Annotated in this window: 55 protein-coding genes and 3 pseudogenes (1 of these 58 cut by a window edge); 13 read left to right on the top strand and 45 right to left on the bottom strand. The window is 46.5% G+C overall.

Translation table 11 applies throughout. The features are described 5' to 3' along the window. From BBD42_RS31215 to BBD42_RS31370, 33 genes are all read right to left on the bottom strand, one after another. Positions 1-351, bottom strand: partial view of a hypothetical protein gene (locus tag BBD42_RS31215; protein WP_237163299.1) — the 5' portion only. Its footprint begins 177 nt before the window's first position; 351 of the gene's 528 nt are visible here — the first part of the coding sequence; its start codon is at positions 349-351; its stop codon lies beyond the left edge, outside the window. Between the two features lie 74 nt (positions 352-425). Beyond that, entirely contained in the window at positions 426-989 is a 564-nt protein-coding gene (locus BBD42_RS31220; RefSeq protein WP_099521326.1) for a hypothetical protein, read from the bottom strand. Further along, positions 986-1399 carry a hypothetical protein gene (locus BBD42_RS31225; protein WP_099521327.1) on the bottom strand — a complete coding sequence of 138 codons (414 nt, stop codon included), beginning with the start codon at positions 1397-1399 and terminating at the stop codon, positions 986-988. Before BBD42_RS31225 ends, BBD42_RS31220 begins: the two co-directional genes overlap by 4 nt. Positions 1400-1459: 60 nt before the next feature. After that, positions 1460-2461, bottom strand: a complete 1002-nt coding sequence (locus BBD42_RS31230; RefSeq protein ID WP_099521328.1) for a hypothetical protein — start codon at positions 2459-2461, stop codon at positions 1460-1462. A 3-nt stretch (positions 2462-2464) separates the two neighbouring features. Further along, positions 2465-3496, bottom strand: a complete 1032-nt coding sequence (locus BBD42_RS31235) for a 3-oxoacyl-ACP reductase (protein WP_237163300.1) — start codon at positions 3494-3496, stop codon at positions 2465-2467. A 52-nt stretch (positions 3497-3548) separates the two neighbouring features. Then, entirely contained in the window at positions 3549-4904 is a 1356-nt protein-coding gene (locus BBD42_RS31240; RefSeq protein WP_099521904.1) for a phage portal protein, read from the bottom strand. 17 nt (positions 4905-4921) lie between these two features. Next, a complete protein-coding gene (locus BBD42_RS31245; protein ID WP_099521329.1) occupies positions 4922-6340 on the bottom strand; it encodes an AAA family ATPase in 1419 nt (472 codons plus the stop codon). Continuing rightward, positions 6337-7080: a phage terminase small subunit gene (terS, locus tag BBD42_RS31250; protein ID WP_099521330.1), complete on the bottom strand. Its 744-nt coding sequence runs from the start codon at positions 7078-7080 to the stop codon at positions 6337-6339. Before terS ends, BBD42_RS31245 begins: the two co-directional genes overlap by 4 nt. A 239-nt stretch (positions 7081-7319) precedes the next feature. Beyond that, a complete protein-coding gene (locus BBD42_RS31255) occupies positions 7320-7913 on the bottom strand; it encodes a tyrosine-type recombinase/integrase (protein ID WP_099521331.1) in 594 nt (197 codons plus the stop codon). A gap of 37 nt (positions 7914-7950) precedes the next feature. Further along, positions 7951-8457 carry a type I-C CRISPR-associated protein Cas8c/Csd1 gene (locus BBD42_RS31260; RefSeq protein WP_099521332.1) on the bottom strand — a complete coding sequence of 169 codons (507 nt, stop codon included), beginning with the start codon at positions 8455-8457 and terminating at the stop codon, positions 7951-7953. Further along, entirely contained in the window at positions 8457-8750 is a 294-nt protein-coding gene (locus tag BBD42_RS31265) for a hypothetical protein (protein WP_099521333.1), read from the bottom strand. Before BBD42_RS31265 ends, BBD42_RS31260 begins: the two co-directional genes overlap by 1 nt. A 651-nt stretch (positions 8751-9401) precedes the next feature. Continuing rightward, on the bottom strand, positions 9402-9800 hold the full coding sequence (locus tag BBD42_RS31270; protein WP_099521334.1) for a hypothetical protein: 399 nt from the start codon (positions 9798-9800) through the stop codon (positions 9402-9404). 206 nt (positions 9801-10006) lie between these two features. Beyond that, positions 10007-10219 (bottom strand): hypothetical protein, encoded by a 213-nt coding sequence (locus BBD42_RS31275; protein WP_099521335.1) that lies wholly within the window; start codon positions 10217-10219, stop codon positions 10007-10009. A gap of 24 nt (positions 10220-10243) precedes the next feature. Beyond that, positions 10244-10477, bottom strand: a complete 234-nt coding sequence (locus tag BBD42_RS31280) for a hypothetical protein (RefSeq protein ID WP_099521336.1) — start codon at positions 10475-10477, stop codon at positions 10244-10246. Positions 10478-10770: 293 nt separating this feature from the next. Beyond that, positions 10771-11127, bottom strand: coding sequence for an ASCH domain-containing protein (locus tag BBD42_RS31285; protein ID WP_099521337.1), 357 nt, complete (start codon positions 11125-11127; stop codon positions 10771-10773). Between the two features lie 14 nt (positions 11128-11141). After that, positions 11142-11375, bottom strand: a complete 234-nt coding sequence (locus BBD42_RS31290; protein ID WP_099521338.1) for a hypothetical protein — start codon at positions 11373-11375, stop codon at positions 11142-11144. Further along, positions 11368-12210 (bottom strand): ParM/StbA family protein, encoded by an 843-nt coding sequence (locus BBD42_RS31295; RefSeq protein WP_099521339.1) that lies wholly within the window; start codon positions 12208-12210, stop codon positions 11368-11370. The genes BBD42_RS31290 and BBD42_RS31295 overlap by 8 nt, the downstream gene beginning before the upstream one ends. 110 nt (positions 12211-12320) lie before the next feature. Continuing rightward, positions 12321-13709, bottom strand: coding sequence for a replicative DNA helicase (gene dnaB / locus BBD42_RS31300; protein WP_099521340.1), 1389 nt, complete (start codon positions 13707-13709; stop codon positions 12321-12323). A 16-nt stretch (positions 13710-13725) separates the two neighbouring features. Further along, a complete protein-coding gene (locus tag BBD42_RS31305; RefSeq protein WP_099521341.1) occupies positions 13726-14070 on the bottom strand; it encodes a replicative helicase loader/inhibitor in 345 nt (114 codons plus the stop codon). Beyond that, positions 14048-14923, bottom strand: a complete 876-nt coding sequence (locus BBD42_RS31310) for a helix-turn-helix domain-containing protein (RefSeq protein ID WP_099521342.1) — start codon at positions 14921-14923, stop codon at positions 14048-14050. Before BBD42_RS31310 ends, BBD42_RS31305 begins: the two co-directional genes overlap by 23 nt. 25 nt (positions 14924-14948) lie before the next feature. Continuing rightward, on the bottom strand, positions 14949-15947 hold the full coding sequence (locus BBD42_RS31315; protein ID WP_216364900.1) for a DUF3102 domain-containing protein: 999 nt from the start codon (positions 15945-15947) through the stop codon (positions 14949-14951). A 12-nt stretch (positions 15948-15959) separates the two neighbouring features. Then, positions 15960-16280, bottom strand: a complete 321-nt coding sequence (locus BBD42_RS31320; protein ID WP_099521343.1) for a hypothetical protein — start codon at positions 16278-16280, stop codon at positions 15960-15962. Positions 16281-16340: 60 nt separating this feature from the next. Beyond that, positions 16341-17060: a hypothetical protein gene (locus tag BBD42_RS31325; protein ID WP_099521344.1), complete on the bottom strand. Its 720-nt coding sequence runs from the start codon at positions 17058-17060 to the stop codon at positions 16341-16343. A 28-nt stretch (positions 17061-17088) separates the two neighbouring features. Then, complete coding sequence (locus BBD42_RS31330) at positions 17089-17475, bottom strand: replication terminator protein (RefSeq protein ID WP_099521345.1); 387 nt, start codon at positions 17473-17475, stop codon at positions 17089-17091. A gap of 36 nt (positions 17476-17511) precedes the next feature. Further along, the gene (locus tag BBD42_RS31935; protein WP_172455686.1) at positions 17512-17664 is read right to left on the bottom strand and encodes a DUF6906 family protein; all 153 of its coding nucleotides are present in this window, start codon (positions 17662-17664) and stop codon (positions 17512-17514) included. A gap of 4 nt (positions 17665-17668) precedes the next feature. Then, a complete protein-coding gene (locus BBD42_RS31335) occupies positions 17669-17857 on the bottom strand; it encodes a hypothetical protein (protein WP_099521346.1) in 189 nt (62 codons plus the stop codon). Between the two features lie 114 nt (positions 17858-17971). Beyond that, the gene (locus BBD42_RS31340) at positions 17972-18706 is read right to left on the bottom strand and encodes a DNA-methyltransferase (protein WP_237163301.1); all 735 of its coding nucleotides are present in this window, start codon (positions 18704-18706) and stop codon (positions 17972-17974) included. A gap of 127 nt (positions 18707-18833) precedes the next feature. Beyond that, positions 18834-19223 carry a hypothetical protein gene (locus BBD42_RS31345; RefSeq protein WP_216364901.1) on the bottom strand — a complete coding sequence of 130 codons (390 nt, stop codon included), beginning with the start codon at positions 19221-19223 and terminating at the stop codon, positions 18834-18836. Next, positions 19223-19432, bottom strand: coding sequence for a hypothetical protein (locus BBD42_RS31350; RefSeq protein WP_099521347.1), 210 nt, complete (start codon positions 19430-19432; stop codon positions 19223-19225). Before BBD42_RS31350 ends, BBD42_RS31345 begins: the two co-directional genes overlap by 1 nt. A 16-nt stretch (positions 19433-19448) precedes the next feature. Beyond that, positions 19449-19703 (bottom strand): helix-turn-helix domain-containing protein, encoded by a 255-nt coding sequence (locus BBD42_RS31355; protein ID WP_099521348.1) that lies wholly within the window; start codon positions 19701-19703, stop codon positions 19449-19451. Between the two features lie 131 nt (positions 19704-19834). Next, a complete protein-coding gene (locus BBD42_RS31360; RefSeq protein WP_099521349.1) occupies positions 19835-20152 on the bottom strand; it encodes a hypothetical protein in 318 nt (105 codons plus the stop codon). Between the two features lie 10 nt (positions 20153-20162). Next, positions 20163-20495: a DUF771 domain-containing protein gene (locus tag BBD42_RS31365; RefSeq protein ID WP_099521350.1), complete on the bottom strand. Its 333-nt coding sequence runs from the start codon at positions 20493-20495 to the stop codon at positions 20163-20165. A 12-nt stretch (positions 20496-20507) separates the two neighbouring features. Further along, a complete protein-coding gene (locus tag BBD42_RS31370; protein WP_099521351.1) occupies positions 20508-20747 on the bottom strand; it encodes a helix-turn-helix transcriptional regulator in 240 nt (79 codons plus the stop codon). Between the two features lie 153 nt (positions 20748-20900). On the opposite strand from BBD42_RS31370, the pseudogene BBD42_RS32930 reads away from it, so the two are divergent. Then, positions 20901-21090, top strand: a pseudogene (locus BBD42_RS32930) (helix-turn-helix domain-containing protein); the annotation flags it as partial. Between the two features lie 135 nt (positions 21091-21225). On the opposite strand, the gene BBD42_RS32610 reads toward BBD42_RS32930, so the two are convergent. Continuing rightward, on the bottom strand, positions 21226-21351 hold the full coding sequence (locus BBD42_RS32610) for a hypothetical protein (RefSeq protein WP_257790760.1): 126 nt from the start codon (positions 21349-21351) through the stop codon (positions 21226-21228). 92 nt (positions 21352-21443) lie between these two features. Between BBD42_RS32610 and BBD42_RS32935 the strand changes: the two genes are divergently transcribed. Further along, complete coding sequence (locus BBD42_RS32935; protein WP_099521353.1) at positions 21444-21656, top strand: helix-turn-helix domain-containing protein; 213 nt, start codon at positions 21444-21446, stop codon at positions 21654-21656. 183 nt (positions 21657-21839) lie between these two features. Here BBD42_RS32935 and BBD42_RS31385 read toward each other — a convergent pair whose 3' ends face one another. Beyond that, a complete protein-coding gene (locus BBD42_RS31385) occupies positions 21840-22112 on the bottom strand; it encodes a LytTR family transcriptional regulator DNA-binding domain-containing protein (RefSeq protein ID WP_172455687.1) in 273 nt (90 codons plus the stop codon). Positions 22113-22203: 91 nt separating this feature from the next. On the opposite strand from BBD42_RS31385, the gene BBD42_RS31390 reads away from it, so the two are divergent. Then, positions 22204-22869: a tol-pal system YbgF family protein gene (locus tag BBD42_RS31390; RefSeq protein WP_172455688.1), complete on the top strand. Its 666-nt coding sequence runs from the start codon at positions 22204-22206 to the stop codon at positions 22867-22869. Positions 22870-22881: 12 nt separating this feature from the next. Continuing rightward, positions 22882-23988 (top strand): site-specific integrase, encoded by a 1107-nt coding sequence (locus BBD42_RS31395; protein ID WP_099521356.1) that lies wholly within the window; start codon positions 22882-22884, stop codon positions 23986-23988. A 252-nt stretch (positions 23989-24240) separates the two neighbouring features. Here BBD42_RS31395 and BBD42_RS31400 read toward each other — a convergent pair whose 3' ends face one another. From BBD42_RS31400 to BBD42_RS31410, 4 genes are all read right to left on the bottom strand, one after another. Further along, complete coding sequence (locus tag BBD42_RS31400) at positions 24241-25827, bottom strand: trypsin-like peptidase domain-containing protein (protein ID WP_172455689.1); 1587 nt, start codon at positions 25825-25827, stop codon at positions 24241-24243. Between the two features lie 213 nt (positions 25828-26040). Next, positions 26041-27300: a TraB/GumN family protein gene (locus BBD42_RS31405; protein WP_099521358.1), complete on the bottom strand. Its 1260-nt coding sequence runs from the start codon at positions 27298-27300 to the stop codon at positions 26041-26043. A gap of 340 nt (positions 27301-27640) precedes the next feature. After that, entirely contained in the window at positions 27641-27775 is a 135-nt protein-coding gene (locus BBD42_RS32615) for a hypothetical protein (RefSeq protein WP_257790761.1), read from the bottom strand. Further along, complete coding sequence (locus BBD42_RS31410) at positions 27759-28139, bottom strand: hypothetical protein (protein ID WP_099521359.1); 381 nt, start codon at positions 28137-28139, stop codon at positions 27759-27761. The genes BBD42_RS32615 and BBD42_RS31410 overlap by 17 nt, the downstream gene beginning before the upstream one ends. A 160-nt stretch (positions 28140-28299) precedes the next feature. Between BBD42_RS31410 and asnB the strand changes: the two genes are divergently transcribed. Then, positions 28300-30147, top strand: coding sequence for an asparagine synthase (glutamine-hydrolyzing) (gene asnB, locus BBD42_RS31415; RefSeq protein ID WP_099521360.1), 1848 nt, complete (start codon positions 28300-28302; stop codon positions 30145-30147). Between the two features lie 55 nt (positions 30148-30202). Next, entirely contained in the window at positions 30203-30352 is a 150-nt protein-coding gene (locus tag BBD42_RS32940) for a glycosyltransferase (RefSeq protein ID WP_099521361.1), read from the top strand. A 179-nt stretch (positions 30353-30531) separates the two neighbouring features. Here the strand turns inward: BBD42_RS32940 and rdgB are convergent, their stop codons facing one another. The 3 genes from rdgB to BBD42_RS31435 all read right to left on the bottom strand — a co-directional run bounded on the left by rdgB (position 30532) and on the right by BBD42_RS31435 (position 33129). Continuing rightward, a complete protein-coding gene (rdgB, locus tag BBD42_RS31425) occupies positions 30532-31167 on the bottom strand; it encodes an RdgB/HAM1 family non-canonical purine NTP pyrophosphatase (RefSeq protein WP_099521907.1) in 636 nt (211 codons plus the stop codon). Next, positions 31167-31916, bottom strand: coding sequence for a ribonuclease PH (gene rph / locus BBD42_RS31430; RefSeq protein WP_099521362.1), 750 nt, complete (start codon positions 31914-31916; stop codon positions 31167-31169). Before rph ends, rdgB begins: the two co-directional genes overlap by 1 nt. Positions 31917-32067: 151 nt before the next feature. After that, the gene (locus tag BBD42_RS31435; RefSeq protein ID WP_099521363.1) at positions 32068-33129 is read right to left on the bottom strand and encodes a GerMN domain-containing protein; all 1062 of its coding nucleotides are present in this window, start codon (positions 33127-33129) and stop codon (positions 32068-32070) included. A 139-nt stretch (positions 33130-33268) separates the two neighbouring features. Between BBD42_RS31435 and BBD42_RS31440 the strand changes: the two genes are divergently transcribed. Together BBD42_RS31440 and BBD42_RS31445 are read left to right on the top strand one after the other, a co-directional pair. Beyond that, on the top strand, positions 33269-33808 hold the full coding sequence (locus BBD42_RS31440) for a phosphatidylglycerophosphatase A family protein (protein WP_056039845.1): 540 nt from the start codon (positions 33269-33271) through the stop codon (positions 33806-33808). 802 nt (positions 33809-34610) lie between these two features. Further along, entirely contained in the window at positions 34611-36437 is a 1827-nt protein-coding gene (locus BBD42_RS31445) for an APC family permease (protein WP_099516482.1), read from the top strand. Here BBD42_RS31445 and BBD42_RS31450 read toward each other — a convergent pair. After that, positions 36422-37411, bottom strand: a complete 990-nt coding sequence (locus BBD42_RS31450) for an MBL fold metallo-hydrolase (protein WP_099516483.1) — start codon at positions 37409-37411, stop codon at positions 36422-36424. The two genes, BBD42_RS31445 and BBD42_RS31450, sit on opposite strands and share 16 nt — an antisense overlap. Then, complete coding sequence (locus BBD42_RS31455; RefSeq protein WP_099516484.1) at positions 37411-38160, bottom strand: class I SAM-dependent methyltransferase; 750 nt, start codon at positions 38158-38160, stop codon at positions 37411-37413. Before BBD42_RS31455 ends, BBD42_RS31450 begins: the two co-directional genes overlap by 1 nt. A gap of 194 nt (positions 38161-38354) precedes the next feature. On the opposite strand from BBD42_RS31455, the gene BBD42_RS31460 reads away from it, so the two are divergent. From BBD42_RS31460 to BBD42_RS31470, 3 genes are read left to right on the top strand one after another with little or no spacing between them, the layout of a single operon-like run. Then, on the top strand, positions 38355-39686 hold the full coding sequence (locus BBD42_RS31460; RefSeq protein ID WP_099516485.1) for a spore germination protein: 1332 nt from the start codon (positions 38355-38357) through the stop codon (positions 39684-39686). Next, complete coding sequence (locus tag BBD42_RS31465) at positions 39683-40783, top strand: GerAB/ArcD/ProY family transporter (protein WP_172455342.1); 1101 nt, start codon at positions 39683-39685, stop codon at positions 40781-40783. The genes BBD42_RS31460 and BBD42_RS31465 overlap by 4 nt, the downstream gene beginning before the upstream one ends. Next, positions 40780-41886 (top strand): Ger(x)C family spore germination protein, encoded by a 1107-nt coding sequence (locus BBD42_RS31470; protein WP_099516486.1) that lies wholly within the window; start codon positions 40780-40782, stop codon positions 41884-41886. Before BBD42_RS31465 ends, BBD42_RS31470 begins: the two co-directional genes overlap by 4 nt. Positions 41887-41925: 39 nt before the next feature. Here the strand turns inward: BBD42_RS31470 and fni are convergent. Continuing rightward, positions 41926-43003, bottom strand: a pseudogene (gene fni / locus BBD42_RS32945) (type 2 isopentenyl-diphosphate Delta-isomerase). A gap of 161 nt (positions 43004-43164) precedes the next feature. Between fni and BBD42_RS32490 the strand changes: the two are divergent. After that, on the top strand, positions 43165-43311 hold the full coding sequence (locus BBD42_RS32490; protein WP_237163302.1) for a hypothetical protein: 147 nt from the start codon (positions 43165-43167) through the stop codon (positions 43309-43311). Further along, positions 43308-43520: pseudogene (locus BBD42_RS32495) on the top strand (glucosamine-6-phosphate deaminase); the annotation flags it as partial. The gene BBD42_RS32490 and the pseudogene BBD42_RS32495, both read left to right, overlap by 4 nt. Positions 43521-43658: the final 138 nt, after the last annotated feature.

Genomic DNA, 43658 nt, shown 5'->3' on the forward strand with positions numbered 1-43658 from the left:
AGGCAACAACCCCGGATCAGATTGGCGCATATCAGCTGTCACGAATTGCGCGAAGCAGATAACGTCGGAAACAACAGTAACAAATTGCTGGCTACCAATGGGATTATAGTTGTCGTCATACGCTTGGGTTTGGCGCTGGACCTCGATTATGGTATTGCTCTTAAGCAGCGAGCAATATTTATCACGGTCAACCGTTGGCCGCATGGTCAGCACCAAGAAGCTCGCATCGGTCTGCACAATGTCGCCAAGCTGCACCACTGATGTTGGAGCAAATAATCCGTTGTATACGTACTCTTTGCCCATGACGGTTGTAGCCTTTGTTTCCCGCGACAGAATTACATTTTCTTCCACATCTAAATTCCCAGACGTTTGGGGAATTGTGCATGGCGTATGACGATGATTAAATTCATAAAACATGGTATCACCTACCTGAATGATTGAACTGTAAACTCCGATAGTAAGTCGGATATTTCCGGAGTCACCATATTGTTGCTGAAATACTCTATCGTCGAATCAAAATCTTTTTTCGACTTAATATTTGAATGAAGGTTACTCTTGAGCTGCGCCACCAGCAGCCCGCATGCAACCTTGACTTTATCGGGGATGACTTCCCAGCCGCTTGAATAAGTAACCTCCAGCTCGATGTACGGCGACCCGAACGGTGAGCCAATGCACCAGACCGTACCAATCTGTTTATCGATGTCCAGCAAAGATAGGTCAATATTCTCGAAGCCTGGCGCACCGAAAAAGCCACCCATGATGCCCTGAGCAGCTCTCCCCTGTGCCTCCGTAACCTCGATTACAGGATGATAGCTCAAATGCCCCCGCTGCGAGTCGGACAAGGGTATGCGCTCGGTATACTCCTTAACTCCAATCTCACGCTTACAGTATCCGTCAATAATAGCCGACGCCCGAATAATCAACGGAAGCGTCAGCTCAACGCCAGCTGGCACATAGTCGGTATCTGTTAATTCAAGGTATTGGCTCATTCAGCGTAACCTTCAGCTATGAGCTTATCCGCCAGTTCATTAGACAGTTCCGCCGCCCCATCTTTAAAGTTAATGACCAGTGAGCTGAAATGCAGTGAATGAAACCCAGTGCGCTGACTATCGGTCCCGATAAGCTGCACAACTTTTGTCATGCTAATAGCTGGCTCAGAAGTCTTCGCATCCTCGAACGCTTCCCCAGCTACCTTCAGTGCCGCCAAACTGGTATCAATGTCCTTAGCAGATGCTGCGTCGTCTTCTAGCACACTTACTGATGATTCAATTGCAGCATTAAAAATTTTTACTGCTTCCTGTGAATGATTTCCTAATTGTTCACCAATAACCGCCGCTCCAAGCAATGCTGTAGCGCTAACTGTCGCTTCCCTGAGCTTTTTCAATTTTGCTTCTGACAATTTATTTCCTCCTCTCAATAAATGTGAGACGGTCATTTGACCGCCTCACATTCTAGCAATCTATGCTACAGCAACAATTGTCGGACGCTCAATCGTACCGTAAGCATGAGCATAGCTTGGGCCTTTTGCTACTGGCGCGCCATACTTGATACCAACAAATTGTTGAGCTAAATTGCTCGTTTTACCAAGCTCGAATAGATAAATCCCTTTCTCGCCGACATAATGGTATTCCACCATTGGTTCGGTCAGTATTGCGATACCGTAATCTGTATTACTTGCTGTTGTTGCATTAACTGCTGAAGGCATAAATGGTTCCGGAATAATAGGAAGCACTCCCGCAGCAGTCATAATGGACATAACTTCCAAACCAGCAACAACAGTCTTCCGCAGATTACTGATTTGTGTTTGATTATTCCCGGATGCCTCCTGTTCTTGCTCTAGGTAGTGATGGCCGATTGGGTGAATATAAATTGCTGTTGGCATTAACGCATACAGCTCGCTACTCACCATAGCAGCAACCTTCGCCCTAATAGATGCCACGATGGATGCAGCTGGACTTACAGCAAACGTATTTGTAATCTGCTTGGCTAAGCCCACATACTCCAATGTTGTAGGTACAGCTAGCGATGAATCTGAACCCCTCCATAGTGCTTTCCCATGTGCAAGGCTGATCCCGTTAAGCATGTCGTTCAAGTCTTTAGATTGCAATTCTGTGAAATTACCCTGCTGTGCACCCAGCGTAACGTCATAATGAGTGAAGTTCGTTTGATTCGTCAGCGCCTTAACTTTCAAGCTATGTGGCGTTCTGACATTGCTCGTCGGAGTCGCCGAAGGCGATCTTGGATTAACGAACGCACCGCCGTTAATAGTGTTTTGTTCAAAATACGTCGAGAAATCACCAGTAGCCGGTGTATAGTTGAGCCTGCCTTCTAAAACAGAGTTTCGACGCAAGGAATCCGTAATTTCTTTTTGAAAATCATCTGTAATCAACGCACCGGGACCCTGAAACTGAACTGCTGCTGCGATATCTACAAATTGAGCCTCTCCTACGCGACTATTCATGTATTAATTCTCCCCCTTCGCAGACAATTCCGCCCGCGCTTGTAGTTTCAATTTTGTCGATTCTGCTGGTGAAAGGTTTAATTTATCAACTGATGCACAGAATGTATGGATGTCAGTGTCTTCCCCATCCTCTGCCTTCGCTCCGTATTTAGAAAGCAACTGTGAAGCAGCTAGCGTTTTTCGTTCTGGCTCACCAGGCTTTATAGCAGCCGCCTTTAACTCAGTTAGCTCCCGCTCCGCTGCTGCAAGCTTGTCCTGAGCTGCTTGCAGCGCAGCTGTCGCCGTCTCTTCAGGTGACTGGGCCGCTGGAGCTGCACCCGCAGCTTTTACGTCAGCTACCTCTGTTTTAATAGTCGCAACCTCCGTTGCGATGGTTTGCACACTGGCTGTCAGCGTTGCCATGCCGGTTGTAACGGCAGCAAGTGAGTCCTGCATTGCTTGGATTTGTTCTGGTGTCATTTCGACATCCTCCTTCAATTTATTGTTTCTGGCAGCAAAGCTCGTTGTCTTATAAGCTGCCTTATCAGCAAACAGGATTGCTGCACCCGTACCACAAAATTCGAGCACATCAAGTACGTTCTCATCCTGGGCGTTGGTTACTTTGGCTTCCATCTCAATTGATGTCCCGAATTTATATTCCGGCCAATCGTGTTCGAGCGAAAGCCCGTTGTAATACCTTATTGTTGCAACTACGTCTGGAAAGTCTTTTCCGAAAATGTATCCCTCAGCCATCGCAAATCCGTCCATAGATCGGAACGTCTTAGATATGATGCCTACCTTGAAACGGGTATCATGATCAGACATACCTTCCTGGTAGTCGATGTTTACGCCCATACCTTCAAACGTGCTCAGAAATTGATCACATACCGCAGAAGATACGCGAATCAATTTCCCGTCAGCCCCGTGTGGCGATCCGTCCGAAGGCTGCCCAATCGAAAACAGCGAACAGGTAAACGGAATCTTGTTTGGATGACTGATAGACGCTTCATCAGCAAGCTTCAGGTTAGCTGCTTTCATAGCTTTGATAAACTTCAATGGTTCCTCACCTCCCTTCAGGCAATTTGGGCAAAATAAAAACGCCTACTCTTTATGTGGCGTCTTCGTTATCGCTATTGCTGCTGTTATCGTCATTAGGCTCAGGAGTATCTTCCGGATTTGCCTTCGTCTTCTCTGCCTTCGTTTCATTGATTTCATCCCTTGTCTTATTGATGTCAATGATCGTTCTATTTGTCGGCTGGAGCACAACCTCACCATGCTTATTGGGTAGCGCCTTCCTAGCCTGCCTGTCTCTGACCTCATCAGGCGTAATCGACATACGATCTAAGTACACCGCATCAATCTCCGCTTGCAGCTTCTGATCCTTGAGCGACATGACATAATGGAATTTGAATTCGATCTTCCCGCCCATTTTAAAGATGCCATCAATAATGTGATTGTTTATGTGCTCAACGATGTTTTCAGCAATCGACTGCACGGTTGAATTGGTATCCTCATCCTCGCTGTCTGCCGTACTCCTGTTCACGTCTTTTGTCTGCCCCAATTTTTTCGGGGAAATATCAAAAGCGAGCGCAACAATTTCGATCAAAAAGCGCTGCCACTCGATAAATAGCGCCTTATCGTCAGTCGCCCCAAGATCAAGCACACTGACTCCCTCGAAGCCGCCGACAATCGGCATAGCGCCTTGCCCCATAACCTCGTTACGCCAGTATTCTCGAAACTTAGCAACGCCGCCTGGCTCCGTTCCTTTACCAAGGTTCAGCAACTTGCGAAGAAAGGAGTTCTTTGCTTGTTTCCCTGCCGATCGGTGAGTATCAATAAAGTTGTTTACTGATTCCCACACCGTTTCCAATGGAGATAGACCAAACGGCGTATTTGTTCGTGGATTCATTCGCATGTACATCATTTCCGATGCCTTCAAGTGAACGTATTTACCGTTTACCCGCTGCGCATAGCGATACGAGTCGGGTTTTCCATCCCAGCTCGGATAAAGTTCAATGGAAAACGTGTCTGTCGGATACATCCGAAACGGCCGCAGCTTGTCGCCCGCCCGCAATATCTCCGAAGAGCCCGCGCTGCATACGAGCATATCCTCAACATTCTGCTCTAGCCACGACCTAAACGTATCTGATGGATTCGGCTTCAGCAGCGTGGCTTCGATGATTTTGCATATCTCCTTGTATTTCTCGGTATCCGCTTCATCGATAGCAGCTACCGACCAGTTCAGCTTTACAATCCCCGTCTTTATGACGTTGATTGCGCGCCTCGGAATAGGCGATTCACTCAGCAGCCGCAGGTTAGCCGGTGTTTTCTTCTTCTCTGGCTGGTTGTTCCCGTTCTTTCCTCCGTAACCGTATGAATACGGGTAACTGTCTGTTTGCCGTTCTGGCTCGTTACGAGTACGGCCAGCTTCCAGCCAGTTGATTACCCATTGCCTGATGCCCAAATGCATTCACCTCCCCTCTATATAGATAATGTGCCGAATGAATATCCTGAATCTGTTTCCACCTCAGCATAGGCCAAAACAAAAGCGTCGGCTCTGTCCGGAGACTGTAGCCCACGCTTCTTCATGTCCTCTTTACGCTCAAGGTATATCTTGCCGTTGCTGTTCATGCGCCACTTGCGCGTGGAGAGCTGAGCAATTAGCTTTTCATCGTCCGGCAGCTCCAGCACTCCGGGAACGCCAAGAATGAAATTACTCATATTCTCCTCAAGCAGCGATTTAATGCAGCCCCACATTTCAGAGCCTAGATTACCGTAATGCTCATCGCTTGCCGATGATCCATTATTTACTGGGACAATGATATAACCCAATTGGCGCTCCTCATTAATTTCTCGCAGCCGATCCGTTACAGCTCCACCTATGCCGCTATCGTCAATCCGTATCTCTACCTCATATATCTCAGGTCGTTCGGCTCGTGCCTCATCGATCAGGCGTAATATCCAACCTGTCGTTTGCATTGTGTCCTGTTTGTGATGATGACGTTCAATTACCGTCTTGCCGCCGATCCTGCCGTAAATGGATGTTTCATCGTCTCCGAAGCGAGCAATGTCCGCGCCTACTATCAGCCTGGTACCTACTGGCTGCAATCGAACATCATTCTTCGCAAATTCAGCAGCCTCCAACGCTATGAACGAATTGGACTCACCTCTGGGAAACTCCCCGTCCACCCTTACACGAATAACGTCGCTGTCCTTGCCGTACTTGCTTTCCAGCATTGCAATGTTGCGCCTGCTCGTCCGCTTACTATCTCGGCTGGATACTCGCCGCGAACGGTAATTCTCGCGATCCTTGTTGTGCGAATCGTAAAACACCCCTGATGTACGTGTCGGGTTACCGCACATAACAAGCTTGTTCTCGTCACCTGACAGCGTACCAAGGATAGCTTCCATTATCCTATCCTCTACACCTGATGCTTCATCAACGATGAACAACATGTAGTCTTCATGAAAGCCCTGCATGTTCTCCGGCTTCGTCGCCGTCCGGGCCGTTGCGAACCAGCGCTCTTCCTGCCCAATCATGTATATCTTCGTTTTCGTCCACTTAAGCAATTGCTTCACCTTGGAACCTTCAAGCCACTTGGCAATCTCGGCCCAAAGTACATCATGCAGCTGCTGGCGCGTCGGAGCTGTACAAATCACTTTAGGATTTGGTCGGCAGCACAAAAACCATATTACGAGTGCAGACTCAAACGCCGTCTTGCCGACGCCTTGCCCTGAACGGATAGTGGTCAAAGGCACCTCGGCAACATCCATCATGGCCGTTCGCTGCCAATCATCCGGGTCAAACTCAAGCATATCTTCCGCGAAGGCCACCGGATCATCCCAGTATAGGTCGATGAGCTCGACCAGCGTTGAAACAACGTTATACGGTTTACTCATACGCCTTTAACCTTTTCTTTCCGCTTCTCAGCAGCTTGCTTCAAAGCTGCTACCCAATCTTCAGCTTCCGATTTCTTGCCGCCGCCTTTCAGCTTCTCGGCTTCTGCTTTAGTCCGATCAAGCTGAGCATGCATAAGCTCCAGCTTCGCCCGACGCTCATCATTCTCAGGAGCAGCAGACAAGAATTGCTTTATGGCGCTCCGCAGCTCACGCATAACCAACACATCTGCCTTCGATGCATTCGCATGCTTGTCGTGTGCGAATTGAAGCTCCCATTCTTTTTCCGTTCCAAACTGGCCCGGCTTCTTCTTTTTCAGCACCTTTGTCATGTCGTCCTTATCGGTGACATGCGTAATTTGCTGACCGTGCAGCAGCTTGGCTTGAAGTATAACGATATTACTCCAAATCATTTCGAGTGGGTCAGCATCCTCTATCTCCTTCGCGATCTGCAAAACCGCCTCTGGAAGATACTTCGCATAATATCCATGCTTCAAAGCATAGTCGTTGCCCTCTGGCCCTCCTGGGCCGCCGCTGTTTCCGACTGCGTTCTTATTCCCTGGCTGCCCGCCCCGCTTCCGCTTGACAGGTATCTCATCCCATTTATCGCTAAACTTCCACTTCCGCACCAATGACGCGCTGATGCCCAATTCTTCCGCAATATCAGTCAGCTTCCGCTCACGACCGCTTTTAATCCATAGCCTCAATGCCGCCTCGCGGTTTGTACTACGCTCCCTTGCCATTACATCTCACCCACCTCATTTTCCTATTCGTGTTGGATGGAACGCTCCACGCTCAATGGTAACGCTTTTGACGCGCTATTCTTGCTTATGCTCGTTAACGGCGAACCACTGAATGAAGCTCCTCTTCTCCTAATATCTGTCTCTAGGGTGTATCATAACTGTAATTCTGTTACACTCGCCAAATCATACTTTTCCAGTAAAATCAAGCTTTTTCACCACTCGGAATGTTGAGTGTAACATCAGCCTATTTGTGTTAAACTCAACGCCTGAATTGACTCGTCCATCTCATCTTGCGTGAGCCCGATATACAACAAAGTCGTTGTCATATCCTCATGTCCAAACATTTTCATTAGTAACGCTAAATTGCGCGGATTCTCGGTATACATATGATAACCCCATGTCTTTCTGAGGCTGTGTGTTCCAATTTCCTTCAAGCCAAATCTGGCTGCTGCATCTCTTATCATTCGATAAGCCGTTACACGATCAATAGGTTCACCAGCTGCCCCAGTCAGTTTCTTACGCTGGCGACTTGGGAACAAATACTCGTCGTCGTCTTTACTAGCAATGTAACGCATCAAGTCATCGCGAATTACATGATGAATAATAAACTTCTGCCGCTTCCGTTTCTTTCTCCTATTCTTCGTCTTTTCGGCAACGAAATTGACATGCTCATCTCTAACGTCGCCAACCTTAAGCTTTAATAGGTCGGAAACGCGAAGGCCGCTGTGAATACCCATCATGAAAAATATATAATTCCTCTGACTGGATGCTTTGAAATAATTAATCATGCCGTTCAGGATCGTTTTGTCCCTTATTGGCTGTACCTCTTCCATTACCACCACCTCGCAATATGAAATAAAAAAAAGACTCTCATTTACGAGAGTCCCTGAATTTTTCAATCTGATATTTGTACCACAACGGGCCGCTGGCTAACACATAAACAGGCTTAGGAGCCATATCTTCCGGCCAGCCTTTTTCTTCAGCTCGTTTCAGATAAGTATTCAACATTGATCTATTGGTATTGTAGTCCCAGCCCATTAATTCATATGCCTCTTTGTATCCGACTATGGACAATGTTTCTTTCTGACCGTAGTAGTAGGCCAAATAGTTATTGTCAAGGGGCTTATTGTTGAAATCCTCTATATCAAGCTGGGCCATTAATTCACCAAACATATCAAGCAGAGCAAGCTCCTCTTCTTTAAAATTATGAGTGTAATTGAATAGCTTCTCATGAATAATTGTGATGTACTTTGCAGGATTTCGTTTCAGTTTATCCAAGAACTCACTGGCGATGGAAGGATCATTTCTTCTAAACACCCGTTCTCCTAAAACAGTGGCTATTGCAATAAGGCGACCGAAAATCATCTCACGATTCATTACGCTGTAACCTCCTCGCAAATCACGAAGTGAAACCGTGAGGAGGAATCTTCAAGAACCGGCTTACCTTTATAAATGTCAAGCTCGAACGGCTTACCCTTTGCATCATACCATTTAAGTTCGCCCGCAAGGTTTTCTGATAATTCAAAGCCTTCAGGAATGAAGTATTCCGCGCCTTCGTCACAATCCATGAATCCGTAACTGCCGCAAAACTCCGTGGAATACCCAACCTCGTTCGTCAGCCCTGGCGTGTGATTAATGTTTATCCATTTATAAAGAGTTACTTTTTCCATGAAAACCATCCTTTCAATGTGTTTTACTTGTTGAATAAAGTATAACACATTGTTGTACAAACGTCAACAAAAGAGAAGGTTTCATTTTTCCAATCGTTTGGGATTTTAACGCCATTTTCGGCGCTCTAATCTGTTACGTGGAGCTGCTGCTTGCGGTGCTAACTTAGCTGCCAGCCATTCTAGCCATTTTCCCATCGACTTTCCCCTCCTTCGCACATTTAGGAATGGAGCAAAATTGTTTCGCTCCATCAAACCTGCCCCATGGGCAGCCCCGGCATTGAGCCGGTTGCAGCTTATCATTTATCGCCGTCGGCAACTTGCGCGTATACCTCAACCGGCTCGCCTCCCTTCTATATAAAAAAGAGCCGCCGAAGCGACTCCATAATTGTCCTTTCGTCAGCTGGTCGGGACACAATGATCCGGCCAACTGAACAAGGGACAAGTCAACCTTGTTTATAGGGTTTCCAACCCCACCTCTTCTCCACACGTTCGACGATTAACGTCTAAGGCTAAACAGCCCACCGCATGGCCGAGTCCTGCAACAAAAAAAGATAAGGGATACAGCAGGAGTCTCCCGAGCTTTCGCTCTATTGACTCTACTGTATCCCTTGTGGCGTTTTTTCGTAGCGGCAGGATAACGGCATTCCACCGTCATTTTACCGTCATTATTTTGAGCGATTCTGCTACAGACTCTATTCCCTTCTGGAGCTTCCGCTCTACGGTTCGATCATCCATCATTTCAGCAAAATGATCCACCGTTACTGCATGCTTATTCCCTTCGACATATCGATACTTTATTATCTCTTTCACTTCTACGTCAATAATAAGATTTATTGCGCTGCTTAAATCCAGTGCTCTATTTTTAAGTTGATCGTATACAGCGCTCTGTTGAATCGAAAGTGTCTCCAAGCCGCGACGCTCAAATTCAGCAATCACGGCTTGGCACTTATGATACTGATTGAGTCGCTTTTTCGCCTCCTGGATATCTTCCTTTGAAGCGCTAGGAAACAACTCTAATTGCTCACCTTTATCTAGTTCCAAAGCCATCATGCCTCTCACCCCTAAATGTGCTATAATGATTTTAGGTAGTGAGATTACCGCTTAAGCCCCTTTAACCACGTTCCCCAACGATTCGTAAAGGGGCTTTTTTGCGTCCAATTCCAAATTTCCGATTTTTCCATCAAGCTGAATCAGCAGATTATTCAATTGCTCTAGCTGCTGGTGGATCGACGCTGTACTCTCTCTCAATTTACGCCCTACCCTTCTACCCGTTTTAAAAACTCCGTTGCAAATCCACCACTGAATCCTTCCAGCTTAATAACTTCCGATCCACATAAATCCCAAGGTTCGGAGCATGTAGTCCATACCCTATCGGCATATTGTGGCCTACGCGCTTCATAGCAAGAGTGCATAACTACCTGTTCACCTGGTTTAAGCCCACTCTTTTTCAACTTCGGTTGTTTTCTCATTTCACACATCTCCCTTACTATTTTTTAGCCCCAATGTCCATGACGCTTTAATATCTCCACAATCTCCGCTGCATACGATTCGTCCGTATTTATGACAATGTAACTGTTGTTGCTAGCTGGTGCCTTACCCTCCTCGATGCGCCGACTATCAATCGTCGCTCCGATGACTCCGATCTGCGCTCGTTGGGTAGCAGACAAGTAGGACTCCACATCCTCGATTTTATGCACAATGTATTTACGCTGCATTCCTTTAATCATGTTATTTCCCCCATGTAATTGATTATTTATTGATGCTGTATCCTGCTCTACCCCTCTTATGAATTGAATAATTCAGCAGTAATGATAACTATAATTTAAGGTGCAAAAATTTTTTTGGTAGAAAGGAGGGGTTCTCATGAATTGGATAAAGAAAATCTTGAAAAACAATAGTTATAGGAAAGCTATTATCCGTAAGGTTGTCTTGGGCATCATAATTTCAATTATTGGAAAGTTTCTGTCTGATTTTCTTAGTGGGCTGCTGTAATGCAGCCTTCCTTTAAGTTATTCAATATTCAAACGCTGTTCGCAAGATTTACCCATATAACCGCACCTTGAGGATGGATGTATGGTATCGGTTCTGGGTAGATTACCGGATTCGTTAACACCCAAGCTTTCATCTCGTGAGCACCGACTATGCTGTCTGGCTTTTGACCTACTTGGATACAATGCTTATTACGACTGTTCATGTATGTTGCAAGGGTTACATCCAAACAATCCACTAGTTCCACGGTGCCGAATATTTGACCACTACCGCTCTTGATAATAGCGATTGTTCCGCGTATATGCGTCCTACGGCTACGTATTTCCCACGTCTTTGCACCAGACAGGATTAGGTCAGCCCATTTGGGTTTGATGATGAGTCCTTTCATTCCGCTTCCTCCTTCTAGATGAATCCTCCCACGCTATTACTGATAACCTGCTTGTCCGTTTTATCCTCTTCCAGCACGACGGCCGGAGCTGCCTGCATTACCGGCTGATGGATATTTAAACGGTCCCGATCTATAAGACGTCTTACATACTCGCTAAAACTGGCCCGCTTTCCCGCATGATCCAGCATCAATACATGATCTGGGTCATTCAAATTAAACTGCACACTTTTATTGATTGTCTTACTCACCGTATACCTCCTTTGCAAATGTGTAGAACGCTACTGCGTTTGCAAAAGTCGGCGATACTCTCTTGCCATTTACAAGTGGATGATATGGCGTTACGTTGGTATAGGAGCCTTGGAGAGCCTCAGCCACCTTATCCGCTACTCCTCCAATGACACGCACTGGATTATGCTTTCCCCATCTGTTTGCAGTCTTTGTTATCAGAGCCCGAGTCATTTCTGCAATATCCGGCTCTACATCCTGGTCCTTGCCAGTACCCATGCCGAAACCTTCAGTATCGGAAGCCCTGTCAATAAACAAAATTCGTTTGCCATCATTAAAGCATGTAGCCCAGTTAAACGTGCCGCCGCCTAAATCAGCTGTGTGGTAATATCCTGTCGGCGCTTCAAGCACCCCGGTTGATGCACACTCCGCAGCAACTTCAACGCGAGTGATATTAATTTTCTTACATATCCCATTTACAGTCAGTTCATGCTTTCCAAGCAGCATTTTCTTGATTGCCTTTTTTTCTTCGTCGTTGTGCTTGCTGATCGGCTGCCCGACCACAATTGCATTATCTACATCATTCGAGTGGCGATGAATTGCAAGCAGCACCCGCAGCTTTGCGTCTTCATTTGCCTTCGTTTCCCCTTTAAGACTGCCGCCGTAATCACTTTCAAACTGAGCAATTGTGCCAGCAAAGCCCAAACGGCCGTTGTACTTCCACTCCATGTCATCGTCGCCGAATACGTTTTTTAGCCTTCTTTCATGCCATTCGCCAATCGCCGAGTTGAATATAAAGGCTCCATTACGGTTTACAACCTTTACATATGCTGTTCCGGGGTCAATTCCTATAATCATTTGAAAAATCCCTTCTATTATAATAGTGGGTTAGTAACGGGTAAGTGATTTACTAATGAACGTCTATCCAAACAGCTTAATTACTACTCAGTAAGTAACCAGATAGTAAATTACGCCCCGCGCCTGTACATGTCAGGCACTCCATTACCTGTCGGCGGTGGGCCTTTAGGCAATTCTTCATGGGAACGGTCCATGTTCACAAATTTATTGAAATTCTTCAGGAAAATTAGCTCCACTGTACCGATAGGGCCATTTCGCTGCTTCGCCAGAATGATTTCAATGATGTTTTTCTTCTCCGATTCTTTATCGTAATAATCATCCCTATAAAGGAAGGCTACAATGTCAGCATCTTGCTCAATCGAACCGGATTCCCGAAGATCGGACATTAGCGGTCGCTTGTCCTGACGTTGCTCCACGCCTCGGCTCAGCTGTGACAGTGCGATAACCGGAACCTCAAGTTCACGGGCAAGCTGCTTCAGTGTACGGGAAATGTGCGCAACCTCTTCCTGACGGTTATTACCTCGACCATTCCCAGAGATAAGTTGCAGGTAATCAATTAGGATCAATCCTAATTTCCCTTCTCTCTTCAGGCGCCTACACTTAGAACGGATTTCATTCACTGTGATTCCTGGAGTGTCGTCAATGTAAATATCTGCTTCGGCAAGCTTGCTTACAGCATTGGTTATCTTCTCCCAATCGTCACCTTCAAACAGTCCCGTTCGCATTCTATTCGCATCAATATTTCCTTCAGCACATATCATCCTGCGAACAAGCTGTCCTTCAGACATTTCAAGGCTGAATATGGCAACCGATTCTCCCGTTCTAATTCCAACGTTCTGGCCTATATTGAGCGCTAAAGCCGTTTTTCCCATTGATGGCCTTGCAGCAATTATGATTAAATCACCGTCATGGAATCCGGCCGTCATATTGTCAAGATCGGTGAAGCATGAACGAACACCGATTACTCCTTTATTAATGTACCTGTTGTTGTAAAGATGCTCCGTTTCGTCTACCACCTTAAACAGCACATCTTTTATCTTCGACATTCCCTTTGAACCTAGAGCCTGGTCGGAAAGTTTGGAAAATGATACCTCGGCTTTTTCTATGAAGCCTGAAAAATCATCACTGTTGGCTGCCTGCTCTGACAGCTCAGACATTGTTTCAATTGCTTGCCTGCGTTTAAACATTTCCTCTACTCGATCAGTGTAGAAGCCCACATTTGCAGCAGTAGGAACAGCAGCTGAAAGTCTTGATAAATAACTGACTCCGCCTATAGAATCTATTTCCTCTGAATCTTGTAAATATGATGTTAGAGAAACTAAATCAAGTGGAATTGGTGGTGAAGCTTCTTTGATTCTAGTCATAGCTCTATAAATACGTGCATGCGCAATGTCGGAGAACTCTCCGCCGACCAGTTGGGCGCTTACGGTATCATAAGCATCAGCGTCAACCAAAATAGCACCTAAAACCGACTGCTCCGCTTGAATATCCACGGGCATATAAATGTTGCTTCTTTCACTCAATGACTTCACCTCGCAGCTTATCTTTAAGAGCCTGCCAATAGCCTTCAGGCGGTGGATTGTTTTCATTGGCCCAAGCCACCAAATTAGATTGATGCAAGGCAGCCTGATCTTTGCTACGCTCCCTATCTAGCTGATCGCCTAGCTTGCCGCGAATATCTGCAATCTTGGGTGGGAATCTATCAACCAAAATATGATCATCTACGTTTTTCATTGCAGCGTCGAACGGGAAATCCTTTAGATATTTATAGTGCCGATCAACCTCATCGTCGCTGTCATCGAAGGCAGCGTAATTATCCTTGATAACGATGAACAGCTCATACACTTCGGCTTTGTTCACTTCTCCGTGCCTCCTCAGCTCGACGACGTAAATCGTCCTTATCTCGTTGCTGCTTACTTCTCCGAGATGGCGAAACTCCAAGGGCGACTGGTACGTGCGGCACCGCTCCAGTTATGGTTGTGTCCACCTTGCTACGCTCCCACTCGCTATAGCAGCGTGGTATGCAATAGCTCATGTTGCGTATTTCATCCCTTGCATGCTGTGGCTTGTATTCGGCAAAGGAATTATCAATGCTGGTTTTAATTATCGAAAATGGTATTCCTGTAGCCACCAGCTTTTTCACCTCAGCAAAATCATTCGTGCTAAGCGTGAATCCCTTGCCTCGTTTTTGGAGGAAGTATTTTTCTACTTCCATAGCTCTGCGAATGATTTCGTCAGGATCAGTAATAACAACATCTTTAAAGACTGTAATATCTTTATTAGATGGCTCATTTTTGCACTCCTGATGGTTCATATTTGAGCTATCTGTAGGTTCATGATGGCTCATTTCTGCACCTTCTGAAATGCTAGATGGTTCATTTATGCCCCTTCTGTTTTCGCCAAATTTCTTCGAATTACGCACCGAAATTATAATTCCGTATGGAGCTCGTTTCGTATGAATGTAATCATGCTGCTCCAGCGTCTCAATCCAGCGCTTGACCGTTGATCGATTGACCCCAAACTGTTCCGCCAATCGATCAATCTTAACTGGTGCTCCTCCTAATACAACCCCCCACGTTATTCCGTCCCGAACAGCGTCTTTTGTAGTGGAGCTGACGCACCATAAAAACAGCCAGATAGCCGAATTAATTTGCTTATAATGAATTGGGTCTAAAACGCCGGAGTACACGGGGAATGGATAGCTGTTCGACATAGTCTCTCCCCTTCCAATTGCTCAGTTAAAATAGCGCCCGCAGCTGATCCGCAACGTTTGCCGCAGCAGCCTTAAGTTTTACTTTCTCCTCCGGTTCCTTGACCTCTTCAATTGCTGTAACTAATATTTTCCCTTGATCAATGATCCCCTGAAGATAAAACTTCGCTTTAAGGAACGCTTCATTATTACTCCGCTCAAGTTGTTTCATAAGCTTGTCCAACTGCTCTTGCAGCGTTGCTTCCTTCTCAGCTGCCTGCGCCTTTAGCTCCTGTTCTTGCTGCTGAAGACGTTCTGCAAGCTCCGCTTCCTTCTGCTTTAATTCCTCTTCCAGCTCCTTAGCCTTTTCAGCAGCTGCACTAGAAGCTTTCTCTGCTTTGCGCAGCTCCGTTTTAAGTTTGGCAGTCTCTGTTTTATTTCCTGACTGCTGTGCCTTTTCAATTTCTTGCTCCAGCTCGCGAACCTTGTCTTCCTGAGATTTGCGCAACGCAAGTTCTGCTTGATATTGCTCATAAACAGCTGCTTGTTGCTCTTTCTGCGTCGCGGCCCAACCTTTAAAATTGGCTTCTAGTATTTCCGCATGCGCTTCCGATGCATCAAGCCTCAATTTCAAGGATTCTTTTTCCTTTTCAGCCTCTTGCTGTGCCTTTATAGCCGCCTGCAACTCGCGAGTAGACATTCCAGATGCATTATGCTCCTCTGCAAACGCCTCTCTTTCCTCGGCTGGTAAACTCAGCAATGCAACAGCCTGGCTATAGCTCAAATTCCCAAGCGTTTGGCTATCTGCATATTCAGCAGCTACTTTCATAAAGTTGTTTGCGCTAGATTGCCCGTAACTAACATTAGTCTGTAGCCAATTACCCCATTCACCATGGGCCACCAGTTCCTTCGCTTCAGTCAATCGGCGACCAATCTCGATGGCAGACTGCAATACATACTTACGTGCCTGAACATCAATGCTTCTGATCTCAGCCGCGATCACTTCCGGCGTCCGTACAATTTCCTTTGCTTGTTTAGCTCTAGCCACACACTATTCCCCCTAAAGTAAATCATCCAATGAAACGTTAAAATGGACTGGCGCTGCTTCCGCTTCTTTTTTTGGAACGGAAACACCGAAGTATTGAAGCACAATAGCGAATGCCTCCTCATCGGTAAGCGCCCCGTTACTATGAATAGCTGCTTGCTGCATGGCCTGAATGCTACCTTCCACGCTTTTGCCTTCTACTAATATCAAATGCGAGTGTGTCGGATTTTCACGGATATGATTTATCAGGAAGCCTCCGATCACAGGGACATACTTATTCACCTTGTCAGCACTCCCGATATCTGCCTGAAGCTTCCGTAAAGCCTGCTGCAACATCCCGTATGCCTCCCTATAGGATGCGCTGACAGGTCATACCTGCCAGCGCCAAATGATTAATTAACCTACAATGACAACCTGCTTTGCTTCGATTTGACGACTGAGCTGAGAACTTAAATATTGCTTGATTTCAGCAATGGCAACGATTTTCCACGCTCCGCCATCGGCTTCAAACAATGCCGCACTCGGACCGTCCTTCATCCTTAATACAAAAGCAGATTCCGGTTGCTCAACTTCGACAAAGGTTCTGAAAGGCTTGAGATATACCGGATTCGGCACCTTCACGTTTTCAACCGTTGCAATTCCGGCCTTCGCAGTTACTTGCTGGCTTACTCCATCGTCGCCAACACCAACAACCTTTTCTTCCTTGACGTTCCCGATCACTGCAAGCACGGATGCGCGCATATCTGTCTGCACAAAGCAGCTCTGCAATAAAATGTTGAATTGCTCAAGCCCGCAGAACTTGTCAAAAGGAATATCCGGCAACAGCGCCTGGGCATAAATCAAGGTGTTACGTTCAAGTTCGCGATTGTACCCGCCCACTACGCTAACATCCGTTGGCGACTTGACATGGATCAATACAGGCAGTTTACCGTCGAAATCATTTGTGATATATTCCACGATTCCGGATAGGTTGTGAACTTTCAAAGGGGTAACCGTCGGCTCGGTGATACGCTTAAGGTCATTATTGGTGTAAATCTGGCCATTAATTTCTTCCGTTTTAATAGGCGCAAATACTGGTGCAAGGCCCAAAATCTTTTCGATTGCTTCTTTAATCATTACAAAATCCCTCCGAAATATTATTGAATTACCTGAATACGCCGTTTACTACGTTTTTTAAACCTTCAGGAGCAGCGCCTGTACCATCTACGACAGCGCCTGCATTGTTCATCATCATTTGATTGCGATCTTGTTGAGTTAATAGCTCCGCTACTACTCCATTGCCCTGGTTGTCATAATCAAAAACGAATCGTGACGGAACGCCCTCTCTCGATGCCAGCGATGCAGTTACCTGCGTATCGACAGCAGCCGACTGACGGTCCTTATCCGGCTTGATGGTTAATTTGATTGTCAATGTCCGGTTTGCAACGGCGCTAGTGTTAGGGTCGAGCACGTTATCAGCGATGCGCTGAAGCTCATTTTTGATTTGTTCTGCAACCGCGCCGCCAGCTAGCGTATTAATGTTGATATTCATATGGATTTCACCTCCTCTCAATGAAGTAGGGAAAGGTTAGGCCGGAATGACGCGAGGCTTGCCAGACACGCGATGCACAATATGCAGCTGATGTGGCTCACTCTTAAACACGAGCCAGTTTTCTGGCGTCAGCTTTACATTGGCAATCGCCTGCTTCTGGCGCCTTGTCGGATTCTTCCCGTTCTTCACAGCTTCACCTCCCCCACTTTTTAATTGCGGGCTTCCGCTTAGCTTCTACTACAGCGGACTCAAAAAATATAAGAGGTTTGCCAGTATCCGGCTGAAGCTTGAACAACGTCCGCGCATGTCCCCAAATCTCAGTTACCTCTCCTACCGATCCGCAGGCCGTGCGCACTACATCGCCCTTAAGTATGTATATCATCCGGATACCCTCCCCTCTTGATGCTTGCCCCGCATCGTCCGACGCCCCGATCATGCCGATCTGAACGCCCGACGACAAAGGCAAACGCCTATGTCGCTTACTAGTCACCAATATTCATACAACCAATTGCGTCTGGACCACTTTCAGTCGTTCGTTGGCAATGTCAATATAGCGCTGCTCCTTCTCTATTCCAACAAAGTTTCTATTACACCTAGCTGCAGCCACAGCAGTTGTTCCGCTACCGATGCAGTTGTCTAGAATCAAATCACCATCGTTTGTGTATGTCCGAATGAGGTATTCGAAGAGTGCGACAGGTTTCTGCGTTGGGTGGTATCGTTCCCTGTCTCTCGGATAGTAAAGTACGTCAACCGGATAACGATCTGTTTGCCCCCCGCCTTCGGTACCGATATTCGTCTTTCCGTAGTTACTGCCATCACTTGTGTGTTTTTTGAATCGATTTACTGGCTTGTGCCCACTGGTCTTTTGAGGATTATACGTTGGCAATTTTTTATAAAAGACAAGTACGTTTTCATGTACCTTCAGCGGCATCCGCTTTGCATTCAGGAATCCGGTACTGTTGTTTTTTATCCAAATCCATTCATAACGAAGAAGCTGCAGGTTGCTGGCTCCCAGAACCTTATCGAATGGTGTTTGAGCTGTAAGAACAATCGCACCATGATCCTTAATCAAGCGGTTGTACTCAAACCAAAGCTTGTCCAACGGGATGACGCTATCCCAAGAATTTTCAGTGGTACCGTAAGGCAAATCGCAAAGGATCATATCGAAGCTCTTGTCAGGAAGAGTAGGCATGATCTCCAAGCAGTCACCATGAAATATTTGATTTTTCACGGCTAGTTAATCCCTCCCCAAATCAATTTTCGTATCCATCAAATAAACGAAATAGGTCTGTCCACAATAAGGGCAAGCTGGCTCCTCCGTTATCTTAGGGTCCGTTGCATATACCCCTTCGCAAATCTCACAACGATGAACAGATAGTATCTTGAAAACTGGCATGGTCACGCCTCCCTTCCAGATAGGTTCCCGTTCCTCCAGCTTCCCGAACCGACCGTTTGAACCGGATTCCCTCCTCCTGCTCGTCCAGCCAAAGATGGCACCATTTGCAAACATGGAACAAATCGTCTACCGCTGTCTTATGATCAATGAGGCGACGCCCTATCGTGTGCGCTCTCTCTGTTGCTAATCGGCCCTGACAACGTTCCCGCACCTCACATTTCTCGCCAGACCGCTCGCGCAGCTCCGCATCAACTTCCGCGCTGATCGCGCCGAGCTTCTTTTGTTTGGAGCTTGTCCGCCTGCTTTTGGCTGGCTTCGGTACCGGATTATAAGATGCTGCAAAATTCACCATTATGAAATTCCCCGTTGCCGCTTCCGGCTTGTCGTGCTATACTCCATGTATCCAATAATTTGCTTGTCCGAAAATGTCCAGTTACAGCTGGGCATTTTCGCTTTTCTAGCCCTTGAAATCTTAACCTCGTAAAATTCCAAAAATGTTGTAACAATCATTCCCGCGAATAACACCGCGCCTATCGCCTGCCACCACCAAGTATTAATCAACCAAATCCCTCCTTTATTAAGCTGCACCCGATACTTGCAAAATGGTCTGCAAGATCGTTACCGGATCAGTCCCGCCTACCAAGGCATAGCCGACGTCTTTCGCATTTGTCTTATCCAACCAAGTCAAAAATGTTTGCATGTCAGCAAGCTTATGTCCCTTCTCAAACTTGGATATGCAGCTGCGTGAGCGATTTAGTAACTCCGCCAACTTCTCTTGGCTCAGCCCAGCTCGCTCGCGACATGCATGTAACACCGCTCCAAATCCTAGCATCCTCCTACCCTCCTTTCGTTCCAATTTGGAACAGGCGTTCCGACTATTCTGTTGTAAAATAAAACCATACCGTAACTGCCTGTTTGCCTCTCATCCCCTGCCCGACATCGACAACGGTGTCGGGCAATTTTTTAGCAGAAACGCATTCGGATGGCTTCAAGCGCTAAACGCTTGTTGTTACTATCTAAGTAGTCCATGTCCGATAGATTGACTTTGTTACTATCGCTATACAGGTGCAGCGCAAGGTCGAGCATGAATTTTTCTGATTCCGACCATGGTTTGGACAAGGTTTTCAAAGCAGCCGTTTTGATGATTCCTTCAGGAATATTGAAATATTTCGCTGTGAAGTACATACGCAACTTATCATTCTGGCTAAACAGGTGCAGCGTGCCTTTCCAATGACGATCCTGCATAAGATGTGCTGGAATCGTTGTCGCTTGGTTTGTCATGATACAGCTCCTATGCTATTTGGTTTTTAAATATCTGGTCGAAACGTCGATCCAAGAACTCGGCCATCTTGCCAGCCTGGAAGCTCCAAAGCTGCCCTTTTGATTTGGGGTAAAACACAAACCCGCCAAACTCGACGTCTAATATCTTCCTGAATCGCGAAGGATAAAGAATATTCTCTTTAATCCACTCGCTCTTACGGTTAATGCGTTTTTCGACGTCTTGCATGTTCCAATAAACACCTGCAAGATCAGATCGTTTCAACTGCTCAAGCTCAATCTTGCTGATCAATACCGAATCGGCTGGAATCGGTATTGTCAGCTGAACACTTAGTTGCTGTTCCATGCCTTCATCCTCCTATGCACTATTTTCATTTGCCGATTCGTTTTCAGGAAACAATTCGTTTCTTTTTGGAGCAAAAAAAATATCATCTACTTTTTTTCTGTAAAAATCAGCAATTTTCTTTGCTAATTCTAAAGATGGGGTTCTAGCACCTCTTTCGATTGCTCCGAGCATTTGAGTGGTTATCCCGACACTTTTAGCAATCTCATTGCGTGATCTTTTACCTCGTAATTCAATTAATTTTCTTCTTACCATACCGTGTTCACCACCTTAGGAAACAATTCGTTTCTTTGTAAAGCAAATATAACAGAAACAAAACGTTTCTGTCAATGCTTTTAGAAACTTATCGTGTCTATCGTTGGAAACAATAAGTTTCATGGATATAATGATTTTAAGGAGTGATAGTTTATGCTTGGGGAAAGAATAGCAGCCTTGAGAAAAAAACGTGGACTAAGTCAGTATGAATTGGCAGAGCGTTTAGGGTTTTCTCGTGGAAAACTAGCAAATTATGAGCAAGGGACTCGTCAGCCAGACTATGACACACTAAATAAAATTGCTACTTTTTTTGAAGTAACGACTGATTTCTTGCTCGGTAGATCCGATGAAACTAACAAGCAAATCGTCCCTTATCAATTATTAGAGGAAACAAGTGAAATTGACGAAAAACTAAGCGAAGCATTGAGAAATCTAACTGATGAACACAAGGACTTATTGCTAAGACTGATCCAAAATATTAAAGAATGATGATTTCTTTTATCAACAATCGTACTTTATTGAACTCTGGTATATCCGGCATAATTGCCATTAAAGATTCAAGTTCTTTGATTGTAGCTGTTTTAATGAAGTCTTCAATTCCCATTGCTGATCACCTACCGTTTTTTATCAGTATAAACCGAACAAATGTTCCTGCACAATAAGTATTTTAAATATCACATTTCGTAAGGAGGTATTATGGCTCTCCCTAGGATCGGGAGCAGCCGCTTATTAGAGCATTTGACTCGTGTCGGATTGTCTCAAACTGATTTTGCTCGCAGATTAAAAGTGTCGGATTCATTTGTCTCCAGAATCATTAATGGAGAGCGTCACTTCAATCTTGAGAGAGCGAAACAGGCCTCTTGCATACTAGGGTGCGAAGTCGATGAATTAAACCATTGGGTGTACTAATAGGTCGGCTGTTGACGCTTAGGCGTCTCCCGCCTAGAAATTTTGACGTATGAGTCAAAACCAATTCATGATTCATCGTCCTTCTCATTATTCTAACATTTTATGTCGCATTACGCTGTCGTTTTATGACACAAAAAACAAACCAAATTTGTAACACATTTGGTTTGAAACTGGTTTTATTGTCTATTCGTGTCGAATTACTTCCTCCAATCGTCGAATATGTCTTCGTGGAATATAACAAATTTGATCTGAATTTTTAAAATATATTACGTTTCCCTCTATCTCTCGTATGCATTCTTTCTGAATTAACTTACTTTGATCTATTTTAACGAATCCTAACGGCTCCAGTAATATTTCTAATTGCTCCATGATTGTTCCGCTCAATTCTTCATTTTGAGTAGTCTTCATTACTATCTTTCTGTTCTCAATCCTCACAATCATAATTTCATTTTCCATGACAATCACCTCTTCGATGTATGTAGGTAGATTGTAACAACATGCGAATAACTCGGCATCAAACAATAATTTACAAAGGACTGATGCAAAGGTGAATGTCGAAAAGAAAACTAATAACAAAAAGCAAAAACGGCTTATTCGTATCATATTAGCAGCTGCGATACCTTGCCTGTTTATTTTGAGTGCATTAACATCCTCTTATTCTGATTATTCAAAAGCTCATTCTCTATTAGAAAGTAAGAATTACAAAGAAGCTATCGTACAATTTGAAAACCTAGGGGATTATAAAGACAGCGTTCAAATGGCGGCTGAAGCAAATTATCTATTGGGAACCCAACAGCTTAATTCAAAACTCTATAAAGATGCAGCATTAACATTTAAAAAAATCAAAGATTACAGAGATAGTGCAAGAATGAGTAAAGAGTCAACTTATATTTATGCGTTGGGCCTGAAATCTTCCAAAAACTATTCTGAATCGCTAAATGAATTTTTGAGTATTAGAGATTACAAAGATTCTGAAGCGCAAATAAAAGAAGTTACAAATTTGAAAGAATATTACGAAGACAGTTATCAAAGGCCTGAAATTAAATCACCTTCGGTCGGAATGACAAAACAAGAGGTTTTAGATTCTACTTGGGGAAAGCCAATCGATATTAATAAAACTACGACAAAATATGGAGTAAGTGAGCAATGGGTATACAAAAACTATAAATACATTTATTTTGAGGATGGCATCGTGACAACAATTCAAAACTAATGGAGTGAACATATGGCAAGCTACGTGAAGCGCGGCAAGACATGGCAATATACAATTAGCCGCATGATCAACGGTAAGCCCGATCCGATACGGAAGGGCGGATTTGCGACAAAAAAGGAAGCTCAGGTTGTCGCAGGTGAAATTGAAGAGAAACTACGAAAAGGCATCCAGCCACACTTGCGCATGGAACCATTTGATGAATATTATGAGACGTGGGTACGGGTTTTCAAACCTAATATTGCAAAGAATACACTTGAACGCTATTTAAACACTCACAAAACGCTTCAGGAGCACTTCGGAGGTGTTCCAATACAGGAGATAACCAAAAGGAGGTATCAGGAGTTTCTGAACGTCTACGGGGCTACCAGAACGCGAGAATCGGTTCGCAAGCTTAATACCCATATCAGAGCATGCGTCCGGAATGCGATTGACGAAGGAATAATTCAAGTGGACTTCACACGTGGAATTGCGTTAACTGGTTCAAAAGCCGGCAAAAAAGAAGAAGATAAGTACATTGATTATGAAGATGCTAAAAAATTGATAACGTATTTAAAAAATAACTTAGATACGTTGACAGATCACTTGATATTACTCGGGTTATCTTCCGGATTTAGATTTGGCGAGTTGGTCGGATTAACGAAAAAGGACTTTTTGTTCGAATCATCGGAAATACAAATTAATAAAACGTGGGGCTACACTAAAAAAATGAAAAAAGGATTTGGTCCTACGAAAAATGCCAAGTCAGATCGGACGATAAATATAGATCCCGAAACAATGGGCATATTTCAATCATTGTTGAACAGCATGCCTGAGAATCCGCCTGGTCTCATATTTTATAGCGCTAAATCAATGTACAAGTGTTTGAGCAATGGAGGCGCTAATAAAAGATTGGATTTGCTCCTAAATCAACTAGGCATTAGCTCGATGAGCATGCACGGCTTAAGACATACACACGCAAGCATCCTACTGTACAAGAAAGTTTCGATATATTATGTAAGCGAACGATTAGGTCATGCCGATATCGATACTACTATGAAATATTATGCTCATATAGTTAAGGAGCTGCGCGAAGAAGACCAAAAGAATACAACGAAAATTTTCACCGATCTGCTAACTTAAGATCATTTTACACACATTTTACACATACAAATAAAAAAACCCTTATGTATCAAGGGATTTCCGGATGTTTACAGCGTCCTCCTGGGACGTACTTTAATTACATTTATTCCAATTAGATAAAGCAGCGAAAGCACATTATTTTTCGAAATTGTGAGCTTCCACTGCTTTTTTATTTTGTATTTTAATAAAAGAGCGGCTCCTCATCTGAGGAGCCGCTCTTTTTTGTTATTACAACGTACTCTTATGAATACGTTAAATCCGGATGCTTTCTAGATCTTTATCCCCGTAAATATCTAATGAGTAATACATTCTCTTTTCTTTATAATCGAACATTCCGAATATAAAATTATGGAATACGCGGTACCCCGATCCTTCTCTTTCAATGGATTCGGAAGGGTAAGCGCTAGGATAGGTTTTTGAATACGTATCGAGGTATAAACCGACAACTGCTTTTTCCACATTCAAGTTATCGTGCAGCTCTTCCGCAATATAATACATCAGATCCGGTATAACCATATCATCCTTTTTTTGCATTTTCATCAAGCTGGAATAATCAGCAACATCCGTAATGGCTCCACCAATTAATATGTTCTTGGTATCCTCAGAATACGAAACAAACCAAGTGAACTCAAGATCTAAACCATCCTGGGTCAAGTAGCTATACTCATCATTCAGAAAATTTTCAATTTGCTTTGCCGTTGCAGATTGTGTACTTCCAGACGATGTTTCTCCTGGTGCTGCCGCAGTATAAGATTTAGATTGCTGAGGCTTCTTCAAAAATGTGCTTACATCCGTAGAAGGAATCGCTAAATTAATGGCCGCAGAACTTTCGACAAGCGCAGTTGTAATGCCCACTAGCTCGCCCCTCAAGTTAAATAAGGCTCCGCCGCTGCTGCCATGATCGATAGGCGTAGAAATTTGGATATAATTTTGGCCGTCGACCGTTCTGCTCTTCGTACTCACTACGCCGGAAGTGAGCGAGTTCGTAAAGCCTAGCGGCGATCCGATCGCCACGACCGATTCGCCCAATTTCAGCTTTGAGGAATCGCCGATTGTAACGGTGGGCAAGTTCAAATTAGACGAATCTATTTTGATCAAAGCCAGGTCTCTATCCTTATCAGCATTCAAAACAGTGCTGGATACATATTTTGCTTCATCACTTGTATAAATGACCGCTTTATGAGCTCCTTCGATAACATGATAATTGGTTATAATTTCACCTTTTGCACCGACAATTACGCCGCTGCCGCTTGCGATTGCTTTATTATTTTGATCGACTACCTCAATATACACTACCCGGTCGGACAGCTCGCCTATTTGCTCAATCGTCATATCTTGCGTTTTCGCAGGATCGGTAGGGGTTGGGGTAGGTGCCGGCGTAGTGGTCGGAGCAGGCGTTTCCGTCGTTGGCGCCGTTGCATTGCCAGCATTCAAATATATTTTTTTGCTTTTCACTTCAATGCCATACCCTAACGTTTCACTTACAAAACGAAGCGGCACATACGTTACACCCGATATTGCCTTAGGTGCCACATTTAATTTAAAGGAAGCCCCATTTGAATAAGCTATCGGATTATTGATCGTTAAAATAATTTCTGTGCTATCTTTTTTGGCATTGATCGTTTTGGTTTTGCCATTGTAGCTAATCGTTGCCCCTAAAGCTTCAAATAAATTGCGGAAGGGCACTAGCGTCGTGCCTTCACTAACAAATGGAGAATTGCTGAATGTCAGCTCTGTACCATCCAAATATACTTTCCATTTCCCTTCTGCTGCATAACTTGTTGTAGCACTTGGAATAAATAACGAAATCATAAGGATAAAAAATACTATTTTCTTCACTTCAAACATCCCTTCAGTTTATATGCTTCCTGCTTATTGAAGTATATTACAACATTGCTATGTAAGTAAAAGATTAATTTTAAAATAAAAATATTTTTACGAAATTATAGCATTCATTATCCGCGTAGAAAAAGAAAAGACACCACTTCTTCCCCAATTAACAGGAGAAATGGCGTCTTTAATTCCTAATCATTCAATTATAGCAACGATTTACTACTGTCTTTCAACGGTAAAACCATCTTTCTCAAGCATCGTCACGATACCGTCAGGGCCCAACATATGCAATACTCCTACTACTACAAAATAGGTCGATTTATCAGTGCCGTTCAAAAACCCTTTTACTTGATCCGTCATGCCTTTATTGCGGTCTTTAATCAAAGCATTGTAATATTCAGGCTCTTTGGCAACCTCTTCTGTCATTGAAACGAGGACATCATCGCTGCCGCTTACCCACATATCCGTTAAAGCATCAATGCCTGTAGACTCCGAAGGTGCTTGCTGGCTTACTGCATCTAGAGCTTCAACCAGCTGCTTCTCCTGCAATGCATCCGAAAAACGATCAAACATGGACAACTGGCCTTCTGCTGTCTCAAGGGAAATGACAGGGACATTCGCTTTATTCGCTTTTTCTGTAAAATAAAGATCTATGCCATTGCTAGTCTCATAGCCAGTACCCTGCATTTGCAGCGCAGCAATAGTTTGCGTTACTGCCCAAGGCTTATAAGGATCAAATGCATTTTCCGGCAATTTATTAGCCTTCAACAAGGCAACGATTTTCGCATATGTTTCAGCAGAGACATGATCCTTCAGCGTCGTGCCATCCGAGTAAGTACCCAGTTTGTTTGCATAAGTTTGCAATGCAGTTGCATCCAGCTTAGTCAAGTCTACTTCTACTGCGAGATGCTGTGCGGTTTTGAATGCCTCTTCAATTTCCGGGCGAAGCGGATACATGCTGTCTTTTGCCACGTGAATCGAACCAAGCAAGTAAACCGTATTGCCGTTCTTTTCTACTTTCCACAGGAAGCCTTTGCTGCCTTCGGCATTGACCTTAACTGTGAACGTAATCGTGCGAAGCGCTTTGCTCCAGTCTACTTGATAGCCAACTGCCTCACCAATGAAACGCAGCGGAATGTACGTTACATTTTTGATTGTTTTTGGAGCTACTTCAAGCTGTTTTTTCTCGCCGTTGACCGTAGCCGTTTTGTTGCCAATTTGCAGCGACAGGTCTACGCCCTCTTTGGTAGCGGTTACCGTTTGCGTGCTTTTGTTCCACACGACCTTCGCATCAAGCTCTTCCAATATCGGACGCATAGGCACGAGCGTGCTGCCCTTTTCAATAACAGGCTCGAAATTGTCAAATTTGACTTCGCTGCCATTAATAATGACGCTTATTGGCTTCTCAGCCGCATGTACAGGAGTAAACAGGGAAAAAGCTACAAATAATGACATGATTAAAGCACTAATTTTTTTCATTTGGACTCCTTATAAAATACGAATTAGTAGAGAAGAATGCTGCTTGCCCGTTGTAAAAGCCTAAAAGCCCCCCCTTTCACACTTTTATCATTCCATCCCTCTTGGTAAGTTTACCCTCTTCATCCACAGGTTTCAATACCCGCCGCCGCCGCTTTTGTCAATTAAATCCATATTTAAAGCCTATGGTTTTCTTGAAAATAAAAAGCGAATGCTTACCGCATTGTACACGCCTTAACCATTCGCTTTTTGGCGAATCCGTAAGGCGAAGCAGTAAAGCATTCGCTATCAGGTTATTAAAATGTTCGCATACAGCTTTTGGCTAGCTAACGTCAAAAATAGCTTATCTTTGATTGCCGCGACGTTTGCCAGTCGGATTATTTTGCGCATCATGCTTAGGATTTTTATCAACGACCTGCTCGGCAAACTTTGGGTTTACGTCAAATTTCAAGCTTTTATCCTTAGGTGATTGACTCATCTTCTGTTCCCCCTCCCATTGTCGCCTCATGAAGCGGCAGTCCCATCTGCTCGATATGATGCTTCGTTGATTCTGTGCCATACTCATGCAGAAGCTGATAAATTTGGACAATTAAAGAATCGTAGCCGTAGTTCATTTCTTCATCACTAGCCGGGCTGAACGGTGTTTTGGCAAAATGGAACGTCTGCAATTCATCCATGCTCGAAAGCTCCTCAAACAGCTCCTGCAAGCGGATAAACTCCCGTTCGTTCGCCATAATCTCCAGCTCGTAGGCTGCCGCGCCCTGATCCTCAAGAATTTGCCCAGCCTGGACGGATACATAATATTTTCGGCGGGTTTGATCCAATCCATCGCCTTGTCTCATTTGCAAGCTGACACTCCCTTCCAAATTTATGCCGCAAACACAGCTGCTTGCCGCGCCGCCATCCCTAGCTTCCCCAGATGGACAGACATTTTATGCCTTTTTTCAGCATATGACTATTATTATCGCGACTGGAGTCCTGCAGAAGAGAGGGATGAGGGCAATGTGTGGAATAACCGGCTGGATTGATTGGACGCGCGATCTAACCCAAGACAGCAGCATTTTGGAAAAAATGACAAAAACATTGGAGCTTCGCGGGCCTGACGCCTCAGGCACTTGGATATCAGCGCATTGTGCGCTTGGACACCGGCGGCTTAGCGTGATCGATCCGGAAAATGGCGCCCAGCCAATGATTCGGCGCACTGAAGACGATGATCTATTTATCATCGTCTATAACGGCGAATTATACAACGCAGGCGAGCTGCGCAAGGAATTGGAGGCTGCTGGAAGCAAATTTACAACGACCTGCGATACAGAGGTGCTGCTTCTTGCTTTTATGCATTGGGGCAAAGCTTGCGTCGAACGGTTTAATGGCATATTCGCCTTTGCAATATGGAATGTGGAAGAGCAGGAGCTTTTTTTGGCTCGCGACAGACTTGGCGTCAAGCCTTTGTTCATCAGTCAGGCAAACGGGCTGTTTCTGTTCGGCTCAGAACCAAAGGCCATATTAGCACATCCAGACGTGCTGCCGGAGGTCGGTGCTGAAGGGCTTGCTGAGCTGTTTATACTTGGTCCTGCACGTACGCCAGGCCAAGGCGTCTATAAGCATATTACCGAGCTGCTGCCAGCCGAGTGCATGACCGTGTCGCAGGCGGGCATCCGCAAAGCGAAATATTGGAGCCTCGAAAGCTCGCCACATACGGAAAACGTTCAAGAAACGGCCGAGCATGTCCGCGACCTGCTCCGCGATACGACCGAGCGCCAGCTCGTATCGGATGTCCCGGTGTGCACACTGCTGTCTGGCGGGCTGGATTCCAGCGCCTTGACGACGCTTGCAGTGCAATATTACGAGCAGACCGGGCAAGGAAATGTTCATACGTTTTCAGTCGATTATGCGGATAATGCCAAGCATTTTAAAGCTCATGCGTTTCAGCCAAACAGCGACGCCCCTTGGATCGAGCGTATGACCACCTACCTCGATACCATCCATCATCCGGTGCAGTTTGATACGCCGGAGCTGGTAGCCGCTTTGCGGGATGCCACCTTCGCCCGTGACCTGCCAGGCATGGCGGACGTCGATGCTTCGCTGCTTTTGTTTTGCCGTGAAATTAAAAAAGAAGCGACCGTCGCCATTTCTGGTGAGGCGGCCGATGAAATTTTTGGCGGCTATCCATGGTTCCACCGCGAGGATGCGCTGAACGCGTCCACCTTCCCATGGTCGCTCGCCTCGAATATGCGCGCCAGCCTGCTCGCCCCGGATGTGGAAAAATGGATTAAGCCGCTCGATTATATCGGCGACCGCTACGCCCAAGCGGTAGCAGAAGTGCCCCATCTGGATGGCGAAAGCGAGGCTGTACGCAAAATGCGGCAAATGTCTTATCTCAACATTACCCGCTTTATGCCAACGCTGCTGGACCGGAAGGACCGCATGAGCATGGCTGCCGGACTGGAAGTCCGCGTGCCATTTTGCGACCATCGCCTCGTGCAGTATGTATGGAATATTCCTTGGGATATTAAAACATCGGGAGACCGCGAAAAAGGCATTTTACGCAAGGCTCTCCGCGGCGTATTGCCAGACGATGTGCTGACACGCAAAAAAAGTCCGTATCCGAAGACGCATAATCCGAATTATTTAGCGGCTGTCAAAGGGCTGCTGCTTGACCTATTAAACGACTCCTCCTCCCCATTGCTCCCGCTCATTGATGTCAAAAAAGTGCGCGAGCTCGCCGAGTCTGCTGACGCCAGCTCCAATATCCCCTGGTTCGGCCAATTAATGTCTGGCCCCCAGCTGTTTGCTTATTTGTATCAAATGAATCTGTGGCTGAAGGAGTACAGCATTCGTATTAAATGATGCTACCGTTGTCGAAAACGGAGAAAGATCAATAGAACTTTCAATAAACAGCATTATGGATGCAGTAGATGAAATTATAGTCGTTGATACGGGCTCAAAAGATGAAACACTTGCCATTCTCAAACGGCTAGCTGAGGAACAAGAAAAAGTGCAGCTGCAGATCAAGGAAATGCCCGCCTCTGGATGCAGCTTGGAAGGGAAATGAAATCGTTTGACCCCGCCAAGGCGCTTCATTTTTTAAACCGCGCAGAGTCGCTTACAACAAATGAAGGCCTGCTGAAATGGATACGTGAAAGCAAAAACGGACTATAAAAAAAGGAAGCGGCACGCCTCGCAGCGTGCTCGCTTCCTTTTTAGTTATGAGTAGCCCTAATTTTTGCGCTGCTAGACCAGCTTCGGCAAAAGCTCCTTAAGCGCATTGCCGCGATGGCTGATCTGCTGCTTCTCTTCCTTGGACAGCTGCGCCATGCCGCGATTAAGCGTTGGCAGCCAAAACAATGGATCGTAGCCGAAGCCGCCATCCCCGCGCGGCTTGTCCATAATAAAGCCGTCAACGGTTCCTTCGGCTTCCATAAACTCGCCCGTCGCTGGATCGTACAGCGCCAGCACGCATACAAACTGCGCACGGCTCAGCAGCTTCGTGCCATCCTCCAGTGCCTCCGCCGCTTCAGGCAACGCCAAGCGGTTCAGCTCCGCTAGCAGCTTCGCATTATTCGAGCTGTCCGTAGCTCCTTCGCCAGAATATCTGGCTGAATATACGCCTGGAGCACCGGCAAGCGCTGCTACGCTCAAGCCGGAATCATCGGCGAGAACTGGCACCTGGAAGGCATCGCCCGCCGCCTTCGCTTTAATTCGCGCATTTGCCGAGAATGTATCGCCATCCTCCACAATATCCGCAAACTCTGGGTATTCGTTCAGGCTGACTACGCGCTTGCCAAGCTTCGCGAATGCGTGGGCAAATTCCTGGACCTTGCCCTCGTTTTTCGTAGCAATCAGAATGATCTCGCTGCTTAGCTCCATCATTTCTCTGCTCCTCCTCCGATCAGCCCTGCTGCTTCCCCAAGCACCTCGCGCTGCTTTGCAATCAGCTCAGCAATGCCGCCCTCCGCCAGTTCCAGAAGCTCATTCAGCTCCTTGCGGGAAAATGGCGCGTCCTCGCCTGTACCTTGAAGCTCCACAAATTGGCCGCTTCCCGTCATCACGACGTTCATGTCCACCTTGGCCTTAGAGTCCTCGTCATAAGCAAGGTCCAGCATCGGCTGATCTTGAATAACGCCTACGCTCACCGAAGCCAAATAATCTGTAATCGGATATTTCGTAAAGGTGACGTTCGTCGACAGCTTGTTCACTGCCAGACAAAGCGCGAGAAAAGAGCCAGTGATCGAGGTTGTGCGCGTGCCTCCATCCGCTTGAATGACATCGCAATCGAGCGTAATCGTTCTTTCTCCAAGCGCCTGCAAATCTACGACAGACCGCAAAGCTCTGCCAATGAGACGTTGGATTTCCATCGTACGGCCCGTCAGCTTGCCCTTAGCCGCCTCCCGATGATTGCGCGAATGGGTTGCTCTGGGCAGCATCGAATATTCCGCTGTAATCCAGCCTTTGCCCTGATTTTTCATAAAAGGAGGCACACGCTCCTCCACGCTTGCTGTACAAATGACCTTCGTTTCTCCGACCTCAATTAGGACGGATCCTTCCGCATATTTATTTACGCCCGCCGTAATGGTAACCGGTCGCAGCTCATTGGTTTGACGCCCATCTGTTCTCATCGTAATGCAGCCTCCTAGCCTATGTTTCAACACAATACTACCCATTTTACCAAAGTAAAACTAGAAAAGCATCCGTAACCGCAAAAAGAGAGCGCCTATGCGCCCTCTCCCTTTCTTGAAGCCATCACGTAAGGCTCCTTTGCATTTACTTTTATGATTTCATCGCATTCACATGATGCGGTCTGCCGACTGGCTCGTTGTAAGAAGTATTCTGATCATCTACAACGTTCGCTTCACCGTTCAACCGGATTTGAACTTTCGCTGCTCCTGTATTTTCTGTCACAGATAAGACGACGGCCTGCAGCATTTCAGCAGGAGCATTTTGGCCGCTCTCATAGGCGGTATCTTGAAGATCCACCGTTACAGTATCATCCTTCTGCTCAATACTTGTAACCTGAACATCATTGGTCATGACGCCATTCAGCTGCTTGCGGTTAAGCGGGCCGGCAATCAGTTCCTCCACCGCTGCCTTCACCGTCGACTCGGGCCTTGCGATTAGCCTTGTAACGGGAACATAATATTGCTCTTCATTGGATGTTTGGGAGGAGAAATACAGCGTAACTGGCGTTGAGTAAGCCGAGCTGACGCCATCTGCTGTTTCCAGGTTGATGCCGACTGAGCGAGTAAGCGGACGGTCCAGCGGGAAACCATCAACCGGCATTTCACTCAGCTTGCTGCCCTCGTACCATAGCTCCACCTTTTCAATTCCGGTCATCGCCGTCAGCGTCCACGTAATGGCTTCAACGATTTCCCGTTCTTTCGTTGCCGTATAATCTGCAAAAGGAGCGGAAAACTCTACTGTAGCCATCTTCAACTGCGGATCCACATGGTAGGATTTAATTTGAGTACCTTGTGGAATCACAGCCTGAAAATCTTCCGGAAGCTGGCTTTCATAAGCGCCGCCATCGACCATCATTTCCAGCGCCTTCTGCCCGGCCGCTTCTTTGCCGCCAAGCGTCGTACGCAGCGAGATTGGTGCAAGGTATCCATTTTTGTCCTCTAAGTATACGGTCAACTGCGTTTCTTCTCCCTGTGGATTTACGCTGCTTGTCTGTCCTGTATTCGTACCGTCAATGACGTTGGTTGATTCCGTCTGAGGCGGGTCAATCTCCTTGCTTGTCTCCGTTGAGAACAGCCCGCACCCTGCGCTCAGCAGAGGCACAACCATAACACCGCTTATCGCGGCAAGGCGAATCCATTTCGTTTGAACCATTTTGTTTTTTCCTCCTCTAGTGATTTTTGCCGCATGCGGCTTTGTACAACTCTCATTTTGTAGTAATATGTATACGAGCCCTTCCCCGTTTTAGACCAGTTTTGTCCACAAAATTACATCCAATAAGGGGGACACCAAGATGACAACACCACAACCATACAGCTTGAACAGCCGCAAGGTTGCCGAAGCGACGGAGGAGTGGCTTGTAAAGCGCGGCATTACGAAAATCGCCGTGGCCCAGCTCGTGCATTTTTTGCAAAAGGATTATTTCCCAGAGCTAACAATCGATGAATGCATCGTAAATGTTGACGCTGTTTTATCCAAACGCGAGGTGCAAAATGCAGTGCTCACCGGCATCCAGCTCGATATGCTCGCCGAGGAAGGCAAGCTGCTGCCGCCGCTTCAGGAGATGATTAAAAACGATGAAGGGCTATACGGCTGCGATGAAATTCTCGCCTTGTCCATCGTCAATGTATATGGAAGCATCGGCTTCACAAACTTCGGCTATATTGACAAGCTGAAGCCCGGCATTTTGAAAAAGCTTAACGATAAATCGAGCGGCGATGTACACACCTTCCTCGATGATATTATCGGTGCCATTGCAGCCTCAGCTGCAAGCCGCATTGCTCATCGAAAGCAAGCGGAGCGTGAAGGAGCAACTAATCCCCCGCTCGATTAAAAGTCGGATAGATAACGAACAGGCGCCGCGTCTTGCCAAAGACGCAGCGCCTGTTTGATGTCTACCAGATAAAAGACTGCTTGCGCGTTTCACTAGCGCTCCCGATGCCCTCTCTCTCCCATCAACCATTCCGCCTCTCCATTTTCTTTTTTCTTTTTCCTTTAGGTATTCGGCATAAGCCACTCGGTATTCGACTTTCGACTTTCGGCACTCATGATTTCAGGTTTCAGGTTTTTATTTTCTGATTTTTACTTTTTGATTCTTAATTTTTTGCTTTTTGCATTCTGCAATCTGCATTCTGCTTTCTGCTTTCTCGTATGGCCATGCAAATTGTTTGCTCTATTTTTTGCTTTATGCTGTTATCCCCTTAGCTCAGAAACCAGGCTTTCGTACGCAATCCCCCTTTTCTGAGCTAAGGGGATAACTCCCCAAAGCGAACAAAAGACAATATTTATTTTCCCCTTCAAGCTCAACCATTCCTCACGCTTTCATTGCCTGGAATAGGCAATAATCATTCCTACCGCAAGCTACACCTCGCGCCGCTAAACAGCGTTGATTTGTAATCGCTTACATGATCAAAAGAGAACCTTTCCGCCTCTTTTCAGCTGAAAACGAGATTTTACAAAAAGCATGCCTGGGGACTATGATCATCATTGCACCTGCCTCAAACCGAGTCGCTTGCGGAGAGAACAAGCAGCTTTTTTTTCCATGGTGAAAAAACTTATAACAGGAGATAGTAGCAATAACATGCTCTGCATAAATGCTTTATACTCTTACGACTAACTGCTGGCGGTGACCTGAAATGATGACTTTTTTAAAACGGCTTTTAATTGGACGGCCGCTCAAATCCAATGAACTGGGCGACCAGAAACTGATCAAGCTGAAAGCGCTGGCCATTCTTTCGTCGGATGCCCTCTCCTCCGTTGCCTATGGACCGGAACAAATTTTGATTGTCTTAATAACAGTAAGTGCTGCTGCATTCTGGTATTCAGTACCAATTGCTGCTTTCGTGCTCATTTTGCTGCTGGCGCTTATTCTGTCTTACCGGCAAATTATTTTCGCCTATCCGCATGGCGGGGGCGCATATGTCGTATCCAAAGAAAATCTCGGCATTTTCCCCGGATTAATTTCAGGCGGATCCTTGCTAGTGGACTACATATTGACGGTAGCGGTCAGCGTCTCCGCTGGAACCGACGCCATTACGTCGGCTTTTCCCAGCCTCCATGAGCATAATGTGTTGATTGCTGTTATTTTCGTCATTTTAATTACGATATTGAATTTGCGTGGCGTGACCGAGTCGGCATCCATTCTCGCCTACCCGGTATATTTGTTCGTTCTTGCGCTGTTTATTTTAATCGGAGCAGGTATTTACAATATTTCAACCGGCCATGTGCCGCCTGAGCTGCATACGCCGATTGGGACGCCAGTTGCAGGCATCAGCTTGTTCCTGCTGCTGCGTGCCTTTGCGTCTGGCAGCTCCGCGCTCACAGGGGTAGAAGCCATTTCCAATGCGATTCCAAACTTTCGCGACCCGGCTCCCCGGAATGCTGCAAAGACGCTCTCATCCATGGGCATTTTGCTGGCTATTCTTTTCTCTGGCATTGTGTTCCTTGCCTATTATTACGGCATTAAACCGGCGGTAGAAGTAACCGTCGTTTCCCAAATTGCTGAGCATACGTTTGGGCGGCATTTTATGTATTTCTTCATTCAAGGCACTACGGCGCTGATTTTGATTTTGGCAGCTAATACAGGATATTCGGCTTTTCCGCTGCTCGCGGTGAATTTGGCTAAAGACAAGTTTATTCCGCGGATGTTTACGGTCAGGGGCGATCGCCTTGGCTATTCCAATGGCATTATCAGCCTTGGCGTGCTTTCCATCCTGTTGATTATTGCTTTTGGCGGTCAGACCGAGCATTTGATTCCGCTTTATGCGGTCGGGGTATTCATTCCATTTACCTTGTCCCAGACGGGGATGATTGTGAAATGGATCCGCCAGAAGCCGAAGGGCTGGGTCGTGAAGCTGCTTATAAACTCGGCAGGGGCGCTCATCAGCTTGATCGTCACAATGATGTTCTTTTTGACGAAGTTCGCTCAAGTATGGCCTGTGCTCGTGTTTCTGCCGATTATTATTTATGTGTTTCACCGAATTAAAAAGCATTACAACGCCGTCGGCGAACAGCTGCGGCTCACCACGTGCGAGCCTGCAATGCCCATCGAAGGCAATGTGCTGATTTTGCCTGTGGCCGGAATGACACATGTTGTCGATAATTCCATTGCTTATGCCAAGTCACTGTCCGTGAATCAAATTATTGCGGTGTATGTGCCATTTGAGCGGGAGGAAGGCGAAGCGTTCGAGGAAAAATGGAAGGATTGGCAGCCGGACGTGCGATTAGTCGTATTGCATTCGCCTTATCGTTCGGTTATGCAGCCGCTGCTGAAATTTATTGATACGGTGGAGCGCAAGGCCAGCCAGTCCAGCTACCGCGTGACGGTGATTATACCGCAATTTATCCCGAAACGCGGCTGGCATAATATTTTGCACAACCAGACGAGCTTTATGATTCGCGCCCTGCTGCTGCACCGCAAAAACGTCGTAGTTACGACCGTTCCCTATCATCTCAAAAAATAAATAACGCCCGCACGCTCCGTACGCGATATCCGGCCCGACTGCTCCAGCTCATACAAATGGGCGAGCGTCTCGGCCATAGCAAAACGGTGCTGATGCGGGCTTTGTTGTGCCCGTGCACCGAAAGATCGTCCACACACCTCAAAGCCTGTGAGCGGCTCCTCCAGCATCAGCAGCATTTGCTCAAGCCGCTGCACATGATGCTGCTTAATTTCTGCGATTCGGCCAGCAAATGTCGTGAACGAATCATAATGCCCTGGAAAAGCGCGCTTAACCTCATATTCGCTTAAGCGATCCAGGCTTGCCAGAAAATCGCCAAGCGGATTCATCTCCTCGCCAGGAACGACGCTAATATTGGGAGTTATGCGCGGAAGCACCTGATCGCCGCATATCATCCATTTTTTGTTGGCTTCATAGAAACAGAGTTGGCCATAGGCATGTCCTGGCGCATCAAGCAGCTCCCACTGTGAACCGCCAAGCTCAAGCGTCTCGCCAGCCTCTATATACCTGATTTGATCTTGCTGCGGCTGCGGCGAAACTTTTTCCTGAAAGCTGCTTAAGTTGCTGCTAATTTCGTCAATGTAGTGCTGCGGCATGCCATGCAGCGCAAATAATTCAGCAAGCTCTCCTGTCATTGTGCTGCCCTCTCCCCATAAGTGCCTAACATAGCGATGGGCACGCCGGGACATCAAGACTGGTGCGCCGCTTAACTCGGCAAAATAGCCCGCGAGACCGTAATGATCAGGATGCTGATGCGTAAGGACGATGCGCGAAATTTGCTCTGGCACAATCGAATGGTCCGCAAATACCGCTTCCCAAACCGCAAGCGTCTCCTCCGTTCGGAGACCAGGATCGATAAGCGTATAACCTCCCGCAGGCTCAGTAAATACATAGCTGTTTACCGTTTTTAAGGCAAAGGGCAGCGGAAGCCTCACTTGCAGCAGACCATGCTCCCATTGCACCGCTTGAGCCGCCATTACGCATTAGCCTTTCCAAGCATAATAAGGCGCGGCGAGTTCAGCTCATCATAGGCTGAGCCATCAACGTTGCCAAATGTTTTCTCCAGCACAAGGCCTGCCTCGGCGAACGCCCGCTCAAACCACGTGAGCGAATACAGGCGAACCTGCTCATCATAATGGCGATTGTCTGCCTCATCGCTGCTTACGGCAATTTCTATATGCTTTTTGACCCAGCCATCTTCAATTTTACGCTGCTCGCGAATGACCCAGCCGGACTCTGCATCCTTGCGCTCCGATGCCGAAACGAGATTACGCTCTACATAAGCCGGATTCAGAAAATCAATTAGAAATGGCGCACCCGGCTTCAGCATGCGGCGAATTTCCCGCAGCACCTGCACGTTCTCTTTTTCATCTGCAAAATAGCCAAACGACGTAAATAAATTAACCGTTCCCTCGAACGTCCCCGATTCGAAAGGGAGCTGGCGCATGTCGCCCTGCACCCAGGTTACGCGCTGCAACGCATCATGCTTCCTCGCTTCGCTAAGCAGCGGATCCGACAAATCCATCCCCGTCACTTCATAGCCGCAGTCTGCCAGTGCCAGCGCATGGCGTCCCATGCCGCAGCCAATGTCCAGCACCTTTGCCTTAGCCGGAAGCTGGAGCCACTGCGCCATCAGCTGTACCTCCTTGTAGGCGTTGTCCCAATCCCGATGCTTATAAACAACCATATAATCGCTTCCAAAACTCTGCTCAAACCAGTTGGACATATGTATTCTCCTCTACCCTTGCAATTCACTTCTCATCCCTTCATTGTACTGCACTTTATGCTACTTAGGCAAAAGGATGCCCTGTAATGATTCACTCCAATGGGTATAATTACAGGTCGCCTGGCGCACCTTAAGCCCGTGAGCGACAAGCTGGAAGCTCGCTTTGCCCATTTTGCTGCTAAGGAGGAAACCCTATGATCGACCACATTCGCCTGCTGTTTGCCCAATCGGTTGACCTGAAGGTGCAACAGCTCAAAAATGACGATTTGATTATCGAAATTGCCTATATCTCCTCTTTATGCGACGATCAAATGATTAGCAATTATGTGCTAGTACCTTTTATGAAGGAAGAGGTGCCTTACGATAAACAGCTTCGTACGATTAGCGACTATCTAGTCGTTGATGATCCAGCTACGTGGACCGATTTGCTGCTGAAAGGCAATATTTTAATAGAAGCTCAAGGCATCGTTTACTCGCTTTACACAGCGAAAATTATTAGTAATGAAAGTACCCAAACCCAAGTAGAAAGTGCAATTCAAGGTCCGCAGCTTGCGTTGAACGAAGATTTGAAAAAATCGCTTAACCTCATCCGCAGCATGTACCACTCTCCTGAGCTGTGTGTAGAAGAGCACACCGTAGGCTCGCTGTCGAAGACGGAAATTATTGTGCTGTTTGATCAGCGCCGCGTCGATCCTACTGTATTGAATCAGTTGAGGCAAAGACTGACGAAAGCGCAAACCGAAATGCTGCAGGCCGCAGGAGAGCTGGAAACGATTTTAACCGGAAAGCAGTGGCATCTGTTCCCTACCGTCCTGATTACCGAGCGCCCGGATCGCATTACGACGGCTATCTCCAATGGTAAAATCGCCATTCTCATTAAAGGAAATATGTTTGCTCTAGTGCTGCCTGTCACCTTTTTTGACTTCATGCATGCAGTCGAGGATAACTACGAAGCCTTTTGGATGACTCGCACGCTTATTTTACTGCGCTATGTTGCGGTTGTATTGACCATTACGCTGCCTGCCCTCTATGTATCCATTATCTCTTACAATCCAGAGCTCTTTCGGGTACAGCTGGCACTCTCCATCGCCGGAAGCCGCTCGGCTGTACCCTACCCGTCCTTTATCGAGGTAATGGTTATGCTATTTATGATCGAAGCGCTAATTGAGGCCAGCATTCGGCTGCCCCGCTATATTGGTTCAACAGCTACGACCGTCGGAGGACTTATTTTGGGACAGGCGGCCCAGCAGGCCGGTCTCGTCAGCAGCATTATGATTATTGTGACCTCCGTCGTCGCCATTTCCAATTTTGTCGTTCCGGTCAATTCCTTGTCATTTGCCATCCGCTTTCTGAAATATCCGCTCATTGTGATGGCCATCTTTTTCGGCATTACCGGTGTTACCGTTGGCTCATTCATGTACGTGGTCTATTTATGCAATTTGCGCAGCTTCGGCAAGCCTTATTTCCGCATGTTTGCAGGCACAAAATCACAGTCAGGGGACATTGGGCAGGTGAAGGTGGAATGACACGCTACTTCTTTTACAACTTTTTTCTGACCAGCTTCGTCAACTTGATGCTGTATGTGCCGCATATTCTAATCGAACACCGCTACAGCGGCGCTGTCTCCTCGATGCTGATTTCCGGGGCCACCGGAACTTTGCTAACCTATGCCTATACTGCTGCGCTAGCGCATTTTCCCGGCATGGGACTGCCTGAAATTTTACGGGCCTATTGGCCGCGGTGGCTCGTCTCGCCCATTATGGTTTATGTGGCGATTATTTGCTTCGTATCGTCTACTATTGTCGTGGCCGCCTTTGCGATCATGATCAACCGCTTTTTCAATCCGGAGCTGAATCCGCTGGTCATTTTATGCCTGCTCGTTATTGCCTGCAGCTATGCGGCCTCACGCTCGACGTTATCCGTACAGCATATTATCGAAGTTGGACTGCTGCTCAATGCGCCGATTATTTTTTTCGTGCTGTTCAAAATGGTGAGAAGCCCGCAGCTAAATTGGGATGCCATTCATACCGTCGCCAATTTTGTCATGGTGCGTCCAGAGCTTGGCTCTATTGCCGCCGGGGTATTTGTATTCACCGGATTTTTCAACCTGTCGATTTTCAATCGTCTACTGCCGCCGAATTTCAGCTATACGTATCGCTGGCTCGTACCGATATTTGGCATGATAATTTTGAGCATTTCCTTCTTCGTGCCAATCGGATTCCATGGCACTGAAGCGGTAGAAGAATACCTTTATGTATGGAGCATGACTGCTGACTCGATTACGCTGCAATACGGCTTTATCGAACGGGTATTGTTTCTGTTCCTGATTGTGTATCTAAATCTATCGCTCATTTATACGATGAGCTGCTGGCATCAAGCGATGGAATTTATTAAAAGCTGCTTCCCCAAGCTGAAGATGGCAACCGACTTCGAGGAAACGCCCGTTATCAACTATATGATTTGCGGCGTGTTTGCTATAGCTGCCGTATTTTATTTATATTTCAGCGATGAACGTTTAGAGTTTATGTTTACACGCTATTGGCTGACGGCGATGCTGTTTTCTTATATAGCCATCGTGATTTCCGTGTTCATGCTTAGCCGAAAGGAGCGTAAATCCGCATGAAGATGCGCTGGTTAAAGCTCATGCTGCTGGCTTTGTGCATGCTGTTGGCCTGTACAGCATTAAGCGGCTGCGGCTTTAAGGATATTGACAAACGTTATTTTATCGTGGCGATGGGTATCGATTACAGTGGCAAAAAACAAAATCCTTTTCTCATTACGCTGCGCCTCGCCATTGCCTCGCCAAAAATCGAGCCGGGGGCTGGCAAAGCGCAAGTTGAAACAATTGAAGCCGCAAGCATCGCCGAAGGTGTGCGCATGCTCAAAGCCCATGTGGACAAGGAATTGGACTTTGGCCATTGCAAAATTTTTCTCATCGGTGAGCGCGTTGCCTATAAGGATTATTCCCCTGTGCTGGATTGGATGAAAAGACGGCGGGATATACAAAGTATTGCGAATTTGGCGATTGGCAAGCCGGATGCCCGGACGATTTTGAAAATTAATCCCCAGGCGGAGCGCTATCCGGGAAATGCGCTGTTTCTAAGCTTCGGTGCAGATGGAACGGACAATCCCTATACATATGTAGAAAATCTTTCGGATCTGACGAGGCGCGTCATGGAAAAAGGTCTGGACCCCGTCCTGCCAATTATTCGTAACGAAGGCACCAGCGGCTATATTATTAACCACACGGCGCTGCTGGATAAATCAAAAATCAAGCTAGTCCTAAAACCGGAAGAATCACAGCTATTTAACCAGTTGGCTCAAAACTACGAGAAGTCTTCGATTCAAGGAAGTTTCTCAAACAATCGGATTGTGGGAGCCATCAGCAAAATTAAAAGCCATTATCACTTTAGCGAGCATAATGGCAAGCTTCAATTAAACATGGACGTTCGCATAAAAGCGCTTATGGAGGAAGCACCTCCACATTTGTTTGAGCAGGGCTGGGGGCAGGTGGAGCAAAAGCTAAGCCAGGACTACTCCAAATTGACGGATAAGCTGCTGATAAAAATACAGCAGGCTGGCGTCGATCCTTTCGGCTTTGGCCTGCATTACAGGGCGACTCATGGTGGCGAAGCAGCCTGGAAGCAATGGGAAAATATTTACCCGACGCTGCAATTCGCCGTCAATGCCCGAATCAAAATCGAAGGGACCGGCCTGATTAAATAGGCTGCGGTCCCTTCGTTTGTTATGTAGGCTATGCCATGATTAGTCGGCTTTCGAAGCTAGCCGGTCCGTCTGGCGTAGCTGCTCAATCGTGCGGACGCCAATGCCGAACATCGCCGCCTTTAATTCAAACTCAATTCGCTCAAACTGCTGGGTAAGCTGGCGAATTGACAGGTCGGTCGTCCCATGCACCGCTTGCGGCAATAAGACGCGCCCAAAGCCAGCGAGATTCGCTCCAAGCGCAATCGCTTTAGCCGCATCAACACCATGCCTTAATCCGCCGCTCGCTATGACATTCATATGCGGCAACGTGCTGCGAATCGCGCTAACGCTTTCCGCTGTCGGAATGCCCCAATCGGCAAATGCCTCCGCAGCTTGCCGGCGCAATCCATCACCCGCCCGGTATTTCTCGACCTGGCTCCATGAAGTTCCCCCCGCTCCAGCGGCGTCAATAAAGGAAATGCCTGCATTCGCTAGCATTGCGGCGGTACCCGCATCAATGCCCCAGCCTACTTCCTTCACACCGACTGGCACAGGGAGGGCGCGGCATACTTGCTCAATTCGCCGTCAGCAAGCCGCGGAAGTCCGTGTTGCCTTCCGGCTGAAAACCTCCTGCATGCTGTTGACGTGAAGCACGAGGGCATTCGCCTCTGCTATGTCAACTGCACGCAAGCAATCATCCGTACCGAAGCCGTAATTCAGCTGTACCGCTCCGAGATTGGCGATGATCGGTACCGAAGGCGCCTCCATTCTAATATGGAAGGAGGCTGCCAAGTCCTCACGCTCAATAGCGCCCGCATGGAACCGAGACCAATCGCCCAGCCTCGTGCCTCGGCAGCCTCAGCCAGGCGGCGGTTAATAGCCCCAGCCTCCGAGGTGCCTCCGGTCATAGAGCTGACGAGCAGCGGCGCTTTCATCGGCGAATTGAACCACTCCGTCTTAAGTTCAATTTCCTCAATGACAGCTCAGGCAGCGCATTATGACGGAACCGCAGTCGATCAAGCCCTGTATCGATATGCTGGCCGTTCACTTCCTCCTGCAAGCAAATGCGGATATGCTCATTTTTGCGTTTCGCGGTTTTCGCCGCTTCCTCCGCCTCCGTACGCTGCGTTGTCGTCATTGCCTTTACCTCCTGCAAATATTCTATCCGTCCATCATAACATACGCTGTGAGTACATGTTAAATTGATTGTAAAAATCATTAATATGAACTTTACATCAAAATTATTGTTAAAAGATATTTTTGGTTTAAAATAAAATCATAACCTGAAGGAGGCGCTTCATGATGCAAATCATTCACTTTAACGACTGGGAGCTGCTTGACGCTTATGCGGCTCAAACCATTATTAATAAAGTCCAAGAAAAGCCAAATGCGGTGCTAGGGCTCGCTACAGGCTCGACACCTCTAGGCATCTATGCCAAAATATAGAAGCATACCGCAGCAAGGAAGTCTCGTTCGCCCAGACGACTACCGTCAATTTGGACGAATATGTAGGCCTGCCTGCCGAGCATGAACAAAGCTATGCTTATTATATGAAGCAGCATTTATTTTCCCATATTGATATTGCAGACGATCATTATCATTTGCCTAATGGGCTGGCTGAAAATTTGGAAGCCGAATGCGACCGTTACGACCAGCTGCTGGAGCAGAACCCGATCGATATTCAGTTGCTTGGGCTCGGACATAACGGACATATCGGATTTAATGAGCCCGACACTAAGCTATCCGCGGGTACCCATGCCGTTCAGCTGAAGGCGGCTACGCTGGAAGCAAAT

Source organism: Paenibacillus sp. BIHB 4019, assembly GCF_002741035.1.
Lineage (GTDB): Bacteria > Bacillota > Bacilli > Paenibacillales > Paenibacillaceae > Pristimantibacillus.

Excerpts from the sequence above, each read along its gene's own strand:
- BBD42_RS31230 (WP_099521328.1), bottom strand. The coding sequence starts at position 2,461 with ATGAATAGTCGCGTAGGAGAGGCTCAATTTGTAGATATCGCAGCAGCA.
- BBD42_RS31440 (WP_056039845.1), top strand. The coding sequence starts at position 33,269 with ATGACAACACCACAACCATACAGCTTGAACAGCCGCAAGGTTGCCGAA.
- BBD42_RS32935 (WP_099521353.1), top strand. The coding sequence starts at position 21,444 with ATGGCTCTCCCTAGGATCGGGAGCAGCCGCTTATTAGAGCATTTGACT.
- rph (WP_099521362.1), bottom strand. The coding sequence starts at position 31,916 with ATGAGAACAGATGGGCGTCAAACCAATGAGCTGCGACCGGTTACCATT.
- BBD42_RS31455 (WP_099516484.1), bottom strand. The coding sequence starts at position 38,160 with ATGTCCAACTGGTTTGAGCAGAGTTTTGGAAGCGATTATATGGTTGTT.
- BBD42_RS31365 (WP_099521350.1), bottom strand. The coding sequence starts at position 20,495 with ATGGAACAGCAACTAAGTGTTCAGCTGACAATACCGATTCCAGCCGAT.
- BBD42_RS31255 (WP_099521331.1), bottom strand. The coding sequence starts at position 7,913 with ATGGAAGAGGTACAGCCAATAAGGGACAAAACGATCCTGAACGGCATG.
- BBD42_RS31435 (WP_099521363.1), bottom strand. The coding sequence starts at position 33,129 with ATGGTTCAAACGAAATGGATTCGCCTTGCCGCGATAAGCGGTGTTATG.
- BBD42_RS31310 (WP_099521342.1), bottom strand. The coding sequence starts at position 14,923 with ATGTCGAACAGCTATCCATTCCCCGTGTACTCCGGCGTTTTAGACCCA.
- BBD42_RS31245 (WP_099521329.1), bottom strand. The coding sequence starts at position 6,340 with ATGAGTAAACCGTATAACGTTGTTTCAACGCTGGTCGAGCTCATCGAC.
- BBD42_RS32615 (WP_257790761.1), bottom strand. The coding sequence starts at position 27,775 with ATGAGTCAATCACCTAAGGATAAAAGCTTGAAATTTGACGTAAACCCA.
- BBD42_RS31325 (WP_099521344.1), bottom strand. The coding sequence starts at position 17,060 with ATGATTAAAGAAGCAATCGAAAAGATTTTGGGCCTTGCACCAGTATTT.
- BBD42_RS31265 (WP_099521333.1), bottom strand. The coding sequence starts at position 8,750 with ATGGAAAAAGTAACTCTTTATAAATGGATAAACATTAATCACACGCCA.
- BBD42_RS31270 (WP_099521334.1), bottom strand. The coding sequence starts at position 9,800 with ATGATGGCTTTGGAACTAGATAAAGGTGAGCAATTAGAGTTGTTTCCT.
- BBD42_RS31280 (WP_099521336.1), bottom strand. The coding sequence starts at position 10,477 with ATGATTAAAGGAATGCAGCGTAAATACATTGTGCATAAAATCGAGGAT.
- BBD42_RS32940 (WP_099521361.1), top strand. The coding sequence starts at position 30,203 with ATGGATGCAGTAGATGAAATTATAGTCGTTGATACGGGCTCAAAAGAT.
- rdgB (WP_099521907.1), bottom strand. The coding sequence starts at position 31,167 with ATGGAGCTAAGCAGCGAGATCATTCTGATTGCTACGAAAAACGAGGGC.
- BBD42_RS31385 (WP_172455687.1), bottom strand. The coding sequence starts at position 22,112 with ATGGAAAATGAAATTATGATTGTGAGGATTGAGAACAGAAAGATAGTA.
- BBD42_RS31450 (WP_099516483.1), bottom strand. The coding sequence starts at position 37,411 with ATGGCGGCTCAAGCGGTGCAATGGGAGCATGGTCTGCTGCAAGTGAGG.
- BBD42_RS31320 (WP_099521343.1), bottom strand. The coding sequence starts at position 16,280 with ATGTTGCAGCAGGCTTTACGGAAGCTTCAGGCAGATATCGGGAGTGCT.
- dnaB (WP_099521340.1), bottom strand. The coding sequence starts at position 13,709 with ATGCCCGTGGATATTCAAGCGGAGCAGTCGGTTTTAGGTGCTATTTTG.
- BBD42_RS31275 (WP_099521335.1), bottom strand. The coding sequence starts at position 10,219 with ATGAGAAAACAACCGAAGTTGAAAAAGAGTGGGCTTAAACCAGGTGAA.
- BBD42_RS31465 (WP_172455342.1), top strand. The coding sequence starts at position 39,683 with ATGACACGCTACTTCTTTTACAACTTTTTTCTGACCAGCTTCGTCAAC.
- BBD42_RS31410 (WP_099521359.1), bottom strand. The coding sequence starts at position 28,139 with ATGAGACAAGGCGATGGATTGGATCAAACCCGCCGAAAATATTATGTA.
- BBD42_RS31470 (WP_099516486.1), top strand. The coding sequence starts at position 40,780 with ATGAAGATGCGCTGGTTAAAGCTCATGCTGCTGGCTTTGTGCATGCTG.
- BBD42_RS31220 (WP_099521326.1), bottom strand. The coding sequence starts at position 989 with ATGAGCCAATACCTTGAATTAACAGATACCGACTATGTGCCAGCTGGC.
- BBD42_RS31445 (WP_099516482.1), top strand. The coding sequence starts at position 34,611 with ATGATGACTTTTTTAAAACGGCTTTTAATTGGACGGCCGCTCAAATCC.
- BBD42_RS31395 (WP_099521356.1), top strand. The coding sequence starts at position 22,882 with ATGGCAAGCTACGTGAAGCGCGGCAAGACATGGCAATATACAATTAGC.
- BBD42_RS31345 (WP_216364901.1), bottom strand. The coding sequence starts at position 19,223 with ATGGTGAATTTTGCAGCATCTTATAATCCGGTACCGAAGCCAGCCAAA.
- BBD42_RS31360 (WP_099521349.1), bottom strand. The coding sequence starts at position 20,152 with ATGACAAACCAAGCGACAACGATTCCAGCACATCTTATGCAGGATCGT.
- BBD42_RS31330 (WP_099521345.1), bottom strand. The coding sequence starts at position 17,475 with ATGAATATCAACATTAATACGCTAGCTGGCGGCGCGGTTGCAGAACAA.
- BBD42_RS31405 (WP_099521358.1), bottom strand. The coding sequence starts at position 27,300 with ATGAAAAAAATTAGTGCTTTAATCATGTCATTATTTGTAGCTTTTTCC.
- BBD42_RS31335 (WP_099521346.1), bottom strand. The coding sequence starts at position 17,857 with ATGATATACATACTTAAGGGCGATGTAGTGCGCACGGCCTGCGGATCG.
- asnB (WP_099521360.1), top strand. The coding sequence starts at position 28,300 with ATGTGTGGAATAACCGGCTGGATTGATTGGACGCGCGATCTAACCCAA.
- BBD42_RS31260 (WP_099521332.1), bottom strand. The coding sequence starts at position 8,457 with ATGAATCGTGAGATGATTTTCGGTCGCCTTATTGCAATAGCCACTGTT.
- BBD42_RS31295 (WP_099521339.1), bottom strand. The coding sequence starts at position 12,210 with ATGATTATAGGAATTGACCCCGGAACAGCATATGTAAAGGTTGTAAAC.
- BBD42_RS31370 (WP_099521351.1), bottom strand. The coding sequence starts at position 20,747 with ATGGTAAGAAGAAAATTAATTGAATTACGAGGTAAAAGATCACGCAAT.
- BBD42_RS31355 (WP_099521348.1), bottom strand. The coding sequence starts at position 19,703 with ATGCTAGGATTTGGAGCGGTGTTACATGCATGTCGCGAGCGAGCTGGG.
- BBD42_RS31460 (WP_099516485.1), top strand. The coding sequence starts at position 38,355 with ATGATCGACCACATTCGCCTGCTGTTTGCCCAATCGGTTGACCTGAAG.
- BBD42_RS32490 (WP_237163302.1), top strand. The coding sequence starts at position 43,165 with ATGATGCAAATCATTCACTTTAACGACTGGGAGCTGCTTGACGCTTAT.
- BBD42_RS31285 (WP_099521337.1), bottom strand. The coding sequence starts at position 11,127 with ATGAAAGGACTCATCATCAAACCCAAATGGGCTGACCTAATCCTGTCT.
- terS (WP_099521330.1), bottom strand. The coding sequence starts at position 7,080 with ATGGCAAGGGAGCGTAGTACAAACCGCGAGGCGGCATTGAGGCTATGG.
- BBD42_RS32610 (WP_257790760.1), bottom strand. The coding sequence starts at position 21,351 with ATGGGAATTGAAGACTTCATTAAAACAGCTACAATCAAAGAACTTGAA.